41 protein-coding genes and 1 pseudogene are annotated in these 46526 nt (G+C 72.4%); 30 read left to right on the forward strand and 12 right to left on the reverse strand.

Annotation, left to right across the window (positions count from 1 at the left end; all coding sequences use genetic code 11):
- Window positions 1–121: 121 nt before the first annotated feature.
- Window positions 122–1024 (reverse strand): 4-hydroxy-tetrahydrodipicolinate synthase, encoded by a 903-nt coding sequence (gene dapA / locus AB0N31_RS30795; RefSeq protein WP_366061744.1) that lies wholly within the window; start codon window positions 1022–1024, stop codon window positions 122–124.
- A 167-nt stretch (window positions 1025–1191) separates the two neighbouring features.
- Here dapA and AB0N31_RS30800 point away from each other — a divergent pair, with 167 nt between their 5' ends.
- Together AB0N31_RS30800 and AB0N31_RS30805 are read left to right on the forward strand one after the other, a co-directional pair.
- Entirely contained in the window at window positions 1192–1611 is a 420-nt protein-coding gene (locus AB0N31_RS30800) for a phage holin family protein (RefSeq protein ID WP_366061745.1), read from the forward strand.
- Window positions 1608–2108, forward strand: coding sequence for a DUF3618 domain-containing protein (locus tag AB0N31_RS30805; protein ID WP_366061746.1), 501 nt, complete (start codon window positions 1608–1610; stop codon window positions 2106–2108). Before AB0N31_RS30800 ends, AB0N31_RS30805 begins: the two co-directional genes overlap by 4 nt.
- A gap of 199 nt (window positions 2109–2307) precedes the next feature.
- Here the strand turns inward: AB0N31_RS30805 and AB0N31_RS30810 are convergent, their stop codons facing one another.
- Window positions 2308–4134 (reverse strand): endonuclease/exonuclease/phosphatase family protein, encoded by a 1827-nt coding sequence (locus AB0N31_RS30810; RefSeq protein WP_366061747.1) that lies wholly within the window; start codon window positions 4132–4134, stop codon window positions 2308–2310.
- Between the two features lie 250 nt (window positions 4135–4384).
- Between AB0N31_RS30810 and AB0N31_RS30815 the strand changes: the two genes are divergently transcribed.
- From AB0N31_RS30815 to AB0N31_RS30840, 6 genes are all read left to right on the forward strand, one after another.
- Window positions 4385–5809: a hypothetical protein gene (locus AB0N31_RS30815; RefSeq protein WP_366061748.1), complete on the forward strand. Its 1425-nt coding sequence runs from the start codon at window positions 4385–4387 to the stop codon at window positions 5807–5809.
- A 202-nt stretch (window positions 5810–6011) separates the two neighbouring features.
- Window positions 6012–7490: an alkaline phosphatase PhoX gene (locus AB0N31_RS30820; protein ID WP_366061749.1), complete on the forward strand. Its 1479-nt coding sequence runs from the start codon at window positions 6012–6014 to the stop codon at window positions 7488–7490.
- A 337-nt stretch (window positions 7491–7827) separates the two neighbouring features.
- Entirely contained in the window at window positions 7828–9411 is a 1584-nt protein-coding gene (locus tag AB0N31_RS30825; RefSeq protein ID WP_366061750.1) for a TROVE domain-containing protein, read from the forward strand.
- Window positions 9412–9535: 124 nt separating this feature from the next.
- Window positions 9536–10186, forward strand: a complete 651-nt coding sequence (locus AB0N31_RS30830) for a GntR family transcriptional regulator (RefSeq protein ID WP_366061751.1) — start codon at window positions 9536–9538, stop codon at window positions 10184–10186.
- Window positions 10187–10217: 31 nt separating this feature from the next.
- Window positions 10218–11234: a 1-aminocyclopropane-1-carboxylate deaminase gene (locus tag AB0N31_RS30835; RefSeq protein WP_366061752.1), complete on the forward strand. Its 1017-nt coding sequence runs from the start codon at window positions 10218–10220 to the stop codon at window positions 11232–11234.
- A gap of 68 nt (window positions 11235–11302) precedes the next feature.
- Complete coding sequence (locus AB0N31_RS30840; protein ID WP_366061753.1) at window positions 11303–11875, forward strand: helix-turn-helix domain-containing protein; 573 nt, start codon at window positions 11303–11305, stop codon at window positions 11873–11875.
- Window positions 11876–11962: 87 nt separating this feature from the next.
- On the opposite strand, the gene AB0N31_RS30845 is transcribed toward AB0N31_RS30840, so the two are convergent.
- The 7 genes from AB0N31_RS30845 to AB0N31_RS30875 all read right to left on the reverse strand — a co-directional run bounded on the left by AB0N31_RS30845 (window position 11963) and on the right by AB0N31_RS30875 (window position 19407).
- A complete protein-coding gene (locus AB0N31_RS30845) occupies window positions 11963–13159 on the reverse strand; it encodes a TerD family protein (RefSeq protein WP_366061783.1) in 1197 nt (398 codons plus the stop codon).
- A gap of 136 nt (window positions 13160–13295) precedes the next feature.
- Window positions 13296–14285 (reverse strand): zinc-dependent alcohol dehydrogenase family protein, encoded by a 990-nt coding sequence (locus tag AB0N31_RS30850; RefSeq protein WP_366061754.1) that lies wholly within the window; start codon window positions 14283–14285, stop codon window positions 13296–13298.
- Window positions 14282–15124 (reverse strand): carbohydrate ABC transporter permease, encoded by an 843-nt coding sequence (locus tag AB0N31_RS30855; protein WP_366061755.1) that lies wholly within the window; start codon window positions 15122–15124, stop codon window positions 14282–14284. Before AB0N31_RS30855 ends, AB0N31_RS30850 begins: the two co-directional genes overlap by 4 nt.
- Window positions 15121–16059, reverse strand: coding sequence for a sugar ABC transporter permease (locus AB0N31_RS30860; protein ID WP_366061756.1), 939 nt, complete (start codon window positions 16057–16059; stop codon window positions 15121–15123). The genes AB0N31_RS30855 and AB0N31_RS30860 overlap by 4 nt, the downstream gene beginning before the upstream one ends.
- Entirely contained in the window at window positions 16056–17429 is a 1374-nt protein-coding gene (locus AB0N31_RS30865; RefSeq protein ID WP_366061757.1) for a sugar ABC transporter substrate-binding protein, read from the reverse strand. Before AB0N31_RS30865 ends, AB0N31_RS30860 begins: the two co-directional genes overlap by 4 nt.
- Window positions 17430–17569: 140 nt before the next feature.
- A complete protein-coding gene (locus tag AB0N31_RS30870) occupies window positions 17570–18340 on the reverse strand; it encodes a DeoR/GlpR family DNA-binding transcription regulator (protein ID WP_366061758.1) in 771 nt (256 codons plus the stop codon).
- A gap of 257 nt (window positions 18341–18597) precedes the next feature.
- Window positions 18598–19407 (reverse strand): NAD(P)-dependent oxidoreductase, encoded by an 810-nt coding sequence (locus AB0N31_RS30875; protein WP_366061759.1) that lies wholly within the window; start codon window positions 19405–19407, stop codon window positions 18598–18600.
- Window positions 19408–19659: 252 nt separating this feature from the next.
- Here AB0N31_RS30875 and AB0N31_RS30880 point away from each other — a divergent pair, with 252 nt between their 5' ends.
- From AB0N31_RS30880 to AB0N31_RS30980, 21 genes and pseudogenes are all read left to right on the forward strand, one after another.
- Entirely contained in the window at window positions 19660–20601 is a 942-nt protein-coding gene (locus AB0N31_RS30880; RefSeq protein WP_366061760.1) for a 5-dehydro-4-deoxyglucarate dehydratase, read from the forward strand.
- Window positions 20598–21761 carry a hypothetical protein gene (locus tag AB0N31_RS30885; RefSeq protein WP_366061761.1) on the forward strand — a complete coding sequence of 388 codons (1164 nt, stop codon included), beginning with the start codon at window positions 20598–20600 and terminating at the stop codon, window positions 21759–21761. The genes AB0N31_RS30880 and AB0N31_RS30885 overlap by 4 nt, the downstream gene beginning before the upstream one ends.
- A gap of 171 nt (window positions 21762–21932) precedes the next feature.
- Window positions 21933–22559 (forward strand): TIGR03086 family metal-binding protein, encoded by a 627-nt coding sequence (locus AB0N31_RS30890; RefSeq protein WP_366061762.1) that lies wholly within the window; start codon window positions 21933–21935, stop codon window positions 22557–22559.
- Window positions 22560–22958: 399 nt separating this feature from the next.
- Window positions 22959–23708, forward strand: a complete 750-nt coding sequence (locus tag AB0N31_RS30895) for an MBL fold metallo-hydrolase (protein WP_366061763.1) — start codon at window positions 22959–22961, stop codon at window positions 23706–23708.
- Window positions 23709–23864: 156 nt separating this feature from the next.
- On the forward strand, window positions 23865–24521 hold the full coding sequence (locus AB0N31_RS30900; RefSeq protein ID WP_366061764.1) for a GntR family transcriptional regulator: 657 nt from the start codon (window positions 23865–23867) through the stop codon (window positions 24519–24521).
- Window positions 24518–25429, forward strand: coding sequence for a dihydrodipicolinate synthase family protein (locus AB0N31_RS30905; RefSeq protein WP_366061765.1), 912 nt, complete (start codon window positions 24518–24520; stop codon window positions 25427–25429). The genes AB0N31_RS30900 and AB0N31_RS30905 overlap by 4 nt, the downstream gene beginning before the upstream one ends.
- Window positions 25426–27162 (forward strand): L-arabinonate dehydratase, encoded by a 1737-nt coding sequence (gene araD, locus AB0N31_RS30910; RefSeq protein WP_366061766.1) that lies wholly within the window; start codon window positions 25426–25428, stop codon window positions 27160–27162. The genes AB0N31_RS30905 and araD overlap by 4 nt, the downstream gene beginning before the upstream one ends.
- A 136-nt stretch (window positions 27163–27298) precedes the next feature.
- Complete coding sequence (locus AB0N31_RS30915; RefSeq protein ID WP_366061767.1) at window positions 27299–28234, forward strand: sugar ABC transporter permease; 936 nt, start codon at window positions 27299–27301, stop codon at window positions 28232–28234.
- Window positions 28235–28269: 35 nt separating this feature from the next.
- Window positions 28270–29133: a carbohydrate ABC transporter permease gene (locus AB0N31_RS30920; protein ID WP_366061784.1), complete on the forward strand. Its 864-nt coding sequence runs from the start codon at window positions 28270–28272 to the stop codon at window positions 29131–29133.
- A gap of 124 nt (window positions 29134–29257) precedes the next feature.
- The gene (locus AB0N31_RS30925) at window positions 29258–30454 is read left to right on the forward strand and encodes a Gfo/Idh/MocA family oxidoreductase (RefSeq protein WP_366061768.1); all 1197 of its coding nucleotides are present in this window, start codon (window positions 29258–29260) and stop codon (window positions 30452–30454) included.
- Window positions 30454–31305, forward strand: coding sequence for a PmoA family protein (locus tag AB0N31_RS30930; RefSeq protein WP_366061769.1), 852 nt, complete (start codon window positions 30454–30456; stop codon window positions 31303–31305). The genes AB0N31_RS30925 and AB0N31_RS30930 overlap by 1 nt, the downstream gene beginning before the upstream one ends.
- An 11-nt stretch (window positions 31306–31316) precedes the next feature.
- Window positions 31317–32861, forward strand: coding sequence for a family 43 glycosylhydrolase (locus tag AB0N31_RS30935; protein ID WP_366061785.1), 1545 nt, complete (start codon window positions 31317–31319; stop codon window positions 32859–32861).
- A 33-nt stretch (window positions 32862–32894) separates the two neighbouring features.
- A complete protein-coding gene (locus AB0N31_RS30940) occupies window positions 32895–33413 on the forward strand; it encodes a hypothetical protein (protein WP_366061770.1) in 519 nt (172 codons plus the stop codon).
- A gap of 81 nt (window positions 33414–33494) precedes the next feature.
- Complete coding sequence (locus AB0N31_RS30945; protein ID WP_366061771.1) at window positions 33495–34835, forward strand: sugar ABC transporter substrate-binding protein; 1341 nt, start codon at window positions 33495–33497, stop codon at window positions 34833–34835.
- A 177-nt stretch (window positions 34836–35012) separates the two neighbouring features.
- Window positions 35013–35810 (forward strand): rhamnogalacturonan acetylesterase, encoded by a 798-nt coding sequence (locus tag AB0N31_RS30950; protein ID WP_366061772.1) that lies wholly within the window; start codon window positions 35013–35015, stop codon window positions 35808–35810.
- A gap of 33 nt (window positions 35811–35843) precedes the next feature.
- Window positions 35844–37163: a pectate lyase gene (locus AB0N31_RS30955; RefSeq protein WP_366061773.1), complete on the forward strand. Its 1320-nt coding sequence runs from the start codon at window positions 35844–35846 to the stop codon at window positions 37161–37163.
- Window positions 37164–37297: 134 nt separating this feature from the next.
- Entirely contained in the window at window positions 37298–38425 is a 1128-nt protein-coding gene (locus AB0N31_RS30960; RefSeq protein WP_366061774.1) for a pectinesterase family protein, read from the forward strand.
- A 1-nt stretch (window position 38426) separates the two neighbouring features.
- The gene (locus tag AB0N31_RS30965; protein WP_366061775.1) at window positions 38427–39473 is read left to right on the forward strand and encodes a pectinesterase family protein; all 1047 of its coding nucleotides are present in this window, start codon (window positions 38427–38429) and stop codon (window positions 39471–39473) included.
- Entirely contained in the window at window positions 39460–40617 is a 1158-nt protein-coding gene (locus AB0N31_RS30970) for a dienelactone hydrolase family protein (protein ID WP_366061776.1), read from the forward strand. The genes AB0N31_RS30965 and AB0N31_RS30970 overlap by 14 nt, the downstream gene beginning before the upstream one ends.
- A gap of 56 nt (window positions 40618–40673) precedes the next feature.
- Window positions 40674–40928, forward strand: a pseudogene (locus AB0N31_RS30975) (pectate lyase); the annotation flags it as partial.
- Window positions 40929–41074: 146 nt separating this feature from the next.
- The gene (locus tag AB0N31_RS30980) at window positions 41075–42229 is read left to right on the forward strand and encodes a right-handed parallel beta-helix repeat-containing protein (protein ID WP_366061778.1); all 1155 of its coding nucleotides are present in this window, start codon (window positions 41075–41077) and stop codon (window positions 42227–42229) included.
- 90 nt (window positions 42230–42319) lie between these two features.
- Here the strand turns inward: AB0N31_RS30980 and AB0N31_RS30985 are convergent, their stop codons facing one another.
- The 3 genes from AB0N31_RS30985 to AB0N31_RS30995 all read right to left on the reverse strand — a co-directional run bounded on the left by AB0N31_RS30985 (window position 42320) and on the right by AB0N31_RS30995 (window position 44691).
- A complete protein-coding gene (locus tag AB0N31_RS30985; protein ID WP_366061779.1) occupies window positions 42320–43150 on the reverse strand; it encodes a pectate lyase in 831 nt (276 codons plus the stop codon).
- Window positions 43151–43255: 105 nt separating this feature from the next.
- Complete coding sequence (locus AB0N31_RS30990) at window positions 43256–44125, reverse strand: hypothetical protein (RefSeq protein WP_366061780.1); 870 nt, start codon at window positions 44123–44125, stop codon at window positions 43256–43258.
- Window positions 44122–44691 (reverse strand): SigE family RNA polymerase sigma factor, encoded by a 570-nt coding sequence (locus AB0N31_RS30995; protein ID WP_366061781.1) that lies wholly within the window; start codon window positions 44689–44691, stop codon window positions 44122–44124. The genes AB0N31_RS30990 and AB0N31_RS30995 overlap by 4 nt, the downstream gene beginning before the upstream one ends.
- Before the next feature lie 273 nt (window positions 44692–44964).
- Here AB0N31_RS30995 and AB0N31_RS31000 point away from each other — a divergent pair, with 273 nt between their 5' ends.
- A complete protein-coding gene (locus AB0N31_RS31000; protein ID WP_366061782.1) occupies window positions 44965–46416 on the forward strand; it encodes an NCS2 family permease in 1452 nt (483 codons plus the stop codon).
- Window positions 46417–46526 lie beyond the last annotated feature (110 nt).

Below are 46526 nucleotides of genomic sequence, written 5' to 3' on the forward strand. Positions count from 1 at the left end.
GTCGGCGAGGGCCTCGACGAGGAGCAGGCCGCGTCCGGACTCGGCGTCGGGGGCGGGCCGCCGGCGGTGCGGGAGGTCGTCCCCGCGGCGGCCGGGGAGGTGCGTACCGCCGGCCCCCCTCCTACCCGGACACGCAGGCCCGGTACGCCGCCAGCAGTGCGTCGACCGTCTCGCGGCCGGCGGGCCGCAGGGGCGCCCGGACGGGACCGGCCGGCAGGCCGAGTTCGCCCAGCAGGCCCTTCGCGGTGACTGTGCCCGGCAGTCCCGAGGCCGTCATCAGCTCGACGAGTTCCAGGGCGCGTCGCTGGAGGTGCGCGGCCCTCGCCGTGTCACCGGCGTCGAACGCGTCCACCACGGAACGGAGTTGACGGGGGACGACGTTGGCGACGGTGCTGATGTACCCGGTCGCGCCCACCGCGTACAGCGCGAGGATCTGCTCGTCGCAGCCCGCGTAGTAGGCCAACTCCGTGCGGGAGAGCACCTTCTGGGTGCCGAGGAGGTCGTAGGAGCAGTCCTTGACGCCCACGATACGGGGGTGCTCCGCGAGGCGGATCAGGGTCTGCGGCTCTATGCGGGTGCCGGTGCGGCCGGGGATGTCGTAGAGCAGGACCGGGAGGCCGGACGCGTCGGCGACCTCGCGGAAGTGCGACTCCAGGGCATCCTGCGGAGGGCGGCTGTAGTACGGGCTGACCACCAGCACGCCGTCGGCGCCCGCCTTCTCGGCGGCGAGGGCCAGTTCTACGGTGTGCCGGGTGTCGGCGGTGCCCACGCCCGCCACCAGGGCGGCCCGGTCCCCGACCGCCGCCCGCACGGCCCGCACCAGCTCCGCCTTCTCGGGGTCCGACGTGGTCGGGGACTCGCCCGTGGTGCCGGACAGGACGAGCCCGTCGCAGCCGTCCGCCACCAGACGGGCGGCGAGGCGCTGGGCACCGTCGAGGTCCAGGGCGCCCGACGCGGTGAAGGGCGTGACCATCGCGCAGAGCGCACGGCCGAAGGGGGCGGCGGGGAGGGCTGCGTTCGTCATGGAAGCAGTCTCGGCACCGTGATCGTGAAGCTCCACTTAAATCTGCTACGAGGTACGGCTAAGGACTGCTGCGACGTCGTCGGCGCGGCGGACCCGCCGCACCGCACGGGTAGCCGTCGGTCCTGTGGGTACCCGGACCGTCACCACCGCGAGAGGAGGCGGAGCACGTGGCAGGTACCACGGAGACCCGGCCCGTCCACGACGGGCACCACACGGTCGGAGAACTCGTCGGACAGGCGAGCGAACAGCTCTCCCGGCTCGTCCGGCAGGAGATGGCACTGGCCAAGGAGGAGCTGGCCGAGAAGGGACGCCGCGCCGGCCGCGGCGGCGGTCTGCTGGGGGCCGCGGGCGCGTTCGCGTACGCCGGTCTGCTGGCACTCGCCGGCACGGGCGTCGCCGCCCTCTCGCTGGTGCTGCCGGTCTGGGCCGCGGCGCTCATCGTGACGGCGGTGCTGTTCGTGATCGCAGCCGTCCTGGGTGTGACCGGACGCAGTCAGCTGCGTCAGGCCACGCCGCCCACCCCCGAGGCGGCCCTCGGCAGCGTCAAGGCGGACGTCGAGGAAATCAGGGAAAGGGCGCACCGATGACGGACAGGGCAGCCGCGGACGGCGCCGCGGAGCTGCGCAAGCAGATAGCGCAGACCAGGAACCAGCTGGGCGCCACGGTCGAGGAGCTGGCGGCGAAGACGGACATCCGCGGGCGGGCCAAGGCCCGCGCGGCCGACCTCAGGGACCGCGCAGGCGCGATGACGGTCCAGCTCCGCAGCACGGCGGCCCAGGCGGGCCACACCGTGCAGGAGAAGGCGAAGGGCGCGGGGCACACCGTCCAGGACAAGGCGGGCCGCGTCGGCCACACGGCCCGCAACAGGGCGAAGGACACGCGCCACGAACTCCGGTCGGGGGCCGGGCGGACGAGTGGGGACCTGCAGAGCACCGGGTCCCACAGGGAACGCTCAGCCCCGGCGCCGCTGCGCGTACCGGTCCGGTTCGTCGCGCGGCACCCGAGGCCGGTGGTGATCGCGGTCGCGGCGGGCGTCGCGATCGTGGCGGCGGGAGTACTCGGCCGCCGCCGCTGCGCACGCTGACCCGACCGACGACAACCGGCTGCCGACCGTGGACGGCCGGCTGTCGACAACCGGCTGCCGACTGTCGACCGTCGGCAGCCGACGGGACACCGGACCCGGTTCCCCCTCCGGGGCGCCGGGTCCCTCCCTGTCCGGGCACGCCCCGCCCGGCCCGCCGGGCCGGCGGAACGGCGTGTTCAGCCGGCCCGGGAACAGCCGGTCACGGCTTGAAGCGCAGCACCTGCGGGTCGTGGTCGCTGATCTGGTCGTTGAACTCCGCGTTGATGTGCACGCTGTCGTACGCGAAGTCGCAGCTGCGCCGGATCGACGGGCTGACCAGGATCTGGTCGAGGACCTGGCTGTTGCCCTGGTAGACGTACGAGTAACGCTCGCTCCTCGGCAGCGACTTGACCGCCGACCACAGCTCGCCGTCACCTTCGAGGAGCTTCGCGGTGCCGGAGAACTCGAAGTCGTTGATGTCGCCGAGCGCGACGACGTCCGCGTTCTTCTGGGTGTCGAGGATGTCCTTGACGAAGGCGTTGACCAACGTCGCCTGCTGGTGGCGCTGGGTCTCCGAGCTGCGCGCCGCCGGCTGGTACTGCGAGGTCAGCCCCTGGTCGCCGCCCTTGGAGTTGAAGTGGTTGGCGATCACGAACACCGTGCGGCCACGGAAGGCGAACTCGCCGACCAGCGGCTTGCGGCTGGAGTTCCAGGCCGCGTTCGCCGGGTCGATCCGGCCCGGCGAGACGGTCAGGGCCGCCTTGCCGCGCTCCTTGGTGACGCCGGCCGCGGTGGTGGCGTCGCCGCCCGCGCGGTCGGTGAAGGAGACCCGCTCCGGGTTGAACAGGAACACCTGACGGATGTTCCCGCCCGGCTCACCGCCGTCGGTCTTGTCCGCCGGGTCGATCGAGCGCCAGTCGTAGCGGGGGCCGCCGGCGGCGACGATCGCGTCGATCAGCTCGGTCACCGTCCGGTCCGCCGCCACCGTGCCGTCGTCGGTCGCGCCGTTGTTGTCCTGGATCTCCTCCAGGGACACGATGTCGGGCGACTTCAGGTTGTTCACGATCGCGGAGGCGTGCGCCTCGAACGTGGTGTCGGACGGGTCGAGGTTCTCGACGTTGTACGTCGCGACCGCCAGCTCGCCGTTCTTCTGCTTCCGGGTCGTCTCCCGCTCCACACCGGCGCTCTCGAGCGCGCCGATACGGTTGGCGGCGACGGTGTAACCGCCGAACTGGTTGTAGTCCAGCGGGCCTTCGGTGGTGCCGGTCAGCCTGTCGCCGACGTTCGCCGCCGGGAAGTCGGCGACCTTGCCGAGCGACTGGATCTGGAGCCGGCCGGTGTTCTGCGCGTCGTAGGAGCCGTAGACCGTGCCGCCGCGGCGGTTGCGGTTCTCCCACGGCTTCACCGTGACCCACAGCTCGGTGTACGGGTCGGTGGCGCCGACCACGCGGACGTCGGAGACCTGGACGTTCATGCCCTCCAGGGACTCGTAGAGGTCCAGGGCGTAGGTGCCGGGCCGCAGGGCGAGGGCGTTGATCGAGTTGTTCGCGGCGGGGTCGCCGGCCGGGGCGTAGGCCGCCGGCACCGACTTCGCGTCGACGACCGTCGCGGCCGGGACCGGGTTGCCCGCGGAGACCACGGTCACCGTCGGACGGACGATCTCCGTCACCGCCTGGTTGCCGGACGAGGTGCCGCCCGGGACGAACTCCGAGACCGTGCCGGAGACGCTGACCGCGTCCCCGACGGCGACCTTGGGGGTCGAGCTGGTGAAGACGAAGACGCCCTCGCTGGTGGCCGGGTCGGCGTCCGGGTTCGCGTCCTGGATCCAGAAACCCCTGGACGAACCGTAGGTGCGCACACCGGTGACGATTCCGGTCACGTCCGTGACCTGCTTGCCGGCGTACGGCGAGACGCGGGTGGTGCCCTGGATGTCGTGGATGCGCACCGAGTCCGCGTGCGCGGGCGCGGCGACGACGACCGCCGACGTGGCGGAGCAGACGGCGGCGACGGTGAGCGCGGCGAGGCGCGTGGAAGACCTGCTAGGCAAGGGGTTCCCTCCGGGGACGTTCATGAGCGCCGGGACGAGGGTGAGACGTGGGGCGCGGATGACGCGCGTAGAAACCAGTGAACACCTGTCCCCCCAACTTCTACGCGCGTCAATCTCCAGCCTGGCCGGTCCAGTTGTCAAGGTTTCGGCCATGTACGAGACCTGACCGGTAGATGAACCGGGCGGCATGGGGCGAAACCCGTCTAGGCTGAGCGGTCGAGTGGCACCACGCGTCCGAGGAGAACAGCCGATGTCAGACAGCTCCCCCCTGCCGCCGGTGCGGCTGCACCCCGAAGCGGAGCTGGCGCGCGACGCGCTGTCCACGCCGTTGCTCTCCCGGGCCGCCCTCCTCGCCCGTTGGGCCGGACCCGACACCCGCGTCGACGCCGGCGGCGGACTCCTCGACGAGCAGCTTCCCGCCGCCGCCGAAGCGCTCGGACTCACCGGCGACGCCGCCGCCGCCCACGCGAGCGAGGCCTGGCGGGTCGCCGTCGACGCCGGGCTCGTCGAGGTCGCCGACGAGGAGGCCGGCACCGTCACCGCGGGCGAGGACCTCTCCCTGCTCACCGGCGGCGCCCCGCACGACGTGCTCGCCGTCTGGCTCGCCGCCCTGGAGACCGTCCTCGCCGACGCGACCGTGCCCGACCTCGACGAGCTGGTCGACGCCATGGACGAGGGCGGCGAGATCGACTTCTCCCGGCTCGACTGGGACCCCGAGGGCGAGGCCGCCTTCCTCGACGGCGTGCTCGGCAACCTCTACCTGCTCACCGTCACCGAGGACGGCCCCGGCGGGCCCGTCCCGCTGCCCGCCCTCGCCGCCTCCATGATCGTCCCCGGCGACCTGGGCGAACCCACCAACGACATGCTGGAGCAGATCTCCGACGCGATGATGCGTCTCGACGACCAGTTCCGGCTCCTGGAGCCCATCGGACTGGTCTCCTACCAGCCCGTCGACGAGGCACTGATGGGCGACCCCGAGGAGGAGCCCGCCGCCTCCGTCGACGAGACCGACGTCTCCCGCTACGGCATGGTCCGCCTCACCCCGCTCGGCCTCTACGGGCTCCGCGCGCGCCTGCTGGAGGCCGGCTTCCGGGCGCCCGCCGTCGGAGACCTCGTCGACAAGGGGGCCGACGCCCTCCTCGACGGCAGCTCCGGCTACGGACCGCACGCCGCCCGCGCCGAGACCGAACAGTGGCTGGACCGGCGCGAACCCCTCGACGCCGCCCGCGAACTGCTCGCCGCCGCCCGCGGCTCGGACGAGGGCGCGCCGCTGCGCCGGCTGCGCTGCCAGCAGGCCCTCTCCCTCGTCGGCGCGCAGGCCGAACCCGCCGTGCGGGAGGTCCTCGACGACCCCGAACTCGGCGGGCTCGCCCGGGTCTGGCTGAGCGAGCTGGGCGCCGCCGACGTACCGCCGCCCTCCGAGGACCTGGTCTACTGGCTCACCATCGACACCCTCGCCGCCCAACTGGCCGCCGAGGGCAACTCCGACGAACTCCAGGGGCTCGTCGAAGGGCTCGCGCAGCAGCACAGCGGCTTCTTCGCGGCGGCCTGGCGGGTCGGACACCCGGCCACCGCCGACGTCCTGGAAGCCATGGGGCGCCTGCACCCGGACAAGCGGATCGCCAAGGAGGCCCGCAAAGCCGCGTTCAAGGCGCGCTCGCAGCAGGGCGGGTGACCGGGGAGCCGGTGCGGGTGAGCGGGGGCCGGGCGCGGTTCCCCGCGCGTCCCGGGTCCGTGCCGCGGACGCGGGTGTGCAGTTTCCCCGGAGCCTGACCGGGCGCCGCTCCGTGTTCAGCCGGTGTTCAGGGGCGAGGGGGACGGTTGCGCGGACCGAGGTCCGCCACCCTCCACGGCACACCAGCGTCTCAGGAGACAACATGTCGCTCACCCGCAGGGACTTCGCCAGGAAAACCGCGGCAACCGGTGCGGGGGTCGCGTTGGCGGGCAGCGTCGACGTGCTCGCCAGCGCACCGAACGCCCTCGCCGCCACGGAGACCGCGAACGCGGACACCACGGGCGCGGACACCACGGGCGCGGGACACCGGCCGGCGGCGCACCACGGCGGAGTCGGCTACGGACCGCTGCTCCCCGACCCGGACGGCATCCTCGCGCTGCCCGCCGGCTTCGACTACCGGATCATCACCCACAGCGGAAAGACCAAGCTGGAGTCGGGCGAGCCCACCCCCTCGAACCACGACGGCACGGCCACCTTCGACGGCCCGCGCGGCACCACCCTCCTCGTCAACAACCACGAGCTGAAGGGCCCGCGCGCCAACTGGAAGTACCCCGTGCCGCTCACCGAGGGCCTCGTCTACGACCCGGCCGCCTCGGGCGGCTGCACGGTCGTCGAGGTCCGCCCCGGGGGCCAGGTCGCCGAGTGGGTGGGCATCGCCGGCACCTCCACCAACTGCGCGGGCGGCAGCACCCCGTGGGGCACCTGGCTGACCTGCGAGGAGAACTCCGACCGGGCCGGCACCAACGGCATGACCAAGGACCACGGCTACGTCTTCGAGGTCGACCCCCGCGACCGGCGCGCCAACCGGGACCCCAAGCCCCTGAAGTTCTTCGGCCGCTACGACCACGAGGCCGTCGTCATCGACCCCAGGCGCGGCCACGCCTACCTCACCGAGGACGCCGCGAGCCCCAACGGCCTGTTCTTCCGCTGGAGCCCGCCGCCCGGCTTCGAGCACGGCCGCGGCAAGTTCCGCACCCTCGCCGACGACGCCGGCGTCCTCCAGGCCCCCAGGTGCTTCGACTCCGGCGGCCAGTTCGTCGACGACCTCTCCCGCGCCACCAGGACCGGCACGGTGTACGGCGTCGACTGGGTGGACGTACCCGACCGCGACGCGCGGACCACCGCGGTGCGCAAGCAGTTCGGCGCCGGCGAGATCACCCGCGCCCGCAAGCTGGAGGGCATGTGGTGGGGCGACGGCGGCGCCTACCTCGTCTCCTCGTACGCCCGCGCCGAGAGCCCCGTCCAGCACGACGGCCAGGTCTGGTTCTACGACCCCAGGCGCCGCACCCTCACCCTGAAGGTCCTCCTCGGCGTCAACCCCGACCCGTCGGCCGACGGCGCCTTCGACGGCCCCGACAACATCACCGTCTCCCCGTACGGCGGCCTGGTGATCGCCGAGGACGGCGAGGGCGTCTCCCACCTGTTCGGCGCCACCGACAGCGGCCGCACCTACCCGATCGCCCGCAACGACCTGAACATCGGCACCGAAGAGGCCCCCGAGTACAGCGAGTTCACCGGCGTCACCTTCTCGCCCGACGGAAAGACCCTGTTCGCCAACATCCAGCAGCCGGGCATCATGGTGGCGATCACGGGGCCGTGGAAGCGGCAGAAGCGCGCCTGATCGAAATAGGTTCGCACCCCGCGTGCCCCGCCTCCTACAGTGAGAGCACGACGACGCACCTCCCGGTGCGAAGGCGGCGGCTACTTCTCTTCCACGGAATCCGGGCCGCAGCCGGTCCGATCTCGGGAGGCGCGGCACGCGGTGGGTGCCCGGTGCGCAGGCAACGGTTACTTCATTGGATCGGACGGTCGCGGGTTCGAGTCCCGTCATCGACTTCGGGTCGGTGTAGCTCAGTCGGTAGAGCATCTGGCTAAGTCCGTCGCCGACCTCTGATCTCGGGCACCCTCCCCCTGCCGTGTCTCCCTCCGCACCACCAGGGAATTCGGGGGAATTCAGCATGGCGCGCTTCAACACCCGTGCCGCGAGGGCGCGGCCCGCCTCGGCCGTGCGCACGACGGGCCGGACCCTGCGCACCCACCAGGGCGGCCGGGGCCATGAGCGGGACGCACGCTCCGAACTGTTCCTGCTCGCGGTGTCCCACTTCGTGACGCAGAAGACCTTCTACGAGACGGGTGCCGACCGCGACGACCGGTTCGTGCGGCTCGTGCGCGAGCTGGCCGTCTCCGACCCGTCCTGGACGGCCGGCCTGCTCGGCTGGCTGCGCGGCGAGGGCGGTCTGCGGACGGCCGCGGTCGTCGGGGCCGCCGAGTACGTCCACGCGCGCCTGAAGGCCGGCGCGACCGACGGGCCGGCGGGCCGCCAGGTCGTCGACTCCGTCCTCCAGCGCCCGGACGAGCCCGGGGAACTGCTCGCGTACTGGACCGCGACCCACGGCCGCAACGTCCCCAAGCCGGTCAAGCGCGGCATCGCCGACGCCGTACGGCGTCTCTACGGCGGCAAGTCGCTCCTGAAGTACGACACCGCGTCCAGGGGTTACCGCTTCGGCGACGTCCTGAACCTCGTCCACGCGACGCCGGACCCGGCCAAGCCGTGGCAGGGCGAGCTGTTCCGGTACGCGCTGGACCGCCGGCACCACCCCGACACCGCCGTGCCACCCGCCTCCGACCGGGTCCTGGCCGCGCACCGCGAGCTGACGGCACTGCCGGTCGAGGAGCGGCGCGCGGTCGTCACCTCCGCGGGCGGCGCCGAGCGGCTCGCCGCGGCCGGCATGACCTGGGAGGCGCTCGCGGGCTGGCTCCAGGGGCCGATGGACAAGGCGGCCTGGGAGGCCGTGATCCCGTCCATGGGTTCGATGGCGCTGATCAGGAACCTGCGGAACTTCGACGAGGCCGGCGTCTGCGACGAGGTCGCGGCGAGGGTCGCGGCCCGGATCAGCGACCCGGCCGAGGTCGCGCGCTCACGGCAGTTCCCGTTCCGCTACCTCGCCGCCCACCAGCACGCGCCCTCGCTGCGCTGGGCGTACCCGTTGGAGCGGGCGCTCGGGCACGCGCTGGGCAACGTGCCCGCGCTGCCCGGCCGCACGCTGGTGCTCGTCGACCGCTCCGGCTCGATGTTCTTCTCCCGGCTGTCGGACCGTTCCGCCCTCAACCGTGCCGACGCGGCGGCGATCTTCGGCACGGCGCTCGCGCTGCGGGCGGCGGACGCGGACCTGGTCGAGTTCGGCACCACCAGCAGGCGGGTGGAGTTCCGCACGGGCGGGTCGGTGCTGAGGATCCTGGAGCGTTTCGGCGACCTGGGCGGCACCGACACGACCGCCGCGGTGCGCGAGCACTACCGGGGGCACGACCGGGTGCTGATCGTCACCGACGAGCAGTACGGCTTCAGCGGCCACGGCTCGCCGACCGGGCAGGTCCCGGCCGACGTGCCGGTCTACACGTGGAACCTCGCGGGGTACCGGGCGGGCCACGGACCCTCGGGGGAGCGGAACCGGCACACCTTCGGGGGGCTCTCGGACGCGGCCTTCCGCATGGTGCCGCTGCTGGAGGCGGCACGCGACGCGGACTGGCCGTGGGCGGTCTGACCGTCTGACCCGGGCCCCAGGGCCCGGATCCGGGGCACGGAGCCCCGAGGCCCGCACCACCGGCGCGGGCCTCTTCTCGTGCGGCCCTTCTCTTGGAGACCACTGACATCTAACATGTCAGTTCATGGAGCCTCTGCGACCCGTGCCCCGCACCCTGCTCAGGGAGCGGGCGTACACAGCGATCCGCGACGCCATCGTGGCCGGGGGGATCGAGCCCGGCGCGGTGGTGCGTGACGCCGACCTCGCGGAGCGGCTCGGGCTGTCCCGGGCGCCGGTCCGGGAGGCGTTCGCGCGGCTCGTGGACGAAGGGCTGCTGGAGAGCAAGCCGCAGAGCTACACGCGGGTGACCCCGGTCGTCGCCGGGGACGTACGGGACGCGGCGGCCGTGGTCGGCGCGATGCACGAGCTGGTCACGCGCGTGGCGGTGCCCCGGCTGTTCGCGGCGGACGTCGAGGCGATGCGCGCCGCCAACGAGCGGTTCGGTGCCGCCGTGGACGCCGGTGACGTCGAGGGTGCCCTGCGCGCCGACGACGAACTGCACGACGTCCTGGTGCGGGTGAGCGGCAACCGCGCGGCCGCCGCCACCGTCGCCCGCTACACCCCCCTCATCCGGCGGCTGGAGCGACGGCGCTTCGGCGAGGGCGGCACCTGCCGCTCGGCCGGGCTGCACGACCGGCTGATCGCCGCCTGCGCGACCGCCGACGTGGACGAGGCGGTCCGCGTCACGGCGGAGATCTGGCGCACCCTCGCGGATCTCGCCGACACCGACGATTGACCGTCCTGCCGAATCCGCCCCAGGAGGCGACATGTCCCTGTCCTCGTACGAGCGTTACCCCCTGCTCTTCGGTCCGTCGCCCGTGCACCCGCTGCACCGGCTGACGGAACACCTCGGCGGCGCCGCCGTGTGGGCCAAGCGGGAGGACTGCAACTCCGGGGTCGCGTACGGCGGCAACAAGACGCGCAAGCTGGAGTACCTGATCGCCGACGCCCTCGCGCAGGGCTGCGACACCCTGGTGTCGATCGGCGGGGTGCAGTCCAACCACACCCGGCAGGTGGCGGCCTGCGCGGCCCGCGCCGGACTCAAGTGCGTCCTGGTGCAGGAGAGTTGGGTGGAGTGGCCCGACTCGGTGTACGACAAGGTCGGCAACATCCTGATCAGCCGGCTCGCGGGGGCCGACGTCCGGCTGGTGCGGGCCGGGTTCGGGATCGGCTTCAAGGAGAGCTGGGAGCTGGCGCTCCGGGAGGTCGAGGAGTCCGGTGGCAAGCCCTACGCCATCCCCGCCGGCGCCTCCGACCATCCGCTCGGCGGACTGGGGTTCGCCGGGTGGGCGTACGAGGTGGCGGAGCAGGAGCGGGACCTGGGCGTCTTCTTCGACACCGTGGTCGTGTGCTCGGTGACCGGGTCGACGCAGGCCGGCATGGTCGCCGGGTTCGCGGCGCTGGAGGAGGCGGGCGGCCGGCCCCGGCGCGTCCTCGGTGTCGACGCCTCGGCCAGGCCCGTCGAGACCCGGACGCAGATCGCCCGCATCGCCCGGCGCACCGGGCAGCTCATCGGGGTGCGGCGGGAGCTGACCGAGGCGGACGTCGAGCTGGACGAGCGGTACCACGCCGGGGTCTACGGCGTCCCCGACGAGGTCACCCTGGAGGCGATGCGGCTCGCCGCGCGCACCGAGGGCATGGTCACCGACCCCGTCTACGAGGGGAAGTCGATGGCCGGACTCGTCGACCTGGTCGCGCGCGGCGAGATCGGCCGCGACTCCACCGTGCTCTACGCCCACCTGGGCGGCCAGCCGGCACTCAACGCCTACAGCGCGCTGTTCTGAGCCCGGCCGGCGGCACTTCGGCCCTCGCTAAAATCGGAGAGAGTCCCCGGCTTGCGAGGAGTAACTGGATGACGCAGGTCAAGCCCATGCGCGCGGACGCCCGCCGCAACTACGAGCGGTTGCTGACGGCCGCGGCGGAGGCCTTCGCCGAGCACGGGGAGGGAGCGTCCCTCGACGACATCGCCAAGCGGGCGGGGGTCGGCTCCGGCACGCTGTACCGGCACTTCCCCACGCGTCAGGCGCTGCTGGAGGCGGCGTACGTCGACCGGATCGAGGCGTTCGCGGTGCGCGCGGACGAACTCGCCGCGCGCCTGCCGCCGGGCGAGGCGCTGGTGGAGTGGCTGAACGAGGTGTGCGTCGGAACGATCCAGGTGCGCGGCATGAAGGCGCTGCTCGGGTCGGCCGTCACCGACGCCGGCAGCGCCGCGGCCACCGCCTGCGGTACGACCGTGCAGGGCGCGGCGGCCCGGTTGGTGGAGGCGGCGCAGCGGGAGGGGACGCTGCGGGCGGACGTCGAACCCGTGGAGGTGCTGCGGCTGGCGCACGGTGTGGCGACGGCGGCGGAGCTGGCGAACGGGGGCGCGAGCGGCATCCGCCGGTACGTGTCGCTGCTGACGGAGGGGCTGGGCCCCGCGCGCTGAACGCTGCGTGGCGGGGCGTCGGCGACGGGCGCCCCCGCCGAGGGGGGGGCGCCCGCGTGCGTCGTCGGGGGCCGGCCGGGCCGGAGGTCAGAGCGCCTGCGCCGCCGGCTTCACCATGTTCCGCACCGTGCGGGCCTTGACGAACTCGCCCATGGCCGTCATATCCCACTCGCCGGTGAACTGGCGGATCAGCTTGGCCATCATCACGCCCGTCTGCGGCTCGGCACCGGTCAGGTCGAAGCGGACCAGTTCCTCGCCGGTGGCGGCGTCCAGGAGACGGCAGTAGGCCTTGGCGACCTCGGTGAACTTCTGCCCGGAGAAGGAGTTCACGGTGAAGACCAGGCCGGTGACCTCCTGCGGGAGCCGGCCCAGGTCGACGACGATCACCTCGTCGTCGCCGCCGCCCTCACCGGTGAGGTTGTCGCCCGAGTGCTTGATCGCGCCGCCCACGATGGACAGCTTGCCGAAGTAGCAGCTGTCGATGTGGTTGCGCTGCGGGCCGTAGGCGATCACCGAGGCGTCCAGGTCGATGTCCTTGCCGCGGTACGCCGGCTCCCAGCCGAGGCCCATCTTGACCTGCGAGAGCAGCGGGCTGCCGCCCTTGACCAGGGAGACCGTCTGGTTCTTCTGGAGGCTGACGCGGCCCTTGTCCAGGTTGATCTTCCCGGCGCCGGGGGCGGGCGGGGCCGGGGGAGCGGGCGGGGCGGCCATCGGCGGGGCGGGCGGGGTGACCGGGGGCTGCATCGTGGGCATGGGCGGGGCGGCCGGCTGGGCCGGGGCGGCCGCCGCGGGCTCCTCCACGGTGACGCCGAAGTCGGTGGCGATGCCGGCCAGGCCGTTGGCGTACCCCTGGCCGACGGCGCGGGCCTTCCAGGCGCCGTTGCGCAGGTAGATCTCCACGATCACCAGCGCCGTCTCGGCACCCAGCCGCGGGGGAGTGAAGGTGGCCAGGACGCTGTTGTCGTCGGCACCGCGGACGGTGGCCGTCGGCTCGATGCCCTGGAAGGTCTGGCCCGCCGCGTCCGGGCTCGCGGTGACGACGATCTTCTCGATGCCCGGGGGCAGCGCGGAGGTGTCGACGATGATCGCGTCGGGGGCCGCGCCGCCGCCGGAGCGGTAGGTCACGCCGGGGCCGGTCGGCTGGTTGTAGAAGATGAAGTCGTCGTCGGAGCGCACCTTGCCGTCGGCGGTGAGCAGCAGGCCCGAAACGTCGAGACGCACGGGGGCGGCGACGTCCACCGCCACACGGGTGACGGGGAGAGGGATGTTCGAGCCGGGGGTCATAGCTGTCATGCCTGGATGAACGAGCGAGGGCGTTTTACCGTTCCCTTACCTGTGGTCCGATCGGGGCCGGTGGGCCCGGAGGGACCTCGCCCCGCCGCCCGTCCCCCGGAAGGGGGGCGGCGGGGCGAGGAAACCCCTACGGGACCACCACGATCTTCCTGCCCACGCCCGCGGCGAACTGGTCCAGGGCCTGGGGGTACCGGTCCAGCGGGAGCCGGTCGCTGATGAAGACGTCCGGGTCCAGGACGCCACCCGCGAAGAGCTCCGCCGCCCGCTCGTAGCTGTGCAGGACGGCCATGGAACCCGTGATCGTGATCTCCTGGTTGTAGATCCGGTACGGATCGATCGTCACCCGCGTCGCGTAGTCGGCGACCCCGAACTGCAGAAACGTACCGGCCTTGGAGACCCGCTCCAGCCCGTCCTGGATCGCCGCCGCGTTCCCCGTCGCGTCGATGACGAGGTCCCACCCCTGGGGCCGGTCCAGCTCGTCCGGGGTCGCCGCCGACGCGGAGACCCCCAGCTGTCGCGCCGTCTCCAGCCGCGCCGGGTTCAGGTCCACCATGTCCACGCTCGCCGCCCCGGTCCGTTTGGCCAGCTCCAGCATCATCAGGCCCATGGTCCCGGAGCCGTAGATGAGGACGTGGGCACCCAGGCGTGACTGGAGCACGTCGTAGCCGCGCACCGCGCAGGAGAGGGGCTCGATCAGCGCCGCGTCCTCGGTGCGGACGTGTTCGGGCAGCTTCACGCAGTTCGCCACCGGCGCCACCGCGTACTGGGCCGCGCCGCCGGCCGCCGTCACGCCGATCGCCGCCCAGCGCTCGCAGAGGTTGTTGTGGCCGGTGCGGCAGTAGCGGCACTCGTGGCAGTACAGGGACGGGTCGACGGCCACCCGGTCGCCCACCGTCACCTCGGTGACCTGGGCGCCGGTCCCCACCACCGTGCCGGCGAACTCGTGGCCCGGCACGATCGGCAGCTTGGGCGCGAACTCGCCCTGGAGGATGTGCAGATCGGTGCCGCACAGTCCGCAGGCGGCGACCTCGACGACGACGTCGCGGGGACCGGGGGTCGGGTCCGGGACCTCGGTGACGACGGCGCGGCCGATGGACTCGATGACGGCGGCCTTCATTTCACGGCTCCCAACGACAGGCCCTGGACCAGCTTGTCCTGGGCGGCGAACCCCGCGGCGAGCACCGGCAGGGAGATGACGAGCGACGCGGCGCACACCTTCGCCAGGAACAGGCCCTGGCTGGTGATGAAGCCGGTCAGGAAGACCGGGGCGGTCTCGGCGACGACGCCCGTGAGGACCCGGGCGAACAGCAGCTCGTTCCAGCTGAAGATGAAGCAGATGAGGGCCGTGGCGGCGATGCCGGGCAGGGCGATCGGGCCCACCACCCGCGTGAGGACGGTGGGCAGGCGGGCCCCGTCCACCCGTGCCGCCTCGATGACCGCCACCGGGACCTCGGCGAGGAACGACTGCATCATCCACACCGCGATCGGCAGGTTCATGCAGGTGTAGAGCACGACCAGCAGCCAGATGTTGTCGAGCAGCCCGGTGTCCCTCGCGAAGAGGTAGATCGGCAGCAGGCCCGCGACGGCCGGCAGCATCTTCGTCGACAGGAAGAAGAACAGCACGTCCGTCCACTTGCGCACCGGGCGGATCGAGAGCGCGTAGGCCGCCGGGACGGCCAGCAGCAGCACCAGCAGGGTGGACGCCACCGAGGCCACCGCCGAGTTGGTCAGCGCGGGCCAGGGGCTGGCTCCGCCGTCCGTGCCGAAGAACTCGCGGTAGCCGTCCAGGGTGAGCGGCGCGGTGAAGGAGGGCGGGTTGGTCGCCGCGTCCTCCTCGGAGTGGAAGGAGGTCAGCGCCATCCACGCGATGGGCAGGAAGAAGACGATCCCGGCCAGCCAGGCCAGCAGGCCGAGTCCGGCGCCCTTGCGGCGGGCCCGTACGGTCGGTGCGTTCATGCGCGTGACACCTCCTCGCGGAACAGGGACGACACCACGCGCAGCGCGAAGGTGGCGATGACGATCGAGCCGATGACCACCAGGACGCCCGCGGCCGACGCGAGGCCGTTCTCGTGGGCCTGGTAGAAGCTCTGGTAGACGGTGTAGGGCAGGTTGGCGGTGCCCAGGCCGCCGGACGTGATCGTGAAGACCGCGTCGAAGTTCTGCACGATGTAGATCGAGCCCAGCAGGGCGCCCAGCTCCAGGTACCGGCGCAGGTGCGGGAGCGTCAGGTGCCGGAAGATCTGCCAGTCGCTCGCGCCGTCCACCCGCGCGGCCTCCATCTGCTGCTGGTCCCGGCTCTGCAGCCCGGCCAGCAGGATCAGCATCATGAACGGCGTCCACTGCCAGACCAGCGAGGCCTCCACCGCGAGCAGCGGGGTGCCGGAGATCCAGTCGGGCTGCGGGCCGCCGACGTAGTGCAACAGGCCGTTCAGCAGGCCGTACTCAGGGTTGTAGAGGACGTGCTTCCACAGCAGGGCCGCCGCCACCGGGACCACCAGGAAGGGAGCGATGAGGAGCGTGCGGACCACGCCCCGGCCGCGGAACCTGCGGTCCAGGAGCAGGGCGAGGGCCAGGCCCAGGACGAGACTGGCCAGCACCACCGAGACCGTCAGCAGGACCGTCGTCCACACCGAGTGGCGCAGGTCGGCGTCGCTCAGCACCTGCTGGTAGTTGTCGAGGCCGGTGAAGCTGCGGGCGTCGGGGTAGAGGGCGTTCCAGTCGTAGAACGAGATCACCAGCGTGGCCACGAACGGGAGCTGGGTCACGACGATCATGAAGACGAGGGCGGGCAGCAGCGGGGCGCGGGTGGCCCAGGCGCGCAGCCGGGCGGAGGGCCGGCGCCCGGCCGGTAGCGGGGTGGTGGCCACGGGGGCCGTCGTCGTGGCGGTCATCGGCCCTCGTACTCCTCGGAGATGCGCTCGGCGAGCTTCTGGGACTTCTTCAGGGCCGACTCGACGGACTGGCGTCCGGCGATGGCCGCGCTGATCTCCTGGGAGACCTTGGTGCCGAGGTCGGTGAACTCGGGGATGCCGACGAACTGGATGCCGGGTGCAGGCCGCGGCTGCACGCCGGGGTCCTTCGGCCGGGCCCCCTCGATGGCGGCCTTCGTCATGTCCTGGAAGGCGGACGCCTCGGCCCGGTAGGCCGCGTTGGCGTACGTCGAGGCGCGCTTGCCGGCGGGCACGTTCGACCAGCCGATCCGCTCGCCGACCAGCTGCTCGTACTCCTTGCCGGAGGCCCAGGAGACGAACCGCCAGGCCTTGTCGGTGTTGCGGGAGGCCTTCTGGATGCCCCAGGCCCAGGTGTAGAGCCAGCCCGAGGTCCCGGTCTTCTCGACGGGGGCGGGGGCGTAGCCCATCTTGCCCTTGACCGGGGAGTTCGCCGCCTCCAGGGAACCGGCGGCGGAGGTGGCGTCGTACCACATGGCGACCTTGCCCTGGGTCATGTTGTTGAGGCACTCGGCGAAGCCGGACTGGGCGGCGCCGGACTCGCCGTGCTCGCGGACGAGGTCGACGTAGAACTTCGTCGCCTTCTCGAACTCCGGCGAGTCGAGACGTGCCGTCCAGTCCTCGTCGAACCAGGTCCCGCCGAAGGTGTTCACGACGGTGGTGAGCGGTGCCATCACCTCGCCCCAGCCGGGCAGTCCGCGCAGGCAGATGCCCTTCATGCCGGGCTCGGCCCCGTCGGCCTTCGCGGCCAGGTCGGCCACCTGGGTCCAGGTGGGACGCTCGGGCATCGTCAGACCGGCCTTCGCGAAGACGTCCTTGCGGTACATCAGGAAGGACGACTCGCCGTAGAACGGCTGACCGTAGAGCTTGCCGTCGTCGGCGGTGAGCGACTCGCGCATCGGGGCGAGGACGTCCTGCTCGTCGTAGGCCGGGTCCCGGGCGACGTAGGAGTCCATCTCGTGCAGCCAGCCGTTGCGGGCGTAGATCGGTATCTCGTAGTTGGACAGGGTGGCCACGTCGTACTGGCCCGCCTGGTTGGCGAAGTCCTGGCTGATCTTGTCGCGGACGTCGTTCTCCGGCAGGACGGTGAAGTTCACCTTGATGCCGGTGTCCTTGGTGAAGTGGGCGGCGGTCAGTTTCTGCAGCTCGGCCATCTGGGGGTTGTTGACCATGAGGACGTTGAGGGAATCGCCGCCCGATCCGGCCCCGCCGGCTCCGGTCCAGCAGCCGGAGAGCAGGGGGGCGAGCAGCGTCCCTGCGGCGGCCAGGGCGAGCGTGGCTCGCGGTGGCCGCCGTCGGCTCGGGGTTCGCATGGATCACTCCTGGACGTGTGGAACGTATGGAACATGTGGGATGCCCGGGGGACAAAAGGGTGCGAGGGGGTGGGGGAGTGCCCCTCGGCGGGGAGCGGACGGGTTCTCCGGACGCACGTCCGGCCGGGTGCGCCGGTTCCTCAGACGCGGACGACCTGGGGGCCCAGCAGGGAGTAGCGGTGGGCCTCGGGGGCCGGCAGCAGCGTGCTCGTCACGATCGCCTCCAGCGAGCCGACCTCGGCGAACCGGCAGAAGCTGACCGCGCCGAACTTGGTGTGCACGCCCACGAACACCGTGCGGCGGGCGGCCCGTACCGCCTGCGCCTTGACCTCCCCGACGGCCGGGTCGGGGGTGGTCAGGCCGTGCTCACGGGAGATGCCGTTGGCGCCGATGTAGGCGAGGTCGACGACGAAGCCCGCGAGCATCTTCGTCGTCCAGTGGTCCACCGTCGCCAGGGTGCCGGCCCGGACCCGGCCGCCCAGCAGCAGGACGGACACGTTGTCGGTCTCGGCGAGGGCGCCCGCGACCGGCAGGGACGCGGTGACCACGGTCAGCGGCCGGTCCCGGGGCAGCGCCTCCGCGATGAGCTGCGGGGTGAAGCCCTCGTCGACGAACACCGTCTCGGCGTCCCCGAGGAGTCCGGCCGCCGCGGTGGCGATCCGGCGCTTCTCGGGCACGTGACTGGTGGCGCGGAAGGCGAGGGTCGTCTCGAAACCGGCGCTCTCCACGGGATACGCGCCGCCGTGCGTGCGCCGCACCAGGCCGTGGTCCTCCAGGGCGCGCAGGTCCCGCCGTACGGTCTCCTTGGCCACGCCCAGTTCGGTGGCGAGCGCGGCGACGTCGACCGAGCCGGTGGCGCGTGCGGCCCGCACGATCTCCCGCTGGCGCTCCTCCGCCGTCCTCGGGGTCACTGCCGTCACCTCGTTCTTCCGCCCGTTTCTGCCCGTTCGGGCCCATGGGGGAAGTTCTACAACGGGGTGGGGGCGGTGACCAGGCCTGTCGCGGGCCCGATACGGCCCGTCTGTGCCCGTTCTCCGTGGCCGGTGCCCGCCGCGGACCTGCGCGGTTGTGGCGGCGGGCGGCGGTTCGGGCAGCGCGGATGCCCGAACGCGGCGGCGGGCGGGCCCGTTCGGTGCCCGCCCGCCGCCGTACCGCTCCCGTGGGGGCGTCAGTACGGCCAGATCGGCGGGTCGTTGACGAAGTGGCCGCCGAGGTGGGCGTGCGCGATGTTCCCGGGGTCCAGCTCGCCCTGCTCGGCGATCAGCTTCTCGGCCCACGGCTCGGAGTCGTCCTGCGGCTCGTAACCGAGCGCCCGCGCGCTGGTCAGGTCCCACCACAGCCGGGTGTTGGCGGAGGAGCCGTGCACCACGGTGTGTCCGACGTCCCCGGCGGTCAGGGCGGCGTGGAACAGCCGGGCGCCGTCGGCCGGGCTCATCCACACCGACAGCATCCGGACGCTGGTCGGCGCCGGGAAGCAGGAGCCGATGCGCACCGAGACGGTCTCCAGGCCGTGCTTGTCCCAGTAGAACTGGGCGAGGTCCTCGCCGAAGGCCTTGGACAGGCCGTAGAAGGTGTCCGGGCGGTGCGAGGTCTCGACGGGGATGAGGGGGTCGTCGCCCCGGGGGCGCGGGGTGAAGCCCACCGCGTGGTTGGAGGAGGCGAAGACGACGCGCCGCACGCCCTCCTCGCGGGCGGCCTCGTACAGGTGGTAGGTGCCGACGATGTTGGCGTCGAGGATCCTGTCGAAGGGGGCTTCCAGGGAGATGCCCGCCAGGTGGATGATCGCGTCGACGCCCCGCACGGCCTCCCGTACGGCGTCCCGGTCGGCGAGGTCGGCGACGAGCGCCTCCGGCTCGCCCTCGATCGGGCGCAGGTCCAGGAGGCGCAGCTCGTAGCCGTACGCGGGGAGCAGCTCCCGCATCAGGGTGCCGAGGCCTCCGGCGGCGCCGGTGAGCAGGACGGTGCGCGGAGCGGGCATCCTCGGGTCTCCTTGGGTCGGCGGGTGCGGCAGGCGACGGGCCCGGCGGCCGCATGCGTGGACGTCATTCACATGCATGGACACGCTAAGGATTTCCCGCCCGCCGCGTCAAGTGTCTCGCGGAGCCGGAGAATCGGCTCCTGTCTGGTGGTTTGTGCGCTTGACCGGGCGTTGGGGGCCTTCATAGGGTGAGTCCGTTCATAGATGTGGACATTAGTCAGAAGAACGCACGCGTCGTCCTAGGGAGAGCCCGTGACGCCAGCCCCGCTCGCCGCACGTCTGCGCGTCCCCAGCGGACCACTGTTCTTCCCCGTCACCGCCTACGGTCCCGACGGCTCCCTCGACCTCGACACCTACCGCGCGCACGTCCGCCGCGGCATCGAGGCCGGGGCGGCGGCCGTCTTCGCCTGCTGCGGCACCGGGGAGTTCCACGCGCTCACCCCCGAGGAGTTCGAGACCTGCGTGCGCGCGGCCGTGGACGAGACGGCCGGACGCGTGCCCGTCGTCGCCGGCGCCGGCTACGGGACCGCGCTCGCGGTGCGCTACGCGCGCCTGGCCCGGGCCGCCGGCGCGGACGGGCTGCTCGCGATGCCGCCGTACCTCGTGGTCGCCGGCCAGGAGGGGCTGCTGCGCCACTACCGGGAAGTGGCCGCCGCGACCCCGCTCCCGGTGATCGTCTACCAGCGCGACAACGCCGTCCTCACCCCCGAGACGGTCGTCGGACTGGCCCGCACGGACGGGATCATCGGGCTCAAGGACGGGCTCGGCGACCTCGACCTCATGCAGCGCATCGTCAGCGCCGTCCGCACCGAGGCCCCCGGCGACTTCCTCTACTTCAACGGCCTGCCGACCGCCGAGCAGACCCAGCTCGCCTACGCGGCCATCGGCGTCACCCTCTACTCGTCCGCCGTGTTCTGCTTCGCCCCCGAGATCGCGCTCGCCTTCCACCGGGCGCTCGCCACCGGCGACGAGACCACCGCGCACCGCCTCCTCGACGGCTTCTACCGCCCCTTCGTCGAACTGCGCGCCCAGGGCCGCGGCTACGCGGTCTCCCTCGTCAAGGCGGGCGTACGGCTGCGCGGCCTCGACGTGGGCGAGGTGCGGCCCCCGCTGCACGAGCCCGGCGAGGACCACGTCAAACAGCTCGCGCAGCTGATCGACCGCGGGTACGCGCTGCTGGAGGAGAACAAGTGAAGGCGTCGGCGTTCGTCTACCCCTGGGACGTCAACGGCGACCCGGCGGCGCCGGACCGGATCGCCGCGCTCGGCGTCCGGCAGGTCACCCTGGCCGCCGCCTACCACTCCACCCGCGCCCTCACCCCCCGCCACCCCCGCCACCGCGTCGTCACCGCCGAACACGCGGCCGTGCTGTATCCGGTCGGCAGCCGCTGGCAGGGCCGCGCGCTGCGTCCGTACCCGGCGGGGGGCTGGGCACCCGGCGACGCGTACGCCGAGGCCGCCGCCACGCTCGCACGGGCCGGCCTGGAGGTGCACAGCTGGGTCGTCCTCGCCCACAACTCCCGGCTGGGCGCCGAGCATCCGGCGACCTCCGTCGTCAACGCCTACGGCGACCGGTACCCGTGGGCCCCGTGCATCGCGCAGCCCGCCACGCGCGCGTACCTCGTCGACCTGGCCGCCGAGGCCGCGGTACGGCCCGGCGCGGCCGGCACCGAACTGGAGTCCCTCGGCTGGTACGGCCTCCAGCACCTGCACGCCCACGACAAGACCGGCGGGGTCGGGCTCGGCGAGTCCGGGCAGTACCTGATGTCGCTCTGCTTCTGCCCCGCCTGCCGGGCCGGCTACGACGACCTGGGCCTGGACCCCGACGAGCTCGCGGCGGCCGTGCGGACCGCACTGGAACCGGTGTGGCGGGGGCTGCCGGACGACGAGGGCTGGGCCGGCGTGGAGAAGCTGCTCGGCACGGAGCCGGCGGGGGCCACGCGCGCGTGGCGGGACGCGACCGCCCGCTCGCTCCAGGAGGAGGCCGTCGCGGCCGTCCGCGCGGCGGCACCCGAGGGCTTCCAGGTCCTCCTGCACGCCGACCCGGTCTCCTACCACGTGGGCGCCAACCCGGGCGTCGACCCCGCGCACATCCTGTCGGTCGCCGACGGCGTGGTCGTGCCCTGCACGGGCGGACCCGCGCTCCTGGGCCCGTTCGCGCAGCAGCGCCGCGAGAAGGCCGTGATCGCCGCCAACCTCACCGTCGTCTCCGGCATGGGCGGCAGCCCCGGCACGCTCGCCGCGGACGCGGCACGCGCGCGTGAGCTGGGCGCCACGGAACTCCGGCTGTACCACGCGGGACTGGCCTCGGACGCCGACCTGGAGGCGGTCCGCGAGGGACTCGGCGCGCTCTGAGCCGGCACGGTGGCCGGTGGGCGGTACCGCGGCGATCGCCGTGCGGTGCCCGGGCGGCGGCCGGATTCCGGCCGGCCGGTCCGGGCCGCGGCGAAGAGGCGGTCCGCCCTGCGATGAGTCCGGGCCGCTCCGCCGGTCTGCCCTTCAGGCACCCACCTGGAGGAGCGGCAGATGACCCACACCGATACAGGCGCAGACGCCGGCACCGGCACGACGGCCCTCGACCTCGGAGCGCAGTCCGAGGTGGTGGCCCGGCTCGCGGCGGCCGTGCCGGACGACCGGCTCGCGGACGGGACACCCTGCCCCGCGTACGCGGTCCGCAACCTGCTGGGCCACCTCACCGGCCTCGCCGTCGCCTTCCGCGACGCCGCCCGCAAGGACTTCGGCCCGACCACCGGCACCCCATCCGGCACTCCGCCCGACATCGGCCCCGGCTGGCGCGAGGAACTGCCCCGCGTCCTCGGTGAACTCGCCGAGGCCTGGCGGGAGCCCGCCGCGTGGACCGGCATGACCCGCGCCGGCGGGATCGACCTGCCGGCCGAGGTCGCGGCCGCCGTCGCGGTCGACGAACTGGTCGTCCACGGCTGGGACCTCGCCCGCGCCACCGGCCAGGACTACACCCCCGACCCGGCCGCGCTCCGGGCGTCCCACGCCTTCCTGCGGGCGGCCGCCGAGGACCCCACCCGCGGCGGAGGCATCTTCGGTCCCGTCGTACCGGTTCCGCCGGACGCCCCCCTCCTGGACCGCACGATCGGCCTGAGCGGCCGCGACCCGTCCTGGACCGCCGGACGGGCGTGAGGCGGGACGGGGCCGCGGACGGGCGTGGCCGTGCCGGGGGGAGCGGGGCCGGACGTACGGGTGTGACCTGGGCGGGGCGCCACGGGCGTGCGTGCCCCGCCCAGGCGCGGGCCGGGACCGGAGACGCGCGTGATCGGGCCGCGGGGAGGGACCTCGTCACCCGCCGGGCCGGCGGCCCGGCTTCCTCGCCCGCCGGGCGGCGGTCCGCCGCGGTCACCCGGCGCGCAGGCCGTCCGACCCCGTCGTCGCGCTCAGCACCCGTGCGGCACCGCCCGCCGCCCGTCCGCGCGGCACCGCAGCAGATCCCCGGGGGCGGCGCCGTAGACGCCTCCGCCGAGGAAACCGTAGACGGACGTGAACCGGGCGCGGTCCGTGGGCGCGGTACGTACCCTCCCCTCCATGATCCTCAGCCTCACCGTCCTCGGTACCGCCTCCCCGCATCCCGGGCCGGGGCGGCCCTGTTCCGGCTGCCTGGTGCGGGGCGGGGGTGCCGAGGTGTGGGTGGACGCCGGGCCGGGGACGTTCGCCGAGTTGCAGAGGCACACGGATCCGCGACGGCTCACCGCGATCTGGATCTCGCATCTGCACGCCGATCACAGCGCGGATCTCCTCGCCGCCGTCCACGCCTTCGCGTTCGGCGGCATGACCCCGCCGACCCCGGTGCCGGTGTACGCGCCGCGCGACTGCGCCCGGCGCCCGGCGGGTTTCCTCGGCCGGCCGGACGTACGGTTCCTGGACGGAATCCTCGACTTCAGGCCGCTGCACGACGGTCACACCGTCCGGCACCGGAACCTTCGCCTCACCTCACGCGCGGTGCTCCACGACACCGAGGCGTACGGGTTGCGCGCCGAGTGCCGGGGCAGCGTGCTCGCCTACTCGGGGGACAGCGGACCGTGCGACGCGCTCACCGAGCTCGCGGTGGGCGCCGACCTGTTCCTGTGCGAGGCCGACGTCGACGCGCATCGCGAAGGCGAACAGCCGGTGCACCTCACTCCGGAGGACGCGGGGGCCTGTACGAAGGGCGCGCGGGAACTGCTCGTCACCCACGTGGGACCCACCCTCACCCGCGAGGCCGCGGCCGGCCGCGCCGCACGGGTCTTCGGCGGCCGGACCGCCGCCGCGCGCGAGGGAGACACCGTCTCCCTCTGACGGGCGAGCCGGCGGGCGAAAAGAAGCAACCTCGACTTCCTCTGTCAGAAGCATTGACGAAACACAGCGCCCCTCCTACCTTCAACCCGTCGTACTTCGTACGTCATATATGAGACGCGATACGCGAGATCAGATACGCGACACCGAGAGGCGCGCATGACCTCTGTGCCCACGCCGATCCCCTCCCGCACGCAGTACGTGCTGGAGGAGATCAAACGCCGCATCCTCACCGGGCGGTTGACGCCAGGTCAGGCGCTGGTCGAGACCGAGCTGGCCGCGCAGTTCGGGGTCTCCAAGACCCCGGTGCGCGAGGCGCTCAAGACCCTGGCCGGCACCGGACTGGTCGTCATGAACCAGTACAAGGGCGTCACGGTGCGCATGGTGGACGCGGACATGGCGCGCGAGGTCTACGACGTGCGACTGCTCCTCGAACCCGAGGCGCTGAAGCGGGCCGTGCGCCGCGGCGCCTCCCTGGACGCCGCCCGCGCGGCGCTCACCATGGCCGACGAGGCGACCGACACCGCCGAACGCTCGCTGGCCAACCGGGAGTTCCACCGCGCCCTGTACCTGCCGTGCGGCAACCCGCTGCTCGGCCGGATGCTCGACGAGGTCCGCGACCAGGCCGCCCTGGTCTCGGCCGTCGCCTGGGCCGCCTCCCCCTCCTGGGAGCGGGAGGCGGGCGAGCACCGCGAGATCCTGCGGCTCGCCCTGGGCGGCGACGCCGACGGCGCGGCCCGCGCCCTGCACGCCCACATCGCGTCGTTCGTCCGCAGGGCGTTCCCCGACGTCCAGGCAGAGGAAGGTCAGGAATGAGCAGCGTGGTGTTCGAGACCCAACGTGCGGCCCTTGCCGACGTCGTGGCCATCCCGGTGACCCCGTTCGCCGAGGACGGCTCCGTCGACCGGGACGTCCACCGGGCCCTGCTGCGCCGTCTGCTCGACGGCGGGATCAGGACCCTCACCCCCAACGGCAACACCGGCGAGTTCTACGCCCTCACCCCCGAGGAGCGCCGTCTCGTCACGGAGCTGACGGTCGAGGAGGCCGGGGAGCGCGGGGTGATCCTGGTCGGCGTCGGACACGACGTGCCCACCGCCGTCGCCTCCGCCCGTCACGCCCGTGAACTCGGCGCGAGCATGGTGATGGTCCACCAGCCCGTGCACCCCTACGTCTCGCAGAGCGGCTGGGTCGACTACCACCGTGCCATCGCCGAGTCGGTGCCCGAGCTGGGTGTCGTCCCCTACATCCGCAACGCGCAGCTCGCCGGCGCCCGCCTCGCCGAACTCGCCGACGCCTGCCCGAACGTGATCGGCGTGAAGTACGCCGTCCCGGACGCCTCCCGGTTCGCCGCGTTCGCCCGTGACGCGGGTCTCGAGCGGTTCGTCTGGGTGGCCGGCCTCGCCGAGCCGTACGCCCCCTCCTACTTCTCCGCGGGCGCCACCGGTTTCACCTCGGGGCTGGTGAACGTCGCCCCGGCCGTCTCGCTGAACATGATCGAGGCGCTGCGCTCCGGCGACTACCCGGCCGCGATGAAGGTCTGGGAGCAGATCCGGCGCTTCGAGGAACTGCGCGCTGCCAACGGCTCCGCCAACAACGTCACCGTCGTCAAGGAGGCCCTCGCCTCCCTCGGCCTGTGCCGCCGCGAGGTCCGCCCGCCGAGCAGGCCGCTGCCCGAGACGGACCGCGCCGAGGTCGCCGCCATCGCCGCGGGGTGGTCCATATGACCGAGCCCGTCCGCAGGCGCCCCGAGGACCTGCGCAGCCACCAGTGGTACGGCACGGAGGGCCTGCGCTCCTTCAGTCACCGCGCCCGCACCCGCCAGCTCGGCTACCTTCCCGAGGAGCACCTCGGCAAGCCGGTGATCGCGATCCTCAACACCTGGTCGGACATCAACCCCTGCCATGTGCACCTGCGCGACCGGGCGCAGGCCGTCAAGCGGGGCGTGTGGCAGGCGGGCGGCTTCCCGCTGGAGTTCCCGGTCTCCACCCTGAGCGAGACCTTCCAGAAGCCGACCCCCATGCTCTACCGCAACATGCTGGCGATGGAGACCGAGGAACTGCTGCGGTCGTACCCGGTCGACGGCGCCGTCCTGATGGGCGGCTGCGACAAGTCCACCCCCGCCCTCCTCATGGGCGCCGCGAGCGTCGACCTGCCGGCCGTCTTCGTGCCCGCCGGCCCGATGCTGCCGGGCCACTGGCGCAACGAGGTCCTCGGTTCCGGCACCGACATGTGGAAGTACTGGGACGACAAGCGGGCCGGCCTGATCGGCGACTGCGAGATGGCCGAGCTGGAGAACGGCCTGGCCCGCTCGCCCGGTCACTGCATGACGATGGGGACGGCGTCCACGCTGACGGCGGCCGCCGAGGCGCTCGGCGTCACCGTCCCCGGCGCCTCCAGCATCCCGGCCGTGGACTCCGGGCACGACCGGATGGCCGCGAAGGCCGGCATGGCGATCGTCGACCTCGTCCACCGGGACCGCAGGCTGTCGGACATCCTCACCCGCGACGCCTTCGAGGACGCGGTGACGACCGTCCTCGGCCTCGGCGGCTCCACCAACGCCGTCATCCACCTGATCGCCATGGCCGGGCGGGCGGGGGTCAGACTCACGCTGGACGACTTCGACCGCATCGCCCGCACGGTCCCGGTGCTCGCCAACGTCCGGCCCGGCGGACAGACGTACCTGATGGAGGACTTCCACTTCGCCGGCGGTCTGCCCGGGTTCCTCTCCCGCATCCCCGACCTGCTCCACCTGGAGCGGCCGACCGTCTCGTACGACACGATGCGCGAGCAGCTCACCGGCGCGCAGGTGCACGACGACGACGTCATCCGGCCGCGGGACAACCCGGTCGCGGCCGAGGGCGGGGTCGCCGTCCTGCGCGGCAACCTCTGCCCGGACGGCGCGGTCATCAAGCACATCTCGGCCGAGCCGCACCTGCTCAAGCACACCGGCCCCGCGGTCGTCTTCGACGACTACCGGACCATGCAGCGGACCATCAACGACCCGGACCTCGGCATCACCGCCGACAGTGTGCTGGTCCTGCGCAACGCCGGCCCCAAGGGCGGCCCGGGCATGCCCGAGTACGGCATGCTGCCCCTCCCCGACCACCTGCTCCGGCAGGGCGTGCGGGACATGGTCCGGATCTCCGACGCCCGGATGAGCGGGACGAGCTACGGCGCCTGCGTGCTCCACGTGGCGCCCGAGTCCTACGTGGGCGGGCCCCTCGCCCTGGTCCGCACGGGCGACCCGATCACCCTCGACGTCGAGGCCCGCACCCTCCACCTCCACGTGGACGACGAGGAGCTGGAGCGCCGCCGGGCCGACTGGACGCCGCCGCCGGACCGCTACGAACGCGGCTACGGCGCGCTCTACAACGAACAGATCACCCAGGCCGACACCGGCTGCGACTTCGAGTTCCTGGCCCGTCCGGGCACGGTGGCGGACCCGTACGCGGGCTGACCCGCGCAGCGGAACCACCTCCGCCGCCCCCTACCCGGGGAGAAAGCGCTTCCTACGCGACGCGAACACCACAACAGCACCACAAGCACCACGCCAGCACGACGTACGACGACGTACCCAGAAACGGAGAACAGTCATGGCCCAAGCCGCAGCCGTGGCGAAACCGCCCGCGCCAGCCCGGCGGCGCCGTGCCTCCGCCACGCCGCGCAGGCTGCCGTACCTGCTGATCGCGCCGGCGGCCCTGCTCATGCTGGGCTTCATCGCCTACCCGGTCATCAGCGTCTTCTACTACAGCCTGCAGAACTACAACCCCACCAAACCGTGGCGCAACGGCTACGCGGGCTTCGACAACTTCGTCCACGCCTTCACCGACGACCCGGTGTTCTGGGACACGCTCACCTTCAGCGCCAAGTGGGTGTTCGTCGAGGTCGGGCTCCAGCTGATGTTCGGCCTGGCGCTGGCGCTCATCGTCAACCAGACCTTCGTGGGCCGCTCGCTCGGCCGCGCCCTGGTCTTCTCCCCGTGGGCCGTCTCCGGCGTGCTGACCTCCGCGATCTGGGTGCTGCTCTACAACTCCCAGACGGGCATCACCCGTTACCTCGCGGACATGGGCATCGGCAGCTACGGCACCAGCTGGCTGTCGGACACCTCCACGGTGTTCCCGGCCGCGATCGTCGCCGACCTGTGGCGCGGCGTCCCCTTCTTCGCGATCCTCATCCTCGCCGACCTCCAGTCCGTCTCGAAGGACCTGTACGAGGCCGCCGAGGTCGACGGGGCCAGCAGGCTCAAGCAGTTCTGGCACATCACGCTGCCCCACCTGAAGGACGCGATCGTCCTGTCCACGCTGCTGCGCGCGGTGTGGGAGTTCAACAACGTCGACCTGCTCTACACCCTGACCGGCGGCGGGCCCGCGGGCGAGACCACCACGCTGCCCCTCTACATCGCCAACACCTCCGTGGACGCCCACAACTTCGGCTACGCGTCCGCCCTGACCACCGTCGCGTTCGTGATCCTGCTCTTCTGCTCGATGGTCTACCTGAGGCTGAGCAAGTTCGGAAGTGAGGCCAAGTGATCACCAAGGAGGCCACCGAGGTGGCGCCCACGCCCGTGAGCGTCCCCACCACGTCCGAGCCGCGCCCGCGCGGCGGGAGGAACCGCGCCTGGGACGAGGCCCCGCGCTGGCAGATCTACCTGCCGCTGTCGGTCTACCTCGTCTTCACGCTGATCCCCTTCTACTGGATCCTGCTGTTCGCGCTGCGCCCGGCCGGTTCCACCTCGCTCCTGCCCTGGCCGGTCACCTTCGACCACTTCGAGAAGGTCTGGACGGACCGCAGCTTCGGCACCTACTTCCAGAACAGCCTGCTCGTCGGTGTCGCCACCCTGCTGATGACGACCCTCGTCGCGCTGGCCGGCGGCTACGCCCTCGCCCGCTTCGACTTCAAGGTCAAGCGCGCCTTCATGCTGGCCCTGCTCTGCTCCCAGTTCGTGCCGGGCGCGCTGCTCCTGGTCCCGCTGTTCGAGATCTTCGCCGAACTCCAGATGATCAACTCGCTGACCAGCGTGATCATCGCCGAGACGGTGTTCCAGCTGCCGCTGTCGATGATCCTGATCAGCAACTTCATCAAGAACGTGCCGTACTCGCTGGAGGAGGCGGCCTGGGTCGACGGCTGCAACCGGCTGACGGCTTTCCGCATCGTCGTGCTGCCGCTGCTGCGGCCCGGTCTGATCGCCGTCGGTTCCTTCGCCTTCGTGCACTCCTGGAACCACTTCCTGTTCGCCCTGATGTTCCTCAACAACCAGAGCAAGCAGACGATCCCGGTCGGCCTCAACACCCTGATGAGCGCGGACAGCGTCGACCTCGGCGCCCTCGCCGCCGGCGGCATCATCGCCGCCGTCCCGGTGGTGCTCGTGTTCGCCTTCATCCAGAAGTGGCTGATCACCGGCTTCAGCGCGGGGGCGGTGAAGGGATGAGGAGCCCTCACCTCGCCGCGGCGACGGCCGCCGGAAGCCGCACCCCCACCCCGCGCGCGGCGACCGACCGTGCCACGGCGGCCGACCGCGGGACGGCCCGCGGCGCGGGCGCGGGGAGGATCCCGTGAACACCCCCGACCCCCTGACCACGGGCGCTCCGCCGAACACGGGCGTCCCCGTCGTCCTCGCCGGTGCGCGCGGCCACGGCCGCTGGCACCTGGAGAACATCCGCCGTCTCCAGGACAAGGGCATCGTCCGCCTCGCGGGCGTCTGCGAGCTGACCCCGCTCACCCCCGACGAGATCCCGGAGGGCCTCGGCACGCCCGAGCAGTCCGCCGACTTCGGCGCGCTGCTGGACTCCACCGGCGCCCGGATCGCCGTCGTCTGCACCCCGATCCCCACCCACACCGACCTGGCGCTGACCGCGGCCGGCAAGGGCGTGCACCTGCTGCTGGAGAAGCCGCCGGCACCGTCGTACGCGGAGTTCCGCCGGATGGCCGACGGGGTCGCCGAGGCGGGCGTGGTCTGCCAGATCGGCTTCCAGTCGCTGGGCTCGCACGCCGTGCCCGCGGTCCGTCGGATGATCGGCGACGGGGTGATCGGCGAGGTCGCCGGGGTCGGCGGGGCCGGCGCCTGGGCTCGCCCGGAGGCCTACTTCCGGCGCGCGCCCTGGGCCGGGAAGCGGCGGCTGAACGGCGTCGACGTGATCGACGGCGCCCTCACCAACCCGCTCGCGCACGCCGTCGCCACCGCCCTCACGCTGGCCGGCGTCACCCGCGCCGAGGACGTCGCCGGCATCGAGACCGAGCTGGCGCACGCCAACGCCATCGAATCCGACGACACCTCCTGCGTCCGGATCACCACCGCCGCCGGACGCCCCGTCGTCGTCGCCGCGACCCTGTGCGCGGAGGACCCCGACGACCCGTACGTCGTCGTCCACGGCAGCCACGGCCGGATCACCTTCTGGTACAAGCAGGACCGCGTCCTGCTCCAGCGCGGCGGCCACGGCCCCGAGGAGTTCGAGTACGGCCGCACCGACCTGCTGGAGAACCTCGTCGACCACCTCACCGACGGCGCCGACCTGCTGGTCCCGCCGGCCGCGACCGAGGCGTTCATGCGGGTCGTCGAGGCGGTCCGGGTCGCCCCCGACCCGCTCGAACTGCCCGCCGACGCCTGGCACCGGCTCCCCGGCGAGGACCGCCGGGTCGTCCCCGGCGTCGACGGGCTGGTCGCCGCCGCCGCCGACACCCTCGCCCTCTTCTCCGAGCTGGGCGCCGCCTGGGCGTCCCCGACCGCGCACCCGAAAGGGGTGGACACCTGATGGCACAGGCCCCCGACGCACCCGTCGTGCTGCGGGTCGCGGGCCGCCCGGTCGGCGGCTACGTCACCCGGCCCGAGCTGCCCGACCGGCTCTCCCCGCGCCCCTTCCTGCACCCGGTCACCACCCTGGCCGGCACGGCCGTCACCGAACTGAGCCCCGCCGACCACACCCACCACCTCGGCGTCGGTGTCGCCGTTCCCGACGTCGAGGGGCACAACTTCTGGGGCGGCCGCACCTACGTCCGCGACCGGGGCCCGACCGAGCTCGACAACCACGGCGTCCAGCGGCACACCGGCTTCCCCCTGTGCGACCCCGACGGCTTCGTGGAGGAGCTGCGCTGGACGGCCGCCGGAACCGAGCTGCTGCGCGAACGCCGTACGGTCGCGGCCACCGGACTCACCGACACCGCCTGGGCCCTGGACTTCACCTTCTCCCTCACCAATGCCACCCCGGACCCGGTGACCATCGGCAGCCCGGCGACGAACGGACGCCCCGGCGCGGCCTACGGCGGCTTCTTCTGGCGCGCCCGCAAGGAGGACCGGGCCCCCGACGTCTTCACCGCCACCGCCGAGGGTGAGGCCGAGGTGCACGGCAGGTGCGCCGACTGGCTCGTCCTGGCCGGCGCCCACTGGAGCCTGGTGTTCGCGGGCGCCACCGACACCACCCGCCGCGACCCCTGGTTCGTGCGCACCGCCGAGTACCCGGGCGTCGGCTCCTCGCTCGCCTGTGCCGAGCGGCTCGTGATCGCCCCCGGCGACACCGCCGTCCGCCGCGTCGTCACCGTCGTCGCCGACGGCCGCCTCGGGCGCGACGAGGCGGCCGCCCTGGTGCGGAAGGCGGTCACCCAGTGACGGACGGAGCCGTGGCCGACGAGACGTACGAGAACCCGGTCCTGAACGCCGACTGGTCCGACCCGGACGTGGTGTGCGTCGGCGACGACTTCTACCTCACCGCCTCCAGCTTCGGCCGGGCCCCCGGCCTGCCGCTGCTGCACTCCCGCAACCTGGTCGACTGGACCCTGGTCGGGCACGCCCTCGAACGCCTGGAACCGGCGGCCGAGTTCGACTCCCCGTGCCACGACCGCGGGGTCTGGGCGCCCTCGCTGCGCCACCACGACGACCGCTTCTGGATCTTCTGGGGCGACCCCGACCAGGGCGTCTTCCAGGTCAACGCCCCCGGGATCAGGGGACCCTGGACCCGGCCCCACCTGGTGAAGGAGGGCAAGGGCCTGATCGACCCGTGCCCCCTGTGGGACGAGGAGACCGGCGAGGCCTACCTGGTCCACGCCTGGGCGAAGTCCCGCTCCGGGATCAAGAACCGTCTCACCGGCCACCGGATGCACCCCGACGGCACCTCGCTCCTCGACGACGGCAAGGTCGTCGTCGACGGGGACCGCATCCCCGGCTGGTTCACCATCGAGGGTCCCAAGCTGTACCGGCACGACGGCTGGTTCTGGATCCTCGCCCCGGCCGGCGGGGTGGAGACCGGCTGGCAGGGCGCCTTCCGCTCCCGGGACTTCTTCGGCCCCTACGAGGAGAGGATCGTCCTGGAGCAGAAGGACACCGACGTCAACGGCCCCCACCAGGGCGGCTGGGTGCGCACCCCGTCCGGCGAGGACTGGTTCCTGCACTTCCAGCAGCGCGGCGCGTACGGCAGGGTCGTCCACCTCCAGCCCCTGCGCTGGGACGATGGCGGCAGCTCCGGCTCCAGCGGGGCCGGGGGCGGGGGAAGCTGGCCGGTGATCGGGGACCGGGGCGCCCCCGTCGCCGTGCACCGCAGGCCCGCTCTGCCGCCGCAGCCCGCCGCCGCGCCCGCCACCGACGACGACTTCCCCGGCGGACGGTTCGGCAGGCAGTGGCAGTGGACGGCCAACCCCCAGGACGGCTGGGCCACCCAGCACTCCGGCGACGGACTGCGCCTGTCCTGCGTCCGCACGGCCGACGCGCACGACCTGCGCAAGCTGCCCCACGTGCTCACCCAGCGGCTGCCCGGCACCCCGTCGGCCGTCGAGGTGGAGCTGGAACTGCACGGCGAGGAGCCCGGCGCACGGGCCGGACTCGCGGTGCTCGGGGACGCCTTCGCCTGGATCGGGCTGCAACGCGGCACCGACGGCACGGTCCAGCTCGTGCACCGCTTCGCCGAGTCGGCCGCCGAGCGGGAACGGGACGCCGCCCACCCGCGGCCCGCCCCGCACGGCACGGTCCGCCTGCGCATCGAGATCGGCACCGGCGCCCGCTGCCGTTTCGCCTACGACCTCGGCGACGGCCTGCGCCGCAGCGGGCCGGTCTTCGCCGCCACCCCCTGGCGCTGGGTGGGCGCCCTGCTCGGCCTGTTCGCCCTGGCACCCGACGGACCGGGCCGCCCCGGGGCCGCCACGTTCACCCGCTTCAGGATCAGCCCCCTCTAACCCACCGCAACGGTCAGCCTGTCGGGAGCCGCAATGACGCACTTCCCCAGCAAGCGCTCGTCGAGACCCGGCGTCGTCCCGGTCGCCGTGGCCGGCCCGGTCGCCGCGCCGGCCCCGGTCGCCGTCGCGCCGGACACCCGCCGCGAGGAGGTGTTCGTCCCTGCGGGCGAGCCGAACATCTCGCCGCAGGGGACTGGACAGGACCGCTCCGGCACCGTCATCGTCTACGACACGCCTGCGGCGTACGGGAGTTCGACCGGCAGAGCCACGGTCCGGACCGTGGCCCACGCCGCCGCCCGCCCCCTCACCCTCGGCGACGACCTCGACGAGGCCGCGCACGAGCCGAACGGCGAGCAGGCGCCGGCGGCGGGGACGACCGGCGACCGGACCGTCCTCGAGGACACCGCCTTCCCGGCCTGCCGGGACACCCCGATCACCGGCAGCCCCCGGCTGGACGCGGTCGGCCGGGTCCGCGTCCGCGCCTCCCGCTCCGAGGGCGACGTCGACCACCTCAGGGGCACCGGCGACCCGGCCCCCCACGCCCGCCGTTGACCCCGCGCCCCCCACATGCCCGCACAGCACATGCCCGCACAGCCCGTTGGATCCAGAAGAGAAGAAGAAGAGAGCCGACCAATGAAGATCAGCATCCACAGAAGCAGGCGCGCCGCCACGGCCGTAGCCCTGGGGGCCGCGCTCGCCCTGACCGCCACCGCCTGCGGTGACGACGGCAGCGGCGCCGGCGGGGACAAGGGGGCCGACGGCAGCGGCAAGGGCAAGATCGTCTTCTGGGACAACAACGGCGGTGTCCGCACCGACATCTGGAAGCAGGTCATCGCCGACTTCGAGAAGGCCAACCCCGACATCGACGTCGAGTACGTCGGCATCGCCTCCACCGAGTACCAGTCCAAGGTCGACACCGCCATCCAGGGCGGCGGCCTGCCGGACGTCGGAGGCATCACGGCGTCGATGGCGGCGGCGATCGCGGCGCAGGACGCCCTGGAGCCGCTGGACGACCGCCTCGCCAAGTCCTCCCTCAAGGGCGAGCTCAACACGTCCATGGTCGAGTCGCTGAAGTCCGCCGGCGGCGGTGAGGCGCTGTACTCGATCCCGACCTCCGCCAACAACGGCGTCCTCTACTACCGCACCGACCTGTTCAAGGCGGCGGGGCTGGCCGAGCCGACCACCTGGGACGCGTTCTACACGGCGGCGGAGAAGCTGACGAACAGCGGCAAGAACCAGTTCGGGTACACCATCCGCGGCGGCGCCGGATCCATCGCCCAGGCGCTGGACGCGATGTACGGGCAGAGCGGGATCACCTCGTTCTGGAACGGTGACAAGACCACCGTCAACGACCCGAAGAACGTCGCGGCGCTGGAGAAGTACGCGGCCCTCTACAAGAAGGTCACCCCGGCCGCCGACCTCAACAACGACTTCACCAAGATGGTCGCCCAGTGGGACTCGGGCACCATCGGCATGCTGAACCACAACCTGGGCTCGTACCAGGACCACGTGAAGGCGTTCGGCGCCGGCAAGTTCCGGGGCATCCCGCAGCCGGTCGGCGCCTCCGGCAAGCGGGTGCAGGTGTCCAACCCGGTCGACGGCATCGGCATGTTCAAGAGCTCGAAGAACAAGGACGCCGCCTGGAAGTTCATCGAGTTCGCCACCTCGCAGGCGGAGAACTCGAAGTTCAACGAGTCGGCGGGGCAGGTGCCGTCCAACACCAAGGCGGCGAAGGACGCGTGGATCGACAAGGCCGAGCCGACCAAGCTGGCCGCGCAGGCGCTGTCGGACGGCTCCACGACGATCGTGCAGCTGCCGTACTACCTGCCGGACTGGGGCACCATCTCCAAGTCCGACAACGAGCCCAACTTCCAGAAGGTCCTGCTGGGCAAGCTCACCGCCAAGGAGTTCCTGGACACCTTCGCCGAGCAGCTGAACACGGCGCAGGCGGAGTGGAAGGAACAGAAGGGCTAGGCCTTCCTCCCGTGGCGCGGCGGCCGGCCGCGGTGTCCCGCCGGGGCCGGCCGCGATCCTGGCGGCGGAGCCGGCCGCTGTTTCGGCGGCCGAGCCGCACCCGTGCACCGCCCCGCGCCCCGGCAGGGGCGCGGTCCCCCTCCCTGTGAGAAATCCCTGTGCGAAAGGCGCACCCCTGTGTCCCTCACCCGCAGACAGGTCACCTCGGCGGCCCTCGCCGCCGTCCCCCTCGCCGTCGCGGCCACCGGCACCGCCCGGGCCGCGGGGCGACCCCGCACCCTCTACATCGCCGGTGACTCCACCGCCGCCCAGAAGTTCGCCGACGCGGCGCCCGAGACCGGATGGGGAATGGCGCTGCCGTTCTTCCTGGACAAGGACCGACCGGTCGCCAACCACGCGGTGAACGGCCGCAGTTCCAAGAGCTTCGTCGACGAGGGGCGGCTGGACGTCATCCTCGCGTCGATCCGCCCGGGGGACTTCCTCCTGATCCAGTTCGCGCACAACGACGAGAAGACCACCGACCCGGCCCGCTACACCGAGCCCTGGACGACGTACCAGGACTATTTGCGGCTGTACGTCGACGGGGCGCGCTCCCGCGGGGCGCGGCCCGTGCTGGCGACGGCCGTGGAGCGCCGCCGCTTCGACGCGGACGGCAACGCCCTGCCCACGCACGGCGACTATCCGGCGGCGATGCGCGCCCTCGCCGCGGAGGAGGACGTCGCGCTCCTCGACCTCCAGGCCCTGTCGCTCGCGCTGTGGCAGAAGCTCGGGGCCGAGGAGACCAAGCGGTACTTCAACTGGACCGACACCGAGCAGGACAACACGCACTTCAATCCGCCGGGCGCGATCGCCGTGGCCCGGCTGGCCGCCGCCGAGCTGCTGCGCCGCCGGGTGCTGACGGCGCGGGACGTGCGCCGGCTGGACGCCGAGATCCCGGAGTCGTGGATCACCTGGCCTGCGGCCACCACCGCGTAACCCCTCCTACCTTCCGTGAAAGAGAGCCGCACAGTGAATGCACAGAGATGGCATGGGCATGCCACAAAATCGGCCGTCGTGGTCGGCTGCACCGCCCTCGCCCTGACGGTCACCGGCACCCCCGCCCAGGCCCACTCCGCCCGTGACGTCGCCCGGCAGACCCTGCCGGCCGGCGACGGCTGGGCGGCCTACGGAACCGGCACCACCGGCGGTGCCGCCGCCGACGCCGAGCACGTCCACACCGTCACCACCTGGGCGGAGTTCAGGGCCGCCCTGGAGGCCGGCGGCACCGCACCGAGGATCATCAAGGTCAAGGGCACGATCGACGCCGTCTCGGAAGGGTGCGACGCCTTCGCCGCGCCCGGCTACGACTTCGACGCCTACCTCGCCGCGTACGCGCCCGAGGTGTGGGGCCTCGACACCGACCTGAGCGCCGAGCCCGCGGACAGTCCCGAGGGCCTGCGGCGCACCTCCGCCGCCGCCCAGGACACGGCGATCAAGGTGAACGTCCCCTCCAACACCACCATCATCGGCGTGGGCAGGAACGCGGGCATCAAGGGCGCCAGCCTCCAGATCAAGGCCGTCGACAACGTGATCATCCGCAACCTCGCCTTCGAGAGTCCCATCGACTGCTTCCCGCAGTGGGACCCCACCGACGGCTCGAAGGGCAACTGGAACTCCGAGTACGACACCGCCGTCGTCTACGGGTCCACGCACGTGTGGCTGGACCACAACACGTTCACCGACGGCTCCCACCCCGACAGCGCCGCGCCGACCTACTTCGGCATGCTCTACCAGCAGCACGACGGCGAACTGGACGTCGTGCGCGGTTCGAACTACGTCACCGCCTCCTGGAACGTCTTCACCGAGCACGACAAGACGATCCTCATCGGCAACAGCGACAGCGAGTCCACCGCCGTGGGCGACCGGGGCAAGCTGAAGGTCACCTTCCACCACAACCTGTTCTCGAAGCTCGTCGAGCGCGCGCCCCGCGTCCGCTTCGGACAGGTCGACTCCTACAACAACCACTTCGTCGCCGACGCCTCCTACTCCTACAGCTTCGGCATCGGCAAGGAGTCCCAGCTCGTCGCCCAGCACAACGCGTTCACGCTGCCCGCCGGCGTGAGCGCCGCGAAGGCGCTGAAGAAGTGGAGCGAGGCGCCGGTCACCGCCGACGGCAACTACGTCAACGGCAGGCCCGTCGACCTGATCGCCGTGCACAACGCGGAGATCCCCGCCGAGACCCTCCGGTCCGGTGCGGGCTGGACGCCCACCCTGCGCACCAGGGTCGACCCCGCGAAGGCCGTCCCCGGCATCGTCGCCGGCCGGGCCGGCGCCGGAAAGATCTGCTGACCCGCACCGCAGAGCACCGCACCGCAGAGCACCGCACCGTGCGGGCCGGGGCCCCGCCGCCCCGGCCCGCACGCCCCGTCGCCCACACGTCCGAGGTCCGCATCCCACGAGCCGCACCCCGAAGGAGCACCCGCATGCCCTCGCACCACGTCCAGCTCCCCCTGTCCAGAAGGGGTTTCCTCCTGGCGGGCGCCGGTGCGGGCGCCGCCCTCGGCCTGTCGGCCGGACCCGTCCGGGCCGGCACCCGCAGGCCGTTCGGCCGCTTCGGCTCCCCGTCCGCCCGCCTCACCCCGGGGACCCTGTACGTCGACGCGCGCGGACGCGGTGACCACACCTCGGTCCGGGACGCCGTGGCCGCCGCCACCGGCACCGGCCGCACCCTCGTCATCGCCCCCGGCACCTACCGGGAGACCCTCGCGGTCGACGTCACCCGCACCGAGGCGACCTGGATCGGCGCCTCGGAGAACCCCCGCGACGTCGTGATCGTGTACGACAACGCGGCCGGCACCCCGAAGCCCGGCGGCGGCACCTACGGCACCACCGGCTCGGCCACCACGACCGTGCAGGCCGACGGCTTCACCGCCCGCTGGATCACCTTCGCCAACGACTGGCTGCGCGCCGACCACCCCGGCGTCACCGGCACCCAGGCCGTCGCGATCAAGGTCCAGGGCGACCGCTCCGCCTTCCACCACTGCCGCTTCCTCGGCCACCAGGACACCCTCTACGCCGACTCGATCGCCCTGGGCACCTTCGCCCGGCAGTACTTCTCCCACTGCTACGCCGAGGGGGACGTCGACTTCGTCTTCGGCCGGGCCACCGCCGTCTTCGAGCACTGTCACTTCCGCACCCTGAACCGCACGGACCTCGTCGCCGCCCCCTACGGCTTCGTCTTCGCGCCCTCCACGGCCGGCGCCAACCCGCGCGGCTACCTGGTGACCGGCAGCCGGGTCACGAGCGAGGCCCCGGACGCCTTCTACAAGCTGGCCCGCCCCTGGGTGCCCAGCTCCGACACCACCGCCCGCCCCATGCTCACCGTCCGCGACACCCACCTCGGCCCCGGGATCGACGCGGTCGCGCCCTACGCGAACATGTCGGCCGCCTTCCCCTGGCAGGACCAGCGGTTCGCCGAGTACCGCAACTCCGGACCCGGCGCGGTCGTCACCGTCCCCGAGAACCGGCCCCAGCTCACCCCCGAGCAGGCCGCGTCCGCGACCCGGTCGGCCCACCTCGGAGACTGGACGCCCTGGAAGGAGACCTGCTGACATGCGCAGGCGCACCCTCCTGGCCGCCCTCACCGCCGGTCCGGCCGCCACCGCCACCCCCGCCCTCGCCCTCGCGGCCGGCACGGGCACGGGGGGCCGCCGTGTCCTGCACGTGCGCCCCGGCGACTCCGTCCAGGCCGCGGTGGACGCCGTCACCGGTCCCGGCTGGACGATCGTCGTGTACCCCGGCACCTACCGCGAGGTGGTCACCGTCCCCGCCGGCACGGCCGAGCTGACCCTGCGCGGCGCCTCCCGCGACCCGCGCGCCGCCGTCGTCGTGTACGACAACGCCAACGGCACGAAGAGGCCCGACGGCACCACCTACGGCACCGCCGGCTCCGCCACGTTCACCTCCGCCGCCCCCGGCCTCACCGTCCGCGACCTCACCCTCGCCAACGACTGGCTGCGCGCCGACCACCCCGACATCACCGGTACGCAGGCGGTGGCGGCGTACGTCACCGGCGACCGCTCCCGCTTCGACAACGTGCGCTTCCTCGCCCACCAGGACACCCTCTTCGCGGACACCACCGCCCTGGACGCCTTCGACCGGCAGTACTACCACCGCTGCCACATCGAGGGCGACGTCGACTTCGTCTTCGGACGGGCACGCGCCGTCTTCGACGCCTGCCGCTTCCACACCCTCCAGCGGGACGTCGCCTTCACCCCGAAGGGCATGGTCTTCGCCCCGGCCACCGCCCGCGCCAATCCCCACGGCTTCCTCGCCGTCCGCGGCTGCATCACCTCCGCTGCCGAGGACGCGGCCTACAAACTGGCCCGGCCCTGGGTGCCGTCGTACGAGACGACCGCCTGGCCCTCCCTCGTCGTACGGGACTCCTGGATCGGCCCCGGCATCGACGCGGCCGCCCCGTACACGAACATGCGCGAGGCCCACCCCTGGCAGACCATGCGCTTTCGCGAGTACGGCAACTCGGGACCCGGCGCGGTGATCTCCGCACCGGACGACCGCCCGCAACTGACACCCGCGGAGGCGGCCGTCCACACCCGGCGCACCTACCTCGGGGACTGGAGGCCGTATGAGCGTCCGTGAACCGGTGGGCCGGCGGGCGTTCATGGTCGGGACGGGGGCGGCCCTGCTGGCCGGGGGAGCCGCCGGCGGTGCGCGGGCGGCGGTCGTCGACGGTCCGCTGCCCGACTTCCATCCCGCCCTCAAGGAAGCCCTCACCTTCCCGCTGGCCTGGGGGAACTCGCCGATCCGCGACTTCCGCGCCTGGCGCCGGGCCGCCCGCGCCCAGGTCGAGGAGACGCTGCTCGTCGACCGCGAGGACGGCACGCCGTACGCCCCCGAGTTCCACGGGCGGACCGAACAGGACGGCTACACCAGCGAGTTGGTGACACTCTCCCTCACCCGTCACGAACGCGTCCGGGCCGCCCTGCTCACCCCGCACGGGCCCGGACCCTTCCCGGCCGTGCTCCTGCTGCACGACCACGGGGCGAAGTTCGACATCGGCAAGGAGAAACTGGTCCGGCCCTGGTACGACGCCGGCCGGCTCGCCTCCGCGCAGGCCTGGACGGAGAAGTACTTCAGCGGCCGCTTCGTCGGCGACGAACTGGCCCGGCGCGGATACGTCGTGCTGGCCGCCGACGCGCTCGGCTGGGGCGACCGCGGCCCCCTCGCCTACGACCAGCAGCAGGCCCTGGCGAGCACCTTCTACCACCTGGGGTCCTCCCTGGCCGGGCTCATGGCCCGCGAGGACACCCGCTCCGCCGGCTTCCTCGCCGCCCTGGAGCGCGTGGACCGGCGGCGGATCGCGGCCGTCGGCTTCTCCATGGGCGCCTTCCGCGCCTGGCAGGCCGCGGCGCTCACCGACGACCTCGCCGCCGCGGCCGCCGTCTGCTGGATGACCGGCCTCAAGGAGATGATGGTCCCCGGCAACAACTCCCTGCGCGGCCAGTCCTCGTACTACATGCTCCACCCCGGGCTGCCCCGCCACCTCGACTTCCCCGACGTGGCGAGCATCGCCGCACCCAGGCCGATGCTCTTCCTCAACGGCGGCCTCGACCCGCTGTTCCCCGCCGACGGCGTCCGCACGGCCCACGAGAAGCTGCGCGCCGTCTGGCGGTCCCGCCACGCCGAGGAGCGGTTGCACCTGCGGACCTGGCCCGACCTCGGCCACGTCTTCGTCGACCGCATGCAGGACGAGGTCTTCACCTGGCTGGACCGCGTCCTCTGATCCCCGCGCCCCACCGGGATCCGACCGTCCCCCCACGAGCGAAGGACCCGCACTCCATACCTCGTCGCACCGCTCTCCCCGCCCTCGCGCTCGGCGCCGGCCTGGCCGTCCTCCCCACCCAGGCCCAGGCCGCCACCGTCGTGATCGGCAACTCCACCGACCTGGCCAATGCCATCAAGAACGCCACCGCCGGCACCGTCATCCAGGTCCGCGGCGGCACCTACCACCCGACGGCCACCCTCCAGTCCACCGCCAACGGCACCTCGTCCGCGCCCGTCACCCTCACCGCGTACGGCTCGGAGACCGTGAAGACGGACTGACCGCGGCGAGAATTCCGACATCTTCCGCACGGTCCGGCAACCCTTTCCGGCCACGGCGGCGACTGGTGTGGGGAAACGGGCCGGGGCGGCCCCTCCGGCCCGTCTCCTCTCCATCCCCCTCAGGAAAGGAACGCCCCGTGCGTTTGAGCACCGGACGCCACCGCAGGACGCGCACCCTCTCGATCGCCGCCGCGGTGGCCGTCGCCTCGGGGGCGGGCGGCGTCTACCTCGGCCTGACGGACGACGGCGCCCAGGCCGCGACGACCACGGTCACCGTGTCGACCACCGCGCAACTGGAAGCGGCCGTGAAGAACGCCGCCGCCGGCACCGTCATCCAGGTCCGCGGCGGCACCTACCACCCGACGGCCACCCTGAAGTCCACGGCGAGCGGCACCTCGTCGAACCGGATCACCCTCCAGGCGTACGGTGGCGAGAAGGTGAAGATCGACGGCTCGAAGCTCCCGGCCGGCTCCTGGCTCGCCGGGATCCACGGCAGCTACTGGACCGTGCAGAACCTGACCTTCCAGAAGTCCCCGGCGCAGGGCTTCGTCGTGACCTCCTCCACCGGAGGCGTCTTCAGGAACCTGGTCACCGCCGGCAACGGCGACACCGGCTTCACCCTGCGCGGCGACAACACCGTCGGCAACCTCGTCCAGAACCTCGACAGCCACAGCAACTACGACCCCGCCGGACACGGCCAGAACGCGGACGGCATCGCCGTGAAGTTCGGCTCCGGCAGCGGCAACCGGATCACCGGCGCCCGTCTCTACAACAACTCCGACGACGGCCTCGACCTCTGGCAGTTCTCCACGGCGGTCACCATCGAGCACTCGTGGGCCTTCGGCAACGGCAAGAACCGGTGGAGCGACGCCGCCTTCGAGGGCAACGGCAACGGGTTCAAGCTGGGCGGCGGAGGCGTCGTCGTCGCGCACGTCGTGAACGACAACGCGGCCTGGGACAACACGCTGAACGGGTTCACCGAGAACTCCAACCCCGGCGCGATCGCCCTGAACCGCAACACCGCGTACGCCAACGCGCAGGCCGGCTTCTACTTCGCGACCGGCAAGGCCCGGCTGGCCCGCAACCTCGCCGTGGGCAACAAGGGCGGTCCGGCCAGGCCGGGCTCCGCCACGGTGACCGCCGCGAACAACTGGGACGGCGGCGTCGGCACCCCGGCGTTCAGGTCGACGGACGCGACGACGGCGTACGGCGCCCGCACGGCGGACGGGTCGCTGCCGGCGACGACGTTCCTGACCACCGGGTCCACCACGATCGGCGCCACCATGAACTGAACCGGGCAGCCGAACGCCCCCGCCGGTGACCGCCGGCGGGGGCGTTCTCGTGCCGGCCCGAGAGGGGCTCGGGCCGGCAGGTCCGCACGCCTACTTGTACGTGATGTCGGACGACGAGAACTTGCAGGCCTTGCCGTCGGCGCCGGTGCCCAGCTCGGTGGGCTCCTTGCCGGTGTTGTTGCCCTTGAAGCGGACGCAGGTCTTCGTCTTCTTCTTGGTGTCGCCCTGGATGCGGATCTTCGACAGGGTCGCGGTGTCGCCGTAGTTGGCGTTGACGCCGACGATGGCCTTCAGGGGCGCCACGACGTCGATGTCGCTCAGCACGATGGTGCGCTTGTACTGCGTCTTGCAGTTGCCGCACGAGCGGACCAGCTTGCCGGAGTTCTCCACCCGGAAGCCGGACACGGTCAGCGTGCCGGCGCCGTTGAACTGGAGCACCTTGTCGGCGCCGTTCTTCGCGCCGCCGCCGATGACCTTGTACACCGACGAGGCGGACTTGCCCTTGAAGCTGGCGGCGTCCTCGCCGACGTCCAGCCACCACACGTTCTGGAGCGTGCAGGAACCCTTGCAGTGGACGCCGTCGGCGGCCGGGGTGCCGATGATCACGTTCTTCAGGACGGCGCCGTCGGCGAGCTCGAAGATCGGGTCCTGGCCCTCCTCCTGGCCGCTGCCGCCCAGATCGCCGGAGCCGACGAACTTCGTCAGCTTGCCGTCGTAGGTCCCCGACACCTTGATCGTCGACGACACGGACTTGCTGCCGGTGGCGGTCGGCCAGGTCGACGCCGCGCCCGCGGACGAGAGCATCGTCGTGGTGACGATCGCCGCGCCCGAGATCGCGAAGGCGGCGGAGCCGGCGATCAGCGCCCGCCGCTTGGTGACCTTGCGGCGGTGCCGGACGCGCGGTTGTGCTGGTGCAGTCATGTACCGGTTCCTCAAGTGGGTGGTGACTCTTGCGCTGTGTGGTCGTCACCGGTGAGGAAAGGGTTGCCGCTTCGTCGAAAGTTTTTTCGCGGCGTCTTCGCGGTCCTAGGAGTCGCCCTCGTCGTCGTCCCGGGCCGCGAAGTCGCCGCCCACGGAGCTCTCCCGGCCGTCCGATCCACCGACCACCACGTAGCTGTCGTCCTTGGCGTCCCGGCCGCCGCGGTCGTGGTCGTACTGCCCGGCGAACACCCACTCGCCCTTGGGGACCGTGCGGCCCTCCTTGAGCACCCAGGTGTAGACGAGGAAACCGTCCCTCTCCTCGGCCGTGAACGTGAAGTCGCCCTCGGGCAGCGAGCGCCAGGCGCCCGCGGAGGACACCCCGCCGGTCTGCGCGACCTTCAGCTGCACGGTCAGCGCGGTGAGCTGCTCGGAGGTCTTGAACGTCACATTGCTCTGCGCCCAGAAGTCGTTGCTGTGCGGGTCGACCGAGCCGTCCGACCACAGCGGGCCGTCCTCGGTGTCGTCGACGGCCGGCAGCAGGTCCGGAGCGGGTGCGGACGGCGCCGCCTGCGCCGACTTCGTCGGTGAAGCGCTCGGCTCGGCCTCGTCCTGTCCGCCGCCGCCCTGACCGGGCGTCGGCTCCGGCGAGGCCGGCGGGCGGCTCGTCGCGTCCGGGGACTCCACCGGCGGCGGCGAGACGGCGACCGACTGCCGCTGCGGCGGGTCGTCCTTGACCGCCGACGCCACCGCGTAGCCGCCGACCGCGAGCATGCCCGCGACCGCGGCCGTGGCGCTCACGATCCGCGCCCAGCCCCACAGGGCCGGCCGGGTCGCCCGGTGACCGCCGGGCCGTTCCTGCTGCACCATGCCGCGCTCGATCCGGGCGAGGATCCGCTCACGGTTCGGCTCGTACGCCCCGGCCGCCTCGTGCAGCCGGGCGCGCAGCTCGCCGTGCCCGTCCCGCTGCATCGTCATCGGTTTCTTCCTCCGGCCTCACCCGTGCGCGCCGCCATCACGGCGGGCACCTTCCGCGGACCCGCTGTGGCGCCGAGCAGCTTCTGCAACTCGGCCATTCCCTTCGAGGTCTGGCTCTTCACCGTACCCACCGAGACGCCCAGGGCGAGCGCGGTGTCCTTCTCCGACAGGTCGAAGGCGTGCCGGAGCACCACGCAGGCCCGTTTGCGGAACGGGAGTCTACGCAGCGCCGACTGGACGTCCACCACGCCCGCGACGTCCGGATTCTCCGTCTTCTCCTCGCGCTGCGACCAGAACAGGGCGATCCTGCGGCGTTCGCGGACCGCGCTGCGGATCCGGGTGCGGGCCAGATTGGCCACGACACCACGTGCGTACGCCACCGGGTGGTCGGCCGCGCGGACCCGGTCCCAGCGGTGCCAGAGCGCGAGCAGCGCGTCCGCCGCCAGATCGTCGGCCGCGTCCGCCTCGCCGGTCAACAGATGGGCGAGCCGAGCCAGTTCGGCATGGTGGCGTTCGAAGAAGGCATGGAACTCCACGGAGGCGGCGTCGTCGACGACTGTGCCCACGAGTGACCTCTTCTCGGTGCGGAATCTGCACCCCGGCGGGGGTGGCTGCTGTGCGTGTCATGTGAATGACATGGGGATGCCCCGAGGAGGTGGCCGGGGCGAGATCCGGAAGCGTAGCAGTGGTCAACCGCCTGGTCGGTACAGGGGTTCGAACAATGTGTGGCCCACCGAACCCCGATTCCGTAACACGTCGAAAACCTGAACGCGGTTCGACGAGGGAACAATCCAGCCAGCATCCGCACGCAGATCACCAGGTCACGAGGAGTGCCCGTCATGTCCGAAACACAGCAGGCGGCCGACCGGCCGACGCTCCTGCCCCCGGCGGTGAACGGGGTCGACCGGTTCTTCAGGATCTCCGAACGGGGCTCGACCTTCGGCCGGGAGATACGCGGCGGCTTCGCCACGTTCTTCACGATGGCCTACATCCTCGTCCTGAACCCCCTCGTCCTGGGCAGCGCGGAGGACAAGTTCGGGCACCGGCTCGACGCCGTCCAACTCACCACCGCCACCGCCCTGGTGGCCGCCGTCATGACCGTCATCATGGGCATCGGCGGCAACCTCCCGCTCGCCCTCGCCGCCGGCCTCGGCCTCAACGCCGTCGTCGCCTTCCAGATCGCCCCGCTGATGAGCTGGGACGACGCGATGGGCCTGATCGTCCTCGAAGGCCTGCTGATCTGCGTGCTGGTGGTCACCGGCCTGCGTGAGGCCGTCATGCACGCCATCCCGCAACCGCTGAAGCAGGCGATCAGCGTCGGCATCGGCCTGTTCATCGCCCTCATCGGCTTCGTCGACGCCGGCTTCGTCAGCCGCGTCCCCGACGTCGCGGGCACCACCGTGCCGGTTCAGCTCGGCGCCACCGGCACCCTCGGCGGGTGGCCGGTCCTCGTCTTCTGCCTCGGTGTGCTGCTGACCGTCGGACTGCTCGCCCGCAAGGTCAAGGGCGCCATCCTCATCAGCATCGTGACGATGACCCTCGTCGCGATCGTCATCGACTCCCTCGCCGACATCAGGTCCTGGGGCCTGACCACACCGGCGTGGCCCGACAAGCTCGTCGACACCCCCGACTTCGGACTCCTCGGGCACTTCAGCCTGTTCGGCGCGTTCGGCGAGACCACCGCCGTCACGGTCGTCCTGCTCGTCTTCACCCTGGTCCTGTCCGACTTCTTCGACACCATGGGCACCGTCGTCGGCATCAGCGCCGAGGCGAACCTCCTCGACGACGAGGGCAAGGTGCCGCACCTCGGTCGCGTGCTGCTCATCGACGGCGCGGCGGCGGTCGCGGGCGGCGCGGCCTCCTCGTCCTCCGCCACCTCCTACATCGAGTCGGCGGCCGGCGTCGGCGAGGGCTCGCGCACCGGCTTCTCCAACCTGGTCACCGGCGGCCTGTTCGCCCTCGCCCTGTTCCTCACCCCGTTGCTCACCATCGTCCCGCTCCAGGCGGCGGCACCGGCGCTGGTCGCGGTCGGCTTCCTGATGATGACCCGGGTCAAGTCCATCGACTGGGACAGGTACGAGATCGCCGTCCCCGCCTTCCTGACCATCGCCGTGATGCCGTTCACCTACTCGATCACCAACGGCATCGGCGCGGGATTCATCGCGTTCGTCCTGATCAAGACGGTGCTGGGCAAGGCGCGGGAGGTGCACTGGCTCATGTGGGGGGCCTCGGCCCTGTTCGTCGTGTACTTCGCGATCGACCCCGTCGAGCAGATGCTGGGCGGCGGATGAGGTGAGGCGCGCGGGGTCGGAGCACACCCCGCCCGTGAAGCCGACGACCAGTTCGTCGCCCTCGGCCGTGTAGCCGTCGACCTTCACGTCACGGGTCTCGGTGCCCGAGG

The organism is Streptomyces sp. NPDC051051, assembly GCF_040682975.1.
GTDB lineage: Bacteria > Actinomycetota > Actinomycetes > Streptomycetales > Streptomycetaceae > Streptomyces.

Coding starts and splice junctions, on each gene's coding strand:
- AB0N31_RS30930 (WP_366061769.1), top strand. CDS start 30,454: ATGGCACAGGCCCCCGACGCACCCGTCGTGCTGCGGGTCGCGGGCCGC.
- dapA (WP_366061744.1), bottom strand. CDS start 1,024: ATGACGAACGCAGCCCTCCCCGCCGCCCCCTTCGGCCGTGCGCTCTGC.
- AB0N31_RS30965 (WP_366061775.1), top strand. CDS start 38,427: ATGCGCAGGCGCACCCTCCTGGCCGCCCTCACCGCCGGTCCGGCCGCC.
- AB0N31_RS30825 (WP_366061750.1), top strand. CDS start 7,828: ATGGCGCGCTTCAACACCCGTGCCGCGAGGGCGCGGCCCGCCTCGGCC.
- AB0N31_RS30830 (WP_366061751.1), top strand. CDS start 9,536: ATGGAGCCTCTGCGACCCGTGCCCCGCACCCTGCTCAGGGAGCGGGCG.
- AB0N31_RS30860 (WP_366061756.1), bottom strand. CDS start 16,059: ATGACCGCCACGACGACGGCCCCCGTGGCCACCACCCCGCTACCGGCC.
- AB0N31_RS30960 (WP_366061774.1), top strand. CDS start 37,298: ATGCCCTCGCACCACGTCCAGCTCCCCCTGTCCAGAAGGGGTTTCCTC.
- AB0N31_RS30985 (WP_366061779.1), bottom strand. CDS start 43,150: ATGACTGCACCAGCACAACCGCGCGTCCGGCACCGCCGCAAGGTCACC.
- AB0N31_RS30970 (WP_366061776.1), top strand. CDS start 39,460: ATGAGCGTCCGTGAACCGGTGGGCCGGCGGGCGTTCATGGTCGGGACG.
- AB0N31_RS30905 (WP_366061765.1), top strand. CDS start 24,518: ATGAGCAGCGTGGTGTTCGAGACCCAACGTGCGGCCCTTGCCGACGTC.
- AB0N31_RS30820 (WP_366061749.1), top strand. CDS start 6,012: ATGTCGCTCACCCGCAGGGACTTCGCCAGGAAAACCGCGGCAACCGGT.
- AB0N31_RS30865 (WP_366061757.1), bottom strand. CDS start 17,429: ATGCGAACCCCGAGCCGACGGCGGCCACCGCGAGCCACGCTCGCCCTG.
- AB0N31_RS30840 (WP_366061753.1), top strand. CDS start 11,303: ATGACGCAGGTCAAGCCCATGCGCGCGGACGCCCGCCGCAACTACGAG.
- AB0N31_RS30895 (WP_366061763.1), top strand. CDS start 22,959: ATGATCCTCAGCCTCACCGTCCTCGGTACCGCCTCCCCGCATCCCGGG.
- AB0N31_RS30890 (WP_366061762.1), top strand. CDS start 21,933: ATGACCCACACCGATACAGGCGCAGACGCCGGCACCGGCACGACGGCC.
- araD (WP_366061766.1), top strand. CDS start 25,426: ATGACCGAGCCCGTCCGCAGGCGCCCCGAGGACCTGCGCAGCCACCAG.
- AB0N31_RS30940 (WP_366061770.1), top strand. CDS start 32,895: ATGACGCACTTCCCCAGCAAGCGCTCGTCGAGACCCGGCGTCGTCCCG.
- AB0N31_RS30855 (WP_366061755.1), bottom strand. CDS start 15,124: ATGAACGCACCGACCGTACGGGCCCGCCGCAAGGGCGCCGGACTCGGC.
- AB0N31_RS30945 (WP_366061771.1), top strand. CDS start 33,495: ATGAAGATCAGCATCCACAGAAGCAGGCGCGCCGCCACGGCCGTAGCC.
- AB0N31_RS30990 (WP_366061780.1), bottom strand. CDS start 44,125: ATGACGATGCAGCGGGACGGGCACGGCGAGCTGCGCGCCCGGCTGCAC.
- AB0N31_RS30835 (WP_366061752.1), top strand. CDS start 10,218: ATGTCCCTGTCCTCGTACGAGCGTTACCCCCTGCTCTTCGGTCCGTCG.
- AB0N31_RS30845 (WP_366061783.1), bottom strand. CDS start 13,159: ATGACCCCCGGCTCGAACATCCCTCTCCCCGTCACCCGTGTGGCGGTG.
- AB0N31_RS31000 (WP_366061782.1), top strand. CDS start 44,965: ATGTCCGAAACACAGCAGGCGGCCGACCGGCCGACGCTCCTGCCCCCG.
- AB0N31_RS30915 (WP_366061767.1), top strand. CDS start 27,299: ATGGCCCAAGCCGCAGCCGTGGCGAAACCGCCCGCGCCAGCCCGGCGG.
- AB0N31_RS30875 (WP_366061759.1), bottom strand. CDS start 19,407: ATGCCCGCTCCGCGCACCGTCCTGCTCACCGGCGCCGCCGGAGGCCTC.
- AB0N31_RS30805 (WP_366061746.1), top strand. CDS start 1,608: ATGACGGACAGGGCAGCCGCGGACGGCGCCGCGGAGCTGCGCAAGCAG.
- AB0N31_RS30900 (WP_366061764.1), top strand. CDS start 23,865: ATGACCTCTGTGCCCACGCCGATCCCCTCCCGCACGCAGTACGTGCTG.
- AB0N31_RS30815 (WP_366061748.1), top strand. CDS start 4,385: ATGTCAGACAGCTCCCCCCTGCCGCCGGTGCGGCTGCACCCCGAAGCG.
- AB0N31_RS30850 (WP_366061754.1), bottom strand. CDS start 14,285: ATGAAGGCCGCCGTCATCGAGTCCATCGGCCGCGCCGTCGTCACCGAG.